Origin of the sequence: Nostoc sp. (assembly GCF_036917095.1) — a bacterium.
In the GTDB taxonomy this organism is placed as follows: domain Bacteria; phylum Cyanobacteriota; class Cyanobacteriia; order Cyanobacteriales; family Nostocaceae; genus Nostoc.
Map to the genome: position 1 here is coordinate 115,344 of NZ_JBALFH010000040.1, position 57,671 is coordinate 173,014.

Here is a 57,671-nt window from a genome sequence, read left to right on the forward strand (position 1 = left end):
TTCAGTAGCTTGTGTGCGTAGTTTACCACCGTAGGCATCGCACCGTTTAGCAAATTGACAAGAATCGCAAATTTTGCTGCCATCAACCACTTGGGGAAACTGCTGGTTATTTTGGTAATTTTCTAGCCAAATAGTTAACTGACTTAACAGTTGATTAAGTTTCTTTGCTATTTGCGTATGTTGAACAGTATTGTAATTAAATTTAATATTTTGCGGTTTCCCCTCAGATTGGACAAACCAGTAAGTCATGGAAATATTTTCTGGCAAATAGTCGCTAGTTTCAGCCAATACATACAGATAAAGCCGTGTTTGCCAGTTGGATTCTAACTTGTGTTTATTGGGTGGTTTAGGATAAGTTTTCCAGTCGAGAATTTGCGCTTGTTGGTTATCTGCAATCAATAAATCATAGACAACCGTCAGCAAATAATCCTGAACTTGCAGAGTGCGGTAGTGTTCGCTTTCACGGAAAGTTTGATTATCAGATGCAGCGGTTAAAATTTCCGGGGCTGCATCAGCAAAACCTAGCATCCAGCTTTGCAGTTTAGCATCTGCTTGCAGGAAACTATCAATTGGCAAACCCATTTCTCGCTGCTGCATTAGCAGGTGAAAACGACTACCCAAAGTTTGCCGTTCTTCTTGTTCTGGATTTGAGGGGGAATTGAGTTGTTCTAGATAGGTATGTTGAAATTTACGCGGACAAGCTTCTAGTAAGTTAAGTTGTCCTTGAGAAAGTCGCAGTAGTTGAGTGGGAGTTGACAGCATTCTTCTATTTTAGAAGCGATCGCTTGATATTCAGCCCTTACGAATGAAGTTGCGGCCAAATGAAAAACGATAGAAATCGATGGTCAAATCCTGATAAGTGGTAAGTGTCTAAAAATACTGAGTAGGCGTAGCCCGTCGTAGACATCGCTAAGACTCTACGAAGGAATGAAGATCGCTGGTTACCGAGTTAACCGCAGCGCAGTAACGCTAAAAGCTTTAGGGCAGTGGAAGATTAAGAGCAAAAATAAAAGGTAAAAGAATGAATTTTGCCTTTTTCCTTCATCCTTTTACCTTTTTTATGTACCTGATGCTTATTTTATGTTAGCCCTTGCATCCCTCACTGCGGCAAAGAAAAATAATCCTGTGAGTGGAATGCTCAATACTAGGATAATCGCAGTGGCCGTGAAACCAAAATCTGGTTGCCCGTAACCGAGTTCAAAAATCGAACCGACAGCTGCGATCGCGCTTACACAAGAACCACCCAGAAATAAACCGCTTTTTGGAGTTAAATACACTACTAGCCCCCTATACTATTGGTTTCACCGCTTGATACGAGAAGCCATTCTTAGATAGCTCCTGGACTAAAGTCAAGGAGTTTTCTACACGGTCTACAAAAACCACGCCGTTGAGGTGATCCATTTCGTGCTGAATGCAGCGTCCCAGGAGGTCATTAGCCTTTAATGTCCGGGGACGACCATACTCGTCTTTATAGGCGATTTCCACGACTTCGGGGCGCTTTACATCTAGATATACATTGGGAATGCTCAAGCATCCTTCTTGGGCAACAGAGATGTCACGGCTTACTTGTTTAATAGTGGGGTTAATCAACACCAAAGGCGGATTAGCTGCGTTCTCTGGTTCCAGGTCGATGACAACTAGTTGTTTGTGAATTCCCACTTGGGGTGCAGCCAAACCAATGCCATCTTTGCTGTACATAGTTTGCAGCATTTCGCGCACCAGTTGGCGAAGTTCGTCATCTACTTTAGAAATCCGCTTTGCAGCTTGACGCAGCACGCGATCGCCTAAATAATGAAGCTCCAAAGGTGGATTTTTTAACTTTTTTTTCTCTACAGCAATTTCAGAGGGCATGAGTCTCGATGGCTAGATGGTGAAAATTCCTACTATCTTAATTCTATAGGACTCATATTTGATTTTTGAACAAGACTCAGTACGAATCTATCCCTTCTTTCTTGTTCCCCGTTCCCCGTTCCCTATTCCCTGCCCACGCCAGTAAATTCAGGGAGCAAACCGGATTCCTATAGATCAATCTTAGTTAGACCTAGTACCAATCTCTAAAATAATTCTACTGAAGTCACGTTGCACCATACTTGGAGTCATAATTTTATCTAGGCTTACGTCATTACAACAGTACTTTTCAAGCTTCTGAGTCTCACCTAATGTGAAATTGATTGTAAGTTTTTTGACAGCCTATTTTTTATTCCCGTCTAATTGCAACTAGGATTCCTATACAATAATTTATTATTAGGAAAAAATTTATTAAATCTGTTTTTATTAATGAAAACTAGATTTAACAATATTTTCTCGCATCTTCACCACATTCATTGACTAAATATAATAAACACTTAAAACGAAGACCAACTATTTGTTCGTAGAGGGGGTTCAATTTACACAAAGGGGGAATCTGAAGCAGAGTCCGACCGAAAAATGTAACAGTTCTTTCAAAAGGGCAATTGGATGGAATTATTTTGCACAATAGTTTTGCTAGATGATAATTATGTATTTCTAAGGACTCTAGCTGATATTGAATCTGGCTTAAGAATTTATTATTCAAATTGGCTTTATTTAAGAAGTTCATCATTTAAATCTCCTTTAATTAATCAATCTTGTTTGTTCCTTTAAAGTTACAGCTATCCTTAGATACTAAACATCGTAAAATTACCAAACTATTTGTCCACTTTTCTAAAGTCAGTTTTAAAAACAGTAAAATTGCTTAGAAACCAAAACAGGTAGCCAATTCTTATCAATAGCAGTAGAAGCAAGAGTGAGTGTATCTATGGTGAATAACAGGAAAATCGGGTAAATTGTCGAGACAGCAAGAGGGTACAGGAGGAGGAAGGAAGCAGTAATGTATAAAAGCTGATGTATTGGCAAACTTGGCGCTATTGACTATAAATAGTGGTGTTATTGACGCAAAGACGCAAAAGTTGAACTTAGCGCCTTGGTGTTAAGTTCAACTTTTGAGGCATGTATGTTTAAATCTCTGACAAAACTTGACTATCTGCTCAAAGAAACTTTCCTCGGTTTATTGCGGGGAGGTTGGATGAATTGGGCAGCGGTAAGTACTGTGACGGTGTTACTATTTTTATTCGGCTTGAGTTTGCAAACCTCTTGGCAAGTCGAAAAACTCCTTTATCAGTTTGGTAGCCAGTTAGAAGTATCGGTTTATCTCGAACCGGATACGCGAATCGATAGCATTGAGGCACTAATAACAAAAATGCCAGAAGTGGCGGCGATACAAACTATTACCAAAGAGGAAGCTTGGACTAAGTTAGTTAAGGAAATGAGAATTTCTGATATTGAGGGTGCTACCCAGCAGCTAGGCGAGAATCCTCTGGTTGATGAGATGAAGGTGAAAGCACGTAATTCTGAGGTTGTGCCAACCTTAGCAACGCACCTGGCTAGGCTACCAGGGGTTGAGACTGTGCAGTATGTCGATGAAGCAGTCAAACGCATTGCCCAGTTGCACCAAGGTTTGAACTGGATTACTTTAACAATTACGATTATTCTGACTTTAACAGCGATCGCAGTGACTACCACGACAATTCGCTTGATAGTCATGGCGCGACGCCAGGAAATTGAAATTATGCAACTAGTGGGAGCAACTTCTGTTTGGATTTACCTCCCATTTATTTTACAAGGAATTACCTTTGGCTTAGTTGGTGGTGCGATCGCTTGGAGTTTCATTTCTGTGATTCAACAGTTTCTCGGTAAGTTGCTAGTCAATCAACCTGAGTTTATCCAAGTCATCACCAACAGAGTGCAACTCACTCCAGCGGAAATTTTATTATTGCCCCTGATTCTTTTGAGCTTCGGTGCAGCTGTAGGATTAATGGGAAGCTTATTTGCTGTCCGACGCTTTGCTAAAGGTTAGGCGTGGGGCATTATTAGGCATTGGGGATGGGTAGGACAAAGGAAGAATCGCTATGAAATCACAATGGGAATGTTTTTTGCAGAATCTCGGTGTTTGGGAAGGTTCATTCACCAACTTTTCTCCCCAAGGTATACTTCTCAACGATACTCCTAGTCGTCTTTCCCTAGAACGTTTGAACGATAACCAGAAAGTGCGTCTAACTTTGAGCCGTTCGGAACAAGATTTAATCAGAGAATTTAGTTCTGTGGGAGGGGGTCTGCTGTTTTTTGAAAATGGTTCATTTTCTGAAGGTTTAATTCAGCTAGGGCCATTTTCGGAATTTGGGGCAGAACTTGCTTTTGTTTGCGAAAATCGGCGCTTGCGTCTGGTGCAACTGTTTGATAAGACCGGTCAGCTAAAGGAAATAATCTTAATTCGAGAACATTTAGCTGGAACCCCAGCAGCAGAACGTCCAACTTTGCAGATAAATGACTTATTGGGAGAATGGCAAGGCCAAGCAGTGACAATATATCCAGATTTGCGTTCGCCTGATACTTACTCTACAACTTTGAAAATACAACTTGATGATGCTGGGCGATTAATTCAAACTACCTCTTTTGGAGAACGCACAATTACCTCAACTGCTACCATCAAAGACCCCATCATCCTCTTTGACCAAGATCCCGAAAAGCAAGTACAAGTCTTATTGTTACCAGATGGCGCTTCTGCAACTTCTCCTCTCAAGGTGCAGTTACGTCAACTGATATTTCTGGAAGTGGGTTGGTTAATCCAAACAAACCTGCGTCAGCGGATGATTCGCAGCTACAACGATAAGGGCGAATGGGTTAGTCTGACATTAGTTACTGAAGAAAAAGTGTAAAAGATTTGTGAGTTTGCGATCGCTTATCCCCGATCATTTCGATTAGCGCTTCGCCTACCATAAGCTTCATCCAGGTAAAATAGCGTAACTATCTGAGCCGATAATTTCAAGGAAACTCAAGTAAAAAAATAACAGACAAGCTTTTAACGCTGCTCCCATTAACAACTTCAGCAGCTAACGGCACAGTTCGGCCGCGCCAACCGATCGATCCATCTGTAAAATAACAAATAGCAGTAGTACAACTTACCCTTAGTAAGGAAACCTTAAATGGTACAAACCCCTGCTAAACCCTTAACTCTAAGTGAATTCCTGGATCTGCCAGAAACAGAACCTGCCAGTGAATACATTGATGGGCGTATCATCCAAAAACCCATGCCGCAAGGAGAACACAGCGCAATTCAGACCGAGTTAGCACCTGCAATTAACTTGGTTGTCAAACCCCAACAGATTGCACGGGCTTTCTGTGAGCTTCGCTGTAGCTTTGGCGATCGCTCAATCATACCTGACATTTCTGTGTTTATGTGGGACAGAATTCCTCGTAAAGAAAATGGTGGGGTTGCTAACGTCTTCTCAATTGCCCCAGATTGGACAATTGAAATTTTATCTCCCGATCAAAGTCAAACTAAAGTTACCAAGAATATTCTGCATTGCCTGAAGTATGGAACTCAGATGGGATGGCTGATTGATCCTGAAGAAAAATCTGTGTTTGTTTACTTGCCAGATCGACCAACCACTTTTTACGAGGAACTAGGAACACAGTTACCAGTGCCGGAATTTGCTAAAGATTTCAGCCTGACAGTAGAAGGTTTATTTAGCTGGTTGCTGGAGTGACCGTTTTTGAATAATTGCTAGTCCGCGCCCCGATCGCCACTGTTTTCAATATAACGGCGCAAAACTGAGTTAATCAGTGCTTTGTACTCTGCACCTTGTTTACGAAACCACGTTATCACTTTTGAATCTAACTCAATCAGGTCACTGGCTCGTGTTGCGGGAATCTTCAACGTGGCATTTTCAAAAAACTCATCGCTCAATGGTGGAATATCTGAGTAATCAATGTCCTCATCCTTCATCGCCTCTAATGCAGCCGAATTCCGGTACAGCTAATTGTTAAAATAACACAGCGTCTATTATTTCAATGCTGAATCGACCATTCTTTAATACCACACTATGCCATTCCTCGTCACCCATCTCGTTATAGTGTAGGTAGCCATCGCGGAATGCACAAACACTTTTAGGTTCAAGAAGCAATAATTCCCAAAACGCCTTGGCAATACGTTCATAAATCTTAGTTAATGAAGCATCTGGATTAAAACGCAGTCCAGCGCGAAGGTTGTAGTCTTCACAGATGAATGGGTATGCTATCCAGTCTCCATTTGACCCTAGCTCACAAGCCACGAACATTTGCTCGATGAGTGCATATTTGTAGTCTGGAATAGACAAGCTTATCAAAATATTAGAACCAAATATGGCTGGAATTCTAGCTCGTACCCACACTGCATTAACTGATTCTCCAAATAGATCGTGGCATCTGTGTAAAATACTTGGAGGTTGTCCCTGAATGTAATCCGAAAGAGGAAACATTGGATCTTCTCCAACCCTCCGATATGAGATGATTTCTAGTTCGCTACCCAAGTCACCCAATAGCGCAATAAAAACAAACCCACCATACTGGGCACATTGTCCAAGAATCTGATGAAACCATCCATGTTTGATAACAATGGAAACCATCAATCAAACTACTTTTTCATCCTAATAATTTTGTCATTATTTATACTAAGCTACAAGCACGTTGCAACGCTTGCTTAAGTAGTATTTGATATTCTTCATCCTCAACCCGATAAGCGCCAAATCTTTCCAAATGCGGATTCATCATTTGGGCATCAAAAAATACAAATTGCCTCTGACGCAATCTTTCCACCAACTTAACCATCGCTACCTTCGAGCCTTCAGGAATCCTGTAAAACATCGACTCGCCAATAAAAGCACCGCCAATAATAATCCCCAAAATTCCCCCAGCTAGCTCATCACCCTGCCAAGTTTCAAAACTATAAGCGTAACCATTCTGGTAAAGTAGCCAGTAAATCTTTTGCAATTCCGGTGAAATCCAAGTTGTCTCTCTGTCAGCACACCCAGCCACCACAGCTTGAAAGTCCCGATTAATCGCCACACTAAACCGCTCTTGATTCAAGACACGCTGCAAAGACTTAGGATAGCGAAACCGTTCATCCAAAGGAATAAAAGTCCGATCGCGACTTCCGTACCAACTCAGGCGATCGCGCTCATCAGCCATGAGAAAATAGCCTTGTGCATAGCCATCAACAATAGCGGCGATATCATATTGCATAAATAAATACAAAAAACACTAGAGAAACGCAATTTGATGCTAACAGTCATTCTCTGCGTTCCTCTGCGTTTCCCTCAGCGTCCCTCTGCGTTTAAAAAAAATGACTCAACCAATTCCACCCATCACCTTACCACCACCTGAAAATCCGTTGCTCGAAGGTGAATGGTTACGAGAACGCTTACAACGGTGGCTAGATACAGAATTTATCCCCGAAGCAGTCAACCAAAATATCGCCCAACGAGCAGCACAGATTTTTGTGCGTCAACGGATGGAAGGAGAAAACGACCTTGGTTCTCTGGTAATTGCCATTGTCACAGAGATGCAGTCGTATGATTTTTCCAATAGCTTCTACGGAGAATTTGCGATCGCCAACGCCGTCAGCGATCTACTCTTAGAAAGTCTGGGAATTGATAAGTGTTGCGGTCAATAACTTTTGTCATTTGTCATTTGTCCTTTGTCATTTGTTCTTTACCAATGACTAATGACTAATGACTAATGACTCTTGATTACCAACTAGACTTAACGACTCCAGGCAAAAGACCTTCATGCGCCCATTCTCGCAGCACGTTCCGAGACAGTCCAAAATCGCGGTAAACACCTCTAGAACGACCAGTCAGCCAGCAACGGTTGCGGTGGCGGGTGGGCGCACTATTCCGGGGTAGCTGTTGAATCTTCCGGTGGATTTCTAGCTTATCCAAAGGAGATGCTGCACTTTTGAACTCTTCCAGAAGAGCTTCCCGCTTATCAGCATACTTTTCTATCAACTTGGTGCGCTTTTTCTCGCGCTCAATCATGCTCTTTTTTGCCATATATTCTCTAACTTATTTAAAGACACCATTCCCCATTCTACAGTCTCCCCATCAATTCTAGGGTTATTCGTGTCGCCTACTGGTCTGTCAAGTTGAAATTGACTGATACGGATTAAGGCTGAAATGAGGGCGAGGAGAGTTCTTTCTTCACATCTACTCGTTTGACCAAGAGGTCAGTTTACTAAGCTAAGGCGCATTCAAGTTGAATATTAGCAATTGCCAAAAGGCTGGCTAGGATTGCATTTGTTCATTTTGAATTTTGAATTTTGAATTGCTTACCACTGGCTTATTCGCAACAGGGCATAAATCGGCAAGCTCACAAGCAATGCATACGGGAGAGCGTGCTTTACAAATAGCACGACCGTGATAAATCAGCCGAATTGACCAATTTTCCCAATCTGATTGCGGCAATAAACCCATTAAATCTTGCTCAATCCGAACGGGGTCTGTATGTTCAGTTAAACCCAAACGCTCGCACAGGCGCTTGACATGAGTATCTACCGTCACCCCAGCATTAATGCCATAAGCATGAGCAAGAACTACATTTGCAGTCTTCCGCGCCACACCTGGAAGCTTTAACAACAGCTCCATTTGGTTGGGGACAACAGAGTTAAACTCAGTGACAATCATCCGACAGGCGGCTTGAATGTTTTTGGCTTTATTGCGATAAAACCCAGTTGAACGCACCAAGGTTTCTAATTCTACCAAGTCAGCGATCGCTAAACTCTCAGCATCAGGAAATCTATCAAATAAAGCTGGTGTCACCTTATTCACCCGCTCATCAGTACACTGAGCAGAGAGAATAGTTGCCACTAACAGTTGTACTGGCGTTGAGTAATTCAAAGAGCAAGTAGCATCTGGATAAAGACGCTTCAGACGAGCTAAAATTTCTAGCGATCGCTGCTTTTTAGACGAGGATTTACGGGTGATGCTCACTGGAACAATTTTTGTACCCATTCCAATTGGCTAGTTAATTGGGTGGTTTCTTTGACTATTAGAAAAAGTCCTAATCCTAAAAGGAACACCAAACCGGTTTGCATTACACCTTCTTGAATGCGGGCAGGCACAGGCTTACCGCGCAAACCTTCAATTAGCAGAAAAGCGAGTTGTCCGCCATCCAAAGCTGGTAGAGGCAAAATATTGATAATAGCCAAGTTAATGCTGATAATTGCCGCAAAAGACAATAGGTTTGCACTATTGTCCTCAGCTAATTTTGCACCTATTTTGACAATATTAACTGGCCCAGAAACTTGTCCAGCAGTTTGTTGAAAATTGGTAATTAACTGCCCAAAACCGCTGAGTGTACCAACAAATAATTGTTGAAACCTATTAGCAGCAATACCAAAAATTTCAAAAGGATTATTAGGACGGCGATAAACTGGTGTAGCATTGGGGCCAAGTGCCACACCAATTACACCTTTGCCATCGTTTCCCAGTTTTGGTGTTAATTTCAGGGATTGTTGTTGGTTTTCATGTTTAATTTTCAGTTCGATTTGCTGATTGGGATGAGTTTGAATTTCTTTTGTCAGCAAAGCCGTTGATTTTTCCGAAGCAGGGAGTTCCTGACCATTAACAGCCAGAATAATATCTCCTTCCCGAATTCCTGCTTGGTAGGCAACAGATTCTTGATTAACAGGCTGTACAACGACACCAGGTTGAAAGTTTAATTCCTTGGGAATGCCAACAATACCCAATTGCAGAACTAATACCAGGTAGGCAAATATTAAATTTGCGATCACTCCGGCACTGATGACGATCGCCCGGTCTAAAACTGGACGGTTACGCAGCAGATTTGGGTCATTGGGTGGAACATCGCTATCGGGGTCATCATCGGGAAAGCCCACAAAGCCGCCCAAGGGAAAGGCACGGACAGCATATTCGGTTTGTGAACCTTGGTACTTCAAAAGAACTGGGCCAAAACCCAAAGAAAAACGATTAACGAGAATGCCTTGAGAACGTGCTGCAACAAAATGTCCCAACTCGTGTACCAAGATCAAAACAGCCAAGACTGCGATCGCCGCTAAAACTGACATAGAGCAAATTAGTGAAAATATTAAGCTATAGTTATCTCCATTCTAATTGGGCATTGGGCATTGGGCATTGGACATGGGGCATTGGTAAAAGACAAAGGACTAATGACTAATGACTAATGACTACTGACTAATTACAAGACTTCACGCCCCAAGTAAGGTTGCAGCGCTTCTGGTATCCTCACCGTGCCATCAGGTTGTTGATAATTCTCCAAAATTGCTGCCATCGTCCGTCCCACTGCCAAACCAGAACCATTCAGGGTATGCACAAACTGAGTTCCTTTCTTCCCCCCCTCTTTGAAGCGAATATCAGCCCGTCGCGCCTGGAAATCTACAGTATTGGAACAGCTAGAAATTTCGCGGTATTTGCCAGAAGAGGGCAACCAAACCTCTAAATCATAAGTTTTGGTAGAAGAAAATCCCAAATCTCCAGTACTTAAATTTACTACTCGGTAAGGCAACTGCAACGCCTGTAAAATTGCTTCGGCATTCCCCACCAATTTCTCCAGTTCATCAAAAGAGGTACTGGGTTCGACAAATTTCACCATTTCCACCTTGTTAAATTGATGCAGGCGAATTAATCCCCGCATATCGCGCCCATAACTACCAGCTTCGCGCCGAAAACAGGGAGTAAAAGCACAATGGTAGATAGGCAAGTCTTCAGCAGCGAGAATTTCACCACGGTAAAGATTTGTAACTGGAACCTCTGCCGTAGGAATCAGCCACAAGTCGTCATCAGCGCATTTAAAGCTTTCTTCAGCAAACTTGGGTAACTGACCGGTCGCCGTTAAAGAGTCGGTATTCACTAACAGCGGCGGACTGACTTCCACATATCCAGCTTGAGTATGGAGAGCCAACATAAATTGAATTAATGCCCTCTCCAATGCCGCACCAGCGCCTATCAGTGTCACAAAGCGACTTTGGGCAACTTTCACCGCTCGCTCAACATTGAGAATGCCTAGCTTTTCGCCTATTTCCCAGTGAGGGAGAATATTCGGGTTTTGGGGAATGTACTCATCACCCCAACGGCGCACTTCTACGTTATCTTCCTCATTCTTTCCAAGGGGTGTAGAGTCGCTTGGCAAGTTGGGAAGTGCCAACACAAGTTGGGCAATTTCAGCTTTGAGGTCTTTTTCCTGGGGTTCTAGTTGGCTCAACGTAGCTTTGACAGAGTTACCCTCATCCCGCAAAACTTGAATTTCTGGGTCTTGAGGATCGATCCCAGATTTAATCTTTTGCCCGACAATTTTACCGATTTCGTTGCTACGAGCTTGGAGTTGACCGCGCGTCCCCTCTAGTTCCCGTTGTTGCCGATCTAACTTTAATATCGGTTCAATATCGTATTTACCACTACGACTGTCCAATCGTTGTTGAACTAATTGCGGATTTTCCCGTATTTGCTTGATATCCAGCACAGATTTTTCTCAGTTTTTAGCCTATTATCTTCCTGCCAACACATCAGCATATACTGATTTTGGCTTGCCACGAGCAGAAAAGAAGTCAAAATTGCTGATTTTTGACTTTTACCTTTTCTTCCGACTCTCCTATCTAAGGTCGGTTAATGCGATTGAGTAGCCAAAGGGACGCCACAAGCCCTGCAAAATGGGCTGAAACAGTGTTAGTGTTTGCCTGTACCACAAGCATATCTAGACCACTAATAATCCGGGTGGGGTCAAAAAATTGGGTAGTTATAGCTTGGGGAGATATGGATCTTGCTACTAGCGTCCCAACGATCGCTTGCGCCCCCAAAAGAGTTACCAGCGTTCCCCCTAAATTCACCCACAGTCCTAAGCGTAATACTTGTACAGTCTCGCTTTTCCGAGGGCGGTTGCTGGGATTGGAAGATTCCAATTGCTTGCCAATTCTAGTGTAACGGTAAGCTAAATAAATGCCCCCAGCCAAAACAACCAGTCCACAAATTGCTAAAAATACGCCAAAGCCAGTCCCAGGATTATTACTAGGACTGCCAGTTCTTTGATTAAAGATGGCGAACAGTAGCACAATTATGCTAGAAACAACGCCTAGTACAAGCTGAATCCAGAAGCTAATCCAACCTATAAGGCGAAAAGTTTGGGCAATTGCCCGCAGAGTTGAGGAAGATGATGGGGTATCGGGAGTTTGTGACATACTGATCGCTAATGTGCTGGGCGCTTTCAAAGGACAGAGAAACATGGAAAGTCTGAGCAGCATCTGACGCTGAACATAACTTCTCCTAAGGGAGACGCTACGCGAACAGGGGACACGGAAAGCTTTGTTCCGAGGTATCGCACTTTGCGTCTCTCCCTTTCCTAGTCTTTGCGTCTTCTTTGATAAATTTACTATCACACTTGCCAAATAAGACAAGAGATTCTCTTGCCGAGGAAATCAGAGATGGTTACTGCTTAGGTGTGCCCAGAGGTGTAGCAGCTTTAATCCAGACATCTGCCTTAGCTTAAGCTTTTAGAATCTACATTGGGAAAATCACTGTAAAACAAAGTGTTTATTAAGTTTTACAGACAAAATAGCATTTTACCTGTAGAATTTCTTCGATGGCGTTTTATTGCTTAAGCAGTTCTAACCAGATCGGCATCACTTAACACCAAGATAGTGACTTTGCCACTGTCTGCTCGCTCCTCACCACACCGTATCGAGCTTGGGTAGGGGTGCACTTTTTTGTGCCCCTAAACTCGCAAACTCGTCCCACAACTTCACAGACGTGGTACTTAATTTGGTGTTTACGCTTTGGAAATCTACTCTAAGTAGCTTTATATATATTACTCACTTAGCAGTAGCACTATATACTGACTATAAGGATTGTAGACCTTACTCTAAAGCATTTTTTTAGCCATTCACTAACCATGAAACTTGAGGATATATATCAATTCTTTGAGAATCCTCCGCCAACTTACCTTTGTCAGGAAGTAGCAGTTTGTTACATACTGTCTGTTCTGTTACAAGGTGAATCTTACGGAACCGAGTTGATTGAGCGATTAGAAACTGAATATCCCACGTATAGGCTTTCGGATACTGTACTTTATAGTGCAATCAAATTTCTGGAAGACCAAAGGGCAATCACTGGATATTGGAAGAAACTCGAAGGACGGGGACGCCCCAGGCGGATGTACCAAGTTTCTCCAGAATGGCAAGTTCAAGCGCAGGATTTAGCTTTTCTTTGGCAAAACTACATCAACGGGAGGACAAAGTAACGAATAATTGATAATAAATAAGTCTCTTCCAGTCAAACACTAACAATTAGTTATGGATACTGCTATTCTGCCATCTACGTTCCTGCTAACCTTGTTGTTATCGGTTGGGCTGTTTTTCTTTATTCGTGCCTCGACTAAAGACCGCACAGAAACAGCAAAACTGGTATCTGAGCAAGATGAAGCTGCTTTAATGTCCCAATTAAAAGAGTATTTTCGCTCGCGGTCTTACCGAGTGGCAGGGGTAGACCCAGAACAAAACCAGGTGACTTTTGAAGGTAATGTTCGCCCCAGCTGGTTCTTAGCTATATTTCTAACTCTGCTAGCAGCTACTGGTATTGTTTGTCTATCACTAGTCGTGTCCCTGCTTTTTCCTAGCCTCAGTACCCTTGTTCTGGCTATGGTACTGCTGTCGCCTTTAAGCGGTCTATTTTATTGGAAAAAATCTGGAAGGCTTGAGAAGGTATCGCTCAAAGTAGAAACAACTCAGAGCGGACAAACCTCCTCAAGTAAGATTGCTATAGTTGCCCATCGAGATGAACTCAGTGAGTTACAGAGGACTCTACAGCTAAAGCCTGGGGAATAATTGTTGATTTTTGTGACCATCTTTTTACTATGATATGCAGACTTCTGACCTGACCTACTCTTTAGGCAATGGAAAGTAGGAAGGAGGAAATCAAGACTACTGCTTTGTCAGTTTTCCCCACAACTTATGTCGTGGGGAAAAATTTAAATTTATTAACTTAAATTTGTTGACAGAGCTTGCCTAACAATCTACGGCATAAGAGCACAACTTCACTAGCGCTTTTAGAGGCGCTTGGCCCTATACCTACTCCCTTCTGCATCATGAGACTACTATCAACCTATGCAACCTAATGTGGTTTGAGACAAGTTGACTTTCTAATTGCCTGGACTAGATTTACTGGCAAATCAGCTACAAACTAAAAAAAAATTAAATTTTGCATAAACCGAGCAATTTTGCCAGTTAATGATAGTCAGGAGCCACATTCAATGCGTAAGATGACCATCTATGGTTCACCTACTAGCTAAAGCAAGAGGTTCTTGACCTGGTGAAGGTTCTAACACTCTCAAGCTAGGAAACAAGAAATGGTTTTCCTCTACATATTGAGCACCAAACAGTCCCTTTTCTGCCCAGAAATAACGGTCTGTGGTGTGTTCATTTCGCTTTACGAGTAGCAATGCCGGTGGCAAAATCCCTTCAGCTTGAATGAATCTTCTCGCTGCTGTCACAGGTTTTTCTTCGCCACTTTCGATGCTATATTGAGGCACATGTTCCAGAATCCGTCGTCCTTCCTGGCGACGACGACTTTTCCTTTTGCGTCTTCTTGCCAATTTATTGTCCTCCTCTTTCAAGCTATAGATTGTAGTGATAGCTACAAAATCCGTCGTCATTATATAGGTTCTAGTTCAAAATATCAATAGTTTTTAACCTTTTGATTTAAGAAAATTAATACCTTTGAAGAGAGAGAAAACAAAATTACCATTCGGATATAATCCCCTGGTACAAACCATTCATGTAGAAGATTTTAGTTAAGCTTTATTAAATGAGTGAGGTAAAAACTAAGTATCCTCTCTTAATCATGCCTCAAAATCTGTAATATTGAGCAAGAGCTAAAAAATGTTAATGTCTGCCAGTTCCGATTTTCTTGCTCTGTGTCGAGAGCAAATAGCGCTGCTAACCCAAGGGCTGGGAGCAACTTTAAGTATTGTGTACCTAACACAAGAATTGGTAGAGACTCCTTCAGGTGAGGCCAAACTGATTCCCGTAGTAATTTACCCGGAAACAGCATTATTACCACCAGGGGAGGAGACTGCTGAAGCGATAGTACACAAGCAACTTCAAGTTGGAAATGTGTTTGTATTACCCAATCGTCAGAGAAGGTTATTGACAGCAAGGTCAGAATCTCCAACCTCGTCACGGGAGTCTGAGATACCAGATGCGTCTCAACCCGATCAAAAAGAGGAATACCTCATTAGTGGCAACCAAAGTGTTTTGCCTCTGATTTATGAGGGTGTAATGATGGGGTTACTGGTAACACGTAGGGAAGACCGCGCATGGAATGAACACGAGCAAAGTCAGATTCAACGGATAGCCCAAACGCTAGCGATCGCTTGTATTTTAGATCAGCGGCGAGCCTGGTTTGAGCAACAGTTGCACGAACAACAAATTCTCCAAGAACAACAGCGGGATTTGTTGGATAACCTATTGCATCAGTTTCGTAACCCATTAACGGCGTTGCGGACTTTTGGTAAACTGCTGTTGAAACGACTCCGACCAGCAGACGTCAACCGAGATGTAGCAAATAGTATCGTGCGGGAAAGCGATCGCCTCCAAGAATTGCTGCAACAATTCGATCGAGTAATTGATTTGACAGAGGCAGATTTAGCACCACTAAATCTGGCGAAAAATGAAGTATTTGTAGAAGCAACTATCCAAAAAGACGCTAAACCGCCGCTATTATTGCCGGGAACGGGAGATAAAGCAGTTGACTGCTCGTTAGCAGATATATTAGAACCATTATTAATATCAGCCAAAGCAATAGCACAAGAGCGAAAGATAAAACTTTTAGCCGAAACTCCACAGAATTTACCACTAGTGCGTGCTAACGTCAAAGCATTACAAGAGGTGTTAACTAACATTATTGATAATGCTTTGAAATACACTCCTACTGGTGGCGAAATTTCGATCCAGGCGGGGCAAGAAAAAGCTAATTTTCAGGGAATTGTTATCAGTGACAACGGGCCTGGCATTCCACCCCAGGATTTAGAGCATCTTGGAGAACGGCATTATCGGGGTGTACAAGCGCAAACAGAAATACCCGGTACAGGTTTGGGGTTAGCGATCGCTAAACAATTAATAGAGCAAATGCAGGGCGAAATCGAGATTTTCAGCCCTGCAATCAACTCTAAGCTAGCTTCACCCGATACGCCGGGAACTACGTTTATTATTTGGTTACCGGAAGTCGAGAATTAGTCATTAGTCATTGCTCATTAGGGACTTCCAAGAAATAAATTAATCAGCAAAAATCATAAGTTTACATGAAAAGGATAATGATAATCATTATGAGGGGGTGAGAGGTGGTTGCCGACGGCAATAATTCTCTTTGGTAGGCGAAAAGCAATTATTGACCTTCAGACTGCAAGTATCTTCAGGCAAAATCCTACTTTCGCTTCAAAAACGCTCCAACTTATATACAGCAAGGCTTTTCAGACCATCTTGCTGCTTTTTACTTGTATCTCGGCTCAATACCTATAAGATACTTATTTTCTCATAAATATTTCAATAAGTGGTCAGACAAAAATATTTACAGTCATTGCGATTGCTTTATTCCGCAACTCTTGGAGACGCTACCGCGAACGCTCCATTCGCAATGATCATTGTGTAATTAATTCTGTCTGACTACTTACTGCTTCACTCATGCCATTTATATTCCCAATACAAAGCTTTCAGAATGAAGACAAAGTATACTTAGCTACTATCATAGGGCGATCTTAGTGTGCCAGTTGCGTAATTCCTGGCTGAGTATAAATACTTACCCCAACACATCCCCAATTAGTGTGAGTCGTCCCCAATCATCCCCATATTTATCCCCACTTACTCTTCATTTATTTGTGGAGGTTCTTCTAAAAAGCCAGCAATTGGGAGAGGGAATTCACGGTTATTGAGTAGTATTTCAAAGCATTCATCTTCTGAAATTCCGTGTTTTTTAGCTTTGTAGGCTAGTAGCTCTTTAAACGCTCCGATATTTCTTCTTATGTAAAATGAAGTTGTTGAGGCTAAATTAGCCCTTACAGATCGCTCCATTAGCTTTGAGACTACCAAAAACCAATCTTTATCAAAATCTGATAAATTTATTGATCCGACATTTAATTTAGCCATTTTTTTACCTCTTGATTTCTTCCATATTACACTTGTTTTATACTGATACACTTGCTTAACACTGGTGATACAATTTACGTGTACGAACTTTTTTTGATATATGGATGTTAAACCTATATAACATTGGTATACTAAAGAGGCAGACAAATATACAACATCTGACCAGACAGGTATACGCTACAAGGTTAGGCAGAGGATAGTAACTTGTCTTGTAGCTACTTGGACACGTCTTAGACTGTCGGTTTCTTGTCCGTTCCTTGTCTTGTCCACAGTTTGACCTACTACTAATAGAGACAATGTTAGCCACTGAGCAAGACACGACCGCTAACGATTCACTTGATGAGCCTGAATATACCCGAACGATTGTTGCTGGGAAATTAAAGATATCAGCAAAAACTCTTGTTCGTTATTTAGCATTTGGTGCTGATTATATTCCTGTCTTGAAAGCTTATGTATCGGATGAAGACCCTTTGAACGGTAAACGAATTTTGGAGTCTCACATCAAATATTTAGAAGAAATTCAATATCTAAAGTTACATTATTTGCCTTTGCGAGTAACTGAGATTTTGAATCATAAATATACATCATTGGAGAGTGGTTTGTTATGAGTCTTTCAGAACTTTTGACATTTTTGAACGGTGTTTCTTATATTCTGGACTCTGTAGAAAATTCACCGGAATTAAAAAAATTGACCAAATCAAGATATTACTCGACAAGTAATAATCCAGTTTTCGGTGACATTCAGCTAGTAATCGAAGAAGTATCTAACGGGTTAGTCCAAGCAAATAAATTTGAATTAGATCAAAAACTATTAGAAGAATAAATCATGTAACTAAAAAATTATGCTCTCAAACATCGGATTTCCGTTATCGATGTCATTGAGATTTTATCTTCCAAATTTACCAAAATTGCTCTTACCATAAAATGATTTTTTTCGGCTATTGTTTGCGTAAGTCTTAAGATGATTACAATAGAGAATAATCTGGTAAATCCACTTACACATAAAAAGCTATGCTTTTTTGAGGTGGAATTATTAGGGTTTAGTAAGTAATTAATGGGAGCAAAGTTCGTAAATTTTATAGTTGGCTTATCGTTTTGGCTCATGATTCATGCAGCGTTCCACGTAAGAGCCATTACGTGTAATTAGTGACTATAGATATTGATATAACGTTGAGCTTTTTTGGCATTGAGCCGACAATCGTGTAATTTCCGTTTAGATGGTAGAGAGTAGAGCATATACTCTGAACAAACAAGCCTGCCTGATGTAAGAAAAGCTCTTAAGCGACAGATTTTTTATAAAGGCTTGCAAAGCACGATCGCTTTTATGAGCCTGATGGAGTTTATAAGCAAGGATGTCCAATAGAAGCTATAGATCCACTAACTGTTTTTCCAAAAGTTCTAGGGCAGATAACAACAAGAGCTTGGAACGGAACATTTTCACAAGAGGTTGACTAATTATTTCTCCATCTGGTCATTGGTTGCGATCGCTTTCAAGACTGCACTCCCATGCAATCACGTCAAATCTCGCCACTATTTCAAATACCGTAATATGCTCTACACTACTGGCAAGATAACGACAGTCGCAGTTTGGCGAGAATCAAAACAGCTTGTCAACGTACTCTTGTAGGTCACTGCGTTTAATTCGCCAACCCTTACCAATCATTTTGGCTTTCAACTTACCTGTCGTAATTGCGTCTCGCAGGAATTCCCTAGACAACCCAGTTAGCGCTTGTGCCTCGGCAATAGTCAGTAGCAGCTTATCAGCGATCGGCACAACTGGTTGATTGTCGCCTCTACCAAGTAGCCCTTCAATGATGGAGGATAACTTATCAATAACCCCAATCTCGCCAAACTCCGCAATCTCGCCAGCTTGATGCACTAATTTATCTGTCTGTGGCTGTTGCTCTGTCGCTATTTGACGAGATTCAAAGGCTGGTTTTACGGTCGGTTGGTTCAGTTCTGACTTGAATGCTTCCAGTTCGGCTGGGTCAAAGTTGGCAGTCGGGCGAGTTTTACCTTTCTCGTATTTGACGCTGATTCGTCCTTGCTGAACGTAACGCTCAAGCGCTCGAACGCTGACACCTAGAAAATCTGCTGCTGACTGCTTATTCATAAATCTCGCCAAATATCGTAACTCGCCAAAATCCTATCAGTGATTAGCGAGTTTTGGCGAGATTGAGAAAGAGCAACCATTATTCCTCAGCTGTGCCTATGCTATATTTCCCCTAAAGTATAGGACTAGGTGCTATACTTTAACCGAAGAGACTAGAAAATGAAAATTTACAAAAACCGTACTTTTGACCGTTGGGCGCGAAAGGAAGGCTTAAACAATCTTAGTCTCTGTAACGCTGTAAACGAAATGGCAGCAGGGCTTTATGATGCTGACCTGGGAGGTGGACTATTTAAAAAACGCATAGCAAAACCAGGGAAAGGTAAGAGTGGTGGATTTCGGACACTAGTAGCTACTAATAATGAAGATCGTTGGTTTTTTATTTTTGGCTTTTCAAAAAACGAACGCAGCAACATTGACAAAGATGAAGAAGAAGCTCTGAAAATGTTATCTAAGCAATTACTTGCTTATACACATGATGAGCTTGAGCAGGCAAAAAATAGTAATGCGTTAATAGAGGTGATTTGTGATGCGTCAGAAAAAATCAGCGATTCTTGAAGCAGTTCATGAGACAGCAAAAGACCTACACAAAGCTGGGCTAATGAATCAAACTACATTGCGCGAATTTGAACACCTATGTCTACCTCCTATTGAGCCTCTAGAACCATTACAAATTAAAGAAATACGGGAATCATCTCAAGTCAGTCAAGCTGTTTTTGCACGTATTTTGAATATAAGTCCTTCAACAGTTCAAAAATGGGAAATAGGACAAAAGCGCCCTAGTGGAGCATCTCTTAAGCTACTGCATTTAGTAAAGAATCGTGGGTTAAACAGTGTGCTGTATTAAAATTTTTGGCTCGGAAAACTTACGGGTTATTCCTCTAACCCTTGCTAGATCCGCTCATTGTATTTAACTTTAACTAGAGGCGATGGCGCTTTGTGGCGTTGCTTTCTTCGTCACAGAGATGTCGTGATACACCAGTAAACCGACTTTTTGATTTTTTTAAGGTCAAATTACCAAGCTTTTCTTTGTTCAGGATTAAAACCGTCAATATTTCCTTGATTAAAGCTCGTTTCATCTGCTCCGACAATGTTTGAGCATTGGATGTAATGTTTTGCTTCATCCACACAGGTGGCAACTGCATCACTTGCTTCAAGTCTAAGTTTGTTGACTGTTCCTAATGATATTGAGATTCCAAATACATCTTGCATTGCACTTTGTACCATCCTTTGACTATTGCGGTACACTCCGCTCAACAGTGCAATCAGAGCTTTTCTTTCCTAATTGAATTTACTACGAATAGGGGGGAAGGAGAAGCCGCCTGCGGCGGCTTCTCCTTCCCCCCACCACTCTCAGAATGATTATCATTATTGCAATTGGTTATTTTATTCCTTGGAAGTCCCTTAACAAAAGACAAATTACTCTTAACTATTTGAGCGAGACTAGTAAATTTTGATTGATGGTCATTTGCAAATCAGTATCTGGGTCAATGGCGATTAAGTCAACACTATTTTTACCGAAGAACAGACCAACCAACGCACCGATACCAGCGCCACCCAAGACTTCTTCTGTGGCAATGGCGCGATCGCCTGTGACAGCAGATACCGCAGTCGCTGCACCTGCGCCCAATACAGTATTCTTGATAATTGAACCAACACTAGTACCCTTCTTGACGGTTTCAGTTTTGGTAATCACTTCAGAACTAGCGTTAAGCTGATACTCCTGACCGTTGGTCAAAACCAGTTTCTCGGCAACGAATTGAGAACCGCCTGTAGCAGGTTTGAGTTGACCAATAACTTGGCTACCAGCAGGAATCACTACAGATCCGTCTTGCGTAACCACATTTTGGGATACTGTCAATGTTAACGGTGCTGTTTCATCCTTTGTAACCAGAATTTTTTCTGCCTTGTCATACTTCACAGGGATAGCAGTCCCTTGAGGAATCGTCACAGCTACAGGTGTTGGGGTAGTAGATCCGACAGCGACGACATAGGGCGAGTTAATTGCTGAGGCTTGGTTAGAACTAACCAACGCTTGGTAAATAAAAGCTGCTACCTGGGCGCGAGTCGCAGTTGCGGTTGGATTCAGGAACTTCACATTCGGATAGTTGACCACAATTTGCTTTTCAGTTGCTGCTGCGATCGGGCTACGGGCATAGCTAGCGATGTTAGAGGCATCGTTGAAATATTGCAGAGTGCTTTCGGTATTGCCGCTAGGAGTATATTCCAAACCGTTAGCGAGGGAAACCAAAACCTGCTGACGAGGAATAGCTTGGTTAGGCTCAAAGCGATTTCCAGGATAACCAGATAAGAAACCAATGGTATAAGCTTGCTGAATCGCACTGGATGCCCAATAGTTGCTTGGCACATCAGCAAAATTGATTGCCTGGCGTTGTTGTGATTTTTGGAAAGCTTTGTTGACCATCGCCGCAAATTGAGCGCGTGTCACCGGTTCTTCAGGGCGGAAGCTACCATCAGGAAATCCGGCAATTACACCTCGTTGAGATAATTGTTGAATAAATTGTGCCGCCCAATAATTAGATGAAACATCAGAAAAAGTAGTTTGAGCTAAAGATGGCGAAGCTGTAATGAAAGGCGCTACAGTACCGACTGTGACGGTCAAAGCCATGAGTGCAGCTGTTCTAGATTGCCAACGATTTAAAGTAAACATTAATTTTTAACTCCAACACAATTATTTTTTTTACTGTTAATTAATTAGACAATCACTGAAGTAGAAGGTTCCCAATTATTTCTGCTTTTTGTAAAAACCATTACTTTAGTAATACAGTCATCATTCAAAACTCTATGTAAAACGAAGTAGGGAATAGAAGTAGTGTAATTACCCTATTACCTCTTAGCCCAATTCAATAAGTCTTCCAATAAATTATCGATACTGGTTAAGACGGAATAAAGGTAAAATAGTTGCCGTTAAATATAATTTTTTACTATTAAAAATGAAGGCGATCGCACACTATATATAGTTGAAGTGGCGATCGCCTATTAGGGGTGATTAAAGTCATGGCTTGAATTGAGCTACGACATCAGCAGAGTTAATTGCTGACGTTTGGCACGATATAGGGCGAGTTAATTGCTGAGGCTTGGTTAGAACTAACCAACGCTTGGTAGATAAAAGCTGCTACTTGGGCGCGAGTCGCAGTTGCGGTTGGATTTAGTAACTTAACATTTGGATAGTTGACCACAATTCGCTTTTCAGTTGCTGCTGCGATCGGGCTACGGGCATAGCTAGCGATGTTAGAGGCATCGTTGAAATATTGCAAAGTGCTTTCGGTATTGCCGCTAGGAGTATATTTCAGACCGTTAGCGAGGGAAACCAAAACCTGCTGGCGAGGAATAGCTTGGTTAGGCTGAAAGCGATTTCTAGGATAACCAGATAAGAAACCAATAGAATAAGCTTGCTGAATCGCCCTGGATGCCCAATAGTTGCTTGGCACATCAGTGAAATTGATTGCCTGGCGTTGCTGTGATTTTTGGAAAGCTTTGTCGATCATCGCCGCAAATTGAGCGCGTGTCACTGGTTCTTCAGGGCGGAAGCTACCATCAGGAAATCCGGCAATTACACCTCTTTGAGATAATTGTTGAATAAATTGTGCCGCCCAATAGTTAGATGAAACATCAGAAAAAGCAGTTTGAGCCAAAGATTGTTGCTGAGAGCATCCCACATTAATAACTTTCTCTTGCAAACTATAAGTCACTGGGCCACAAGCAATACCTGCCGACTTCGACTCTACGTAAGTCCGCGTTGGCGGATTTTGTTTATCTAGCCGCGATTTCCAATCGTTAGATGTTTTTTCTAGAGTGGGATGTTTACTTAAAAACTGTGAGTCTGCAACAATATCGTGAGGGCCCTTAACATTTATCTTAGAACTATTGAGGTATATATTATAATCATAAGTAACATTTTTGTTTTTATCGTTAGTGTTTATTTGCTTGCCAGGAAAACCATAAAGAATGTTATTTAAAATTTTGACATCAGATGACGAGAAAGCAAAGATTTGCCCATTATTAATTTCTGGACTCTGATTATTTAAAACAGCTGTGTTATTGACAATATCAACATGCTCGCTTAAAAATGCATGAATACCCGAACCACCATTATTAAATGTAAGATTGTTTTTAACTAAAGTACGTCCTTTATATGGACTCAATTTTGATTTACTACGATCGTTTCTTGAACTATCGATAATAATGCCATTACCGTCTGTGATCTGTCCGACTGCAATCCAAGGGATGTACATGCGATTGTTGTAGGTCTTGTTGTTGGTCACAAACATCTTGTATCCCTGGCTGTTGTCAGAATTCCAATTGTTTAACATCGAAATGCCACTATTACCATAAACGCTGTACCAGGCATTATTGAACACCACGTTATTATCTACTGTCACATAGTCCGATTCAATTGCTGAAATACCTCCTCCTCCACAGTCATGGACTTTGTTGTTCAGAATACGGATGTGATGAACATGACCATTGGTTCGTCCGTCAAGGTTGATGCAGTTTCCATTCGTCAGTGGGTTTAGTTTGTTACTTTTCTGACTCCTCGCATAATCAAGGGTTACATTGGCATTGTTGCCTATGACTTCCAGCCCGTTAATCTCAATATATGAAGCTCCATTTGAAATCAGGATACCGTTCCATGTATTGTGCTGAATTTTTGGAGAATGCCCAGGATATGCTTTATACCTAATCCATGCTTTTGCATTTCCAGAACGTTTAATATTTACTACACTCCCAGCTTTAGGTGAATTGGTATATACTCCATTCATAATCAATACTGTGTCGCCAGCGTTAGTCAAATCTGCTGCCCTTTGAATTGTCTTAAAGGCGGATGATGAAGAGAGTCCACTATTTTTGTCGTTTCCACTACCACTAACATAGTATGTTTTTGGAGTCGCATTAGCGCTGATTAGCTCGCCGCTGGATAGGATTGTTTCTTTATTAGTGGATACTTGAGGGACGTTTTCAACTAAAGATACTTTTATATTTTCTCCCCCAGCCAAAAGACTTAACGCCACGGGAATTGCAATATATGCGCTTAAACTGAAACCTGGAATTACCACAATAAAATACTCCTTTATCGGCACTCTTCAATAAAAATATCAGGATATTAAGGAATTTTTGAATACTTTTTTGCATACAGAGTAAAATTGAACCGACTTTCCTAGTTACCGCGATAGCGCAATTAAATTAAGTATTCCGATAAATATGGATACAGAGTAAGACGATATAGAGGTAGAATAGTTGCTGTTAAAAATGAAGGCGATCGCACACTATAGTTAAAGTGGCGATCGCCTATTATGGGTAATTAAAGTCACGACTTGAATGGAGTAAAATCTACTAGCGGGATGGTGGTACTAAATTCAAGTTAGAATTCAGTGTGAGCCTTAAATCTTGTCTAGGTCTGAGGACAAAGACATTTGCTTCTTTTTTCCGCAACAGCACACTCGCACCCGCACCCGCAGCCGCACCGAGAACAGGTTTTAAATCGTCAATTTTGCTGTTGCCAGTAACTAGTGAACCTAAAAGACCAGCACCCCCACCAATAGCTGCGTCAGTTAAAACTTGACTTGTGCTGGGGCCCTGTGAAACTTTTTGAGTTGTGGTGTATGTCCGAGAAGTTGCATTAATCGACTGACGCTGACCATTAGAAAATTCTAATTCTTGAGCTACAAACCGCACGCCTTTGCCTTTGTTATCATCTGTATCTCTTGAATAACTATCTAAGTCAACAGCTTCTAGCCGTCCAATTACTTTAGTACCAGCAGGAATCAAGACATTTCTATTCCTGTCAATAATGTCATTGGCTATTTTCAAAGTTAGAGATTTGCTTTCCCCAGGAGCAATAGTAATTGTCTCTTTTTCGTAAGTTACAGGAAGAGCAACCCCAGAAGGAATGGTAACGTTTCCGTTTTGCCCAACTTTGTCTTGCCCAATTCTATATTGAGCATTAGCAGGAGCCAAGCCCAATAGCGGACTAATGAAGGTTGTAGTAACTGCCATTGCCATAAGTGCAGCAGTTCCAGATTTCCATTGATGTAGGCTATTCATAAGTGTGTAGACCTTTGTGTATGTGATGTATGTGATGACGTGGATTCACTGAGTTTGTTTCTGAAATTTATGAAACCTGCTTCTAGGCGCATTCTGAATATGAAAATGCTTATATAACGTGGAATATGTGTTGCAGCTACGCCCATCGGAGATATCGCTCCTCAGAATTTGTATTCTGCTAATGTGCGTCACCAAATAGAGGGTGAGATACTTATATGACGCAAAATAGGTCTAATAGTTTCCGGAGTTGTTTCTTTGTTTACGTCCACATATCTACACCACTGAATAGAGGCGAATGGGCTGACTGTGAACTCTTACTTTCATTCTAGATTTATTTGCTAGGACTTGGAAAAGATTTTCACTTTCTTTGTCAGAATTCAGGAGCAGAGCCAAGAAAGCTCCGCCAAGGCCTCAGAAGACCCAGGCTTTAGCCTTTGTAATTACCAACTATCTTTGAAAATGGACTGAGAGTGCATTAGGCGCTCTTTTATGTCTCTGAGGAGAAAAAGAATAAAATGCTGACCTTGAATCTTTTTCAAAGCCTTGCTTTATCAGCAAAGCCAAAAAATTATTGTTTGGAAGCGAATACGGAGAAACAAGGTTTTAAATATTCTCTAATGAGAGTAATAAAAGAGCGTTAGGGTTAGTTTTTATAGTGCGTAAATCAGATAAACTTTGATGCGATCGCAGTAATTATTGTGCTGAGTTAAATTTATAAACTTCATATTGTAGCCGGAAAATTCCTTCGTGTAATTACATCCTCAAGGACGAACAGGTGCATCTGTTCTAACCGCCAAAGCTCTTAGTATTTCTTCTCCAAGAATTTTTTCCGAGATATCAGGTATATCCCTACCAGGAATATACCCCCTACCGTTGCAGGTTCGGGTATGGTATTGATTTTGGCATAAATAGCTGTTGTAGTTGTGCTTCCTTCAAGCCCCTTAATACTTATCTGGCGAACGTCTGGATTAAAACCAGTTAGCTCAAGCGTGTATTTATTGCCTTCAAAGGTAAAACTACGATTACTCAAATTTGTGTCTATAAATACAAAGTCTGCATTATTTTCAGGATTTGTTCCTTCGTTCGGTGTATTTACTAGACGCAACTTGAAGTCAAAAACTTGGTTGGTTCCAACAGCGGGGCTGAAGGATAAATTGAGATTTAAAGGTACAAATTCAACACTTGTGCCTTCAAGTACTGTTCCGTTAAAGTAACTTAAATTACCTATTTTGAATACAGAGTTAATGTCAGTTGAAAAGGAATTTCCACTAAAAGTAAGTTGATTTGAGTTTGTTATTGTACACCCACTAGAAGTGCTTGGACTTGGCGAACACAGATTAGAATCACCCCAAGTAAATGTGTTGCTTCCTACACCGACATATAGGGGATTGGTATCTATAATTCCTGGAGTAGGTTCTCCCCACGTACCACTAGAGATACCAGAAAAAGTTAGAGCATGTGCTTGACCAGAAAAACCAAATACTGTGGTTGCACTCACAAAAAAACTAGATATAGCAGTAGCGAAAACAGAACTTAATTTCATAACTTATGTTTCAACTATCATTGGGCAGTTTCTCTCAATTACGTCTCCAGTCTACCGTAGTAAATTTACGGTCAAGATGCAAATAAACTGTTGTAGTTTTTATGAAATATTTATATATTTATCTATATCTTTTTGAAGAATTTATATTTTTTAAGCTTACTTTATGAATTGTTAAAATATGGTTCTTCAGTATCTATGTAATTACCAAAACTTTTGACATCGCCATGTTACTTGGTTCCCTCATGGTTGTCAACTTGATATCAAGTTACTCTTTTTTGACACTTCCCGCGCTATTGGGACAAATGCGATTCGTTGGTCGAATTCAAGGATAACCGCAAGATATAAAAAAAGGGTATAATCCAATACCTTTGGCGTTGGTGATATTTTGTTCTGGAAGATCCCTCCAACCCACGCCAGTCGCTTATGGGGAAACACGGTACTTGCTTGGTGTCCGATGGCAACAAACTGGCTCTTTGCTCCTCGGCTTGCTCTACTTCTTAACAGAACTTACGCACTCAAAACCTAGTGGTCTATCGCATTAATTTTGATAGGTTTGTAGTAAGCACTTTAGTGCTTGAATCTTTGAGGACTAAAGTCCTCACTACAAACGTATTTACCCAGCAAAATTAATGGGACAGACCACTAGAAACCTCGTTCGCGTGGCGCACTCCCCTCTAACCCCTCTTCTAATCAGGCTCATCCTCAAGGGTTTTCGGTATATGTCTTATAACTTTGACAAAATCTCTGGCAACAACTGACTAGGAACTTTAGATAAAGCTAGATTTTGTCCTTGTATCCCTAACTCATTATGAAAAGCACGAATAGTTTTCACCACATAAGTAAAGGTTGTTTGATAAGCCTCTGGTTGTTTACTTAATCCGTTTAAGGCTTGCAAATGGTTATCTAATGCTACTTCTAAGTGTTGAGAACGTGTTGCTTTGTCGCCATTAAAAGACTTATCTATTACTAGCTGATAATGTGCTAGCCCCAAGTTATTGTAAGAGGCAAGCAAATCAAAACTTAAAGGAGTACCGCTAAGTGAGCGAGCCAAGGCTATGGCCTCTTCATAAGCGCTGATACATAGTTGCAGATACTTTTGCCGTGCCTCTTTAGTTGTCTGAGATAGGTTTGCTAGATGCCAGTAGGCAGTACCCAGATTATTTTGTGTAGCGGCGCAGGCACTGGGAACATTAGCTGGAGTGCGATACTTGAGAGCTTCGCTGTAGACATCTATAGCTAGCTGGAGATTTTGGGCAGGTTGTTCGTATTGTGCCAGGTTCCAGCAAGCAGTACCGATATTGTTTTGAATCATGCCATACTTAAGCGGTTCCTCTTCTGGGTTGTAGTATACAAGTGCTTCGTTGTAAGCTGCGATCGCTTTCTTTAAATGTACAATCGGTTGGTTGTATTGCCCTAAATGCCAGTAAGCAGTACCCAAATTGTTCTGGCAAGCCGCATATTTTAATGAGTCCATATCGGCTGTACGGTAGCTGAGAGCTTCAATGTAAGCGAGAATTGCCTGCTGCCAATTTTCAGATGGGTGAGAAAAACGAGCTAAATCACCATAAGCTGTCCCCAAATTATTTTGCACGCGAGCGTAAGTTTCTGAATGTGTTTGGGGCGAAATCATCTTTAACGCCAACTGATAAAATTCTATTGCCTGCTCTATATAAGTTTGTCCTTCCTCGGAATTGGGTGGAGTGCGGTATAGCATCCAGTAGAGCGTACCCAAATCATTCAAGATATCTGGGAGTTGCGGTGAGGTTTCGTCATAGCTAATTGCCTCCTGATAAGCAATAATTGCCACCATCAGATTTTCTAGGGTTGACTCTCCTTGCTCAATGCGAAGGCGGTATAAAGTGCCCAAGCGATAATAAGCTTCTGCCAGTACCTCCCCTGGAACTTGCCTTTCGTGTAATTCTTCAATCTCCAGCAAAATCTGCTGCGGTTGTAAGGAATTCTCAGTATCCTGTCCAGCACCTGTATTAATCGTTGCTATTACTAGCTCCGTTAATTCGCTGCTAATATAACATAAAGATGACAGCGATCGATTATTACTCCCACTACCAGACCTATTAGTAGATTCCTGGTGTTGTGGTGCAGCCTTCAAGAAATCCGCTGTTGACGGCGAAACTTCCTGGGTTTTATGTACGCCATTCCCTTCTATCTCTGCTGGGAAATCAGAATTATTCTCAAACTTTAACTCGGTGGCTGCGGTTCTGAGTTCTGCTTGGTTAACTGATTCATCTAGAATCGATTGCTCAATATTTTCTAAATCCAAGCTTCCAGAACGTGAAAAACGTTCTGGATAGCCCAAATTCTGAGTTGCTGGTGTGGGTTCTCCGGCAAATACAAATACCCCAGTACGGCAACGCCAAAACTGTGGTGCTGACTGCTTGATAGCAGATAACCAAGGACGCGGTACCCACAACAGCAAATTAGATTCTAGGAATCGGCTGGATTCTTGTATAGAAAAATCTTGTTCGCTTAAGCGGAGATAGTGCAAAAATAAACGCTGTGTCGCGACTGGTTGCTTGGTGAGATGCTCCACGCCTACAATCTGAAATGCGGGTACTGGAAAAGGTCTTCCGGGGGTATCTTTTGAAGTCCCAATAATTGGCGGTGGATAATTAGCTAACCATTGATTAATCTGGATTATGGGATTTGGATCGTTTAAATTCAAACGCAACGTGACTAATCGTGGATAAGCTGGAGTGCTATTTACCTGAGTATTTGATGACTGATATAGCACCTGTCCAACAGGATAAGCCAATGTAGAATGCAAACGGGCTGCTACCTGATTTCTTAAGTGTAAATCATCACATACTGCTAAAAAAAGTTGTCGTCGCAAACCAAGACTTAGGGCAAGTTTCAGGCGGTGGTATACTTGCCGATTCCAAGTAGAATTATTGTTGTGTGCAGTATCATTCACGCTCATAGCGGCTAAAGAGCCAAAACACAGTATGTATCACCTTTCTGGGTGCCTCCAAGTGGGCTAAACTTATGATAAAAATGATTTTTAAGTAAATATTGTGCTGCTCAGGATAAATTGAGACTTCAGGTTTAGCAAAAGTACTTAAGTATATAATTATACTTTAATTGTTAATTCAATTTTAACAAAAAATAAAAAAGCAGGCCCCTCTTAAAATCGGAACCTGAAAAACTATAAAGATGAAATTTTATTAAAATGTTTTACGTTCAACTGGTTTGGGAAACAAAGAAGGCGACCAGAATCAAGCCGCCTACCAAAGCTGTAGCGGCGATTCCTAGTAAGAGATAGGTTCGTTTTTGCCCATCAGTGGGAGGTTCTGCTTGATAAACCTTTGGTTCCCGGGCAAAATTATTTAGAAGGCCGCCTTCTTCGTTTGTATAGGGCATGAATTAATTCCTTTTCTCCTTATCGTTCATTTAATGTTACATAAATGCTAGATCCGCTCTTAAACTGCTAGACAAATCGTTACATTGGAGATTTGACATTAAGTATTGGTGACTCAGGATTGGGTATAAAATATAAAAAATCTTCCTAATCCCCAATTCCTAACTAGTAATCGTCCCAGTCAGAGGAGAACTAGGACTGGCGTAATCTTTGATGGGCATCCTGCCAGCAATGTATGCTAGGCGACCCGCGACTGTTGCTAAATTCATCGCACAAGCCATTGCTGCTGGGTTTGGAGAAAGAGCGATCGCACTATTAATCAACAAGGCATCTGCTCCCAATTCCATTGCCTGAGCGGCTTGGGAGGGTGAAGCAATACCGGCATCTACCACCACTGGCACACCTGCATTTTCGATGATGATTTGGATATTGGCGGTTGTTTTCAGCCCTTGTCCAGAACCAATTGGCGATGCCAAAGGCATGACTGTAGCACAGCCTACATCTTCTAAACGCTTGGCTAACATCGGGTCAGCGTTAATATAAGGCAATACTGCAAAACCTTCTTTAACTAATTGTTCTGCTGCTTGCAGCGTCCCAATTGGATCTGGGAGTAAATACTTAAGGTCAGGTATTACTTCTAACTTTACAAAATTATTATCTTCCTGCCCTAACAATTTCGCCATTTCTCGCCCCAAACGCGCCACCCGAATTGCCTCTTCAGCAGTTTGACAACCTGCGGTATTGGGCAACATCCAAATTTTCGTCCAATCTAAGGCTTCAGCTAAACCTTCATGTCCGGGAGCCTTGGTTTGTACCCTTCGTACTGCCACGGTGACAATCTGGCAATCGCTGGCGGCGACGCTTTGCTGCATTTCTTCAATGCTGCGATACTTACCAGTTCCAGTCATCAAGCGCGATTGGAAGGTTTTGCCAGCAATAATTAGTGGTGAGTCTTGAATGGAAAGTGGTGGCTGCTGTGGCAACGCAGGGCGATGCCCGTTGGAGAAATTGGCAGAGTGAGTCAACATTGGGCTGGAGGTAAATGGCTTGGACTGAAAGCGCGAATAATGAAAATCTGAAAGTAGGGGGTCAGACTTTTGTTCCAAGATGAAATCGGCAATCAATGCCGCTGTTACGGGTGCAAGTAGAATTCCATTGCGGTAATGACCTGTAGCAAAGGTTAAATTTTGACAGTGGCTAGTGCCAAGAATAGGCAACTCATCGGGGGTGGCTGGGCGAAATCCCCACCAGAATTCTTGGATGGGATAATGCTTTAGTTGGGGATACAGCCGGATGGCAGCTTGTAATAGTGTTTGAATGCCTTCTGGGGTATTGTTGGGGGTGAAGCCAACGTCTTCGCTTGTTGCCCCAATGACAAGGCGATCGCGTCTTGGTACGATGTAAATATCCTGCCCAAACAAAACCCGCTTCAAGGGCAATTCCGGCATAAATTCTGGTATCCGCACACTCAGCATTTGCCCTTTTCTCGGACGCACGGGTACTGGTAATAACTCATTTGACCAAGCACCTGAAGCTAAAACATAGTGCGCGGCGCGAATTATTCCAGCATTTGTTTGCACGCCAACCACTTGCCCTTGCTGCTGTAAAAATGCTTCTACTGTAATACCGTCTTTGAGTTCAACACCAACAGATTCAGCCGCCGTCCACAATACTTGAGCGAGAGCCTTATTGTCAACTTGTGCGTCTTCAGGATACCACCAGCCACCAAATACCTCTGCTCCCAATCCTGCCTGATATTGATGAATTGCCTCTTTATTTAACCAGTAAGCCGGGGAAGAGGCAGAGGAGCAGGGGGAAAGGTGCAGAGGAGAGAAATCCCCCTGCCCCCTGCCCCCTGCCCCCTGCCCCCCTGCCTCCTGAAAGACGGGTGCGAGGATACCGCAGGAACGGTAACCAGTATTTAAGCCAGTCAGTTCTTCTAATTTGCGCGTCCAGTCGGGATATAAAGCACGCGATCGCCAACACAATGAACGCATTGCCCCATTAGGGATGTTTTCCGCATCTGGTGCTAACATGCCGGCGGCGGCGTGGGTAGCGGCAGCCTGGAAGTCACGACAAAGCACGGTGACACGTGTCCCGCGTAGTTTTAGTTCAATGGCGATCGCTAAACCAATAACGCCGCCACCAATAATTACAGTCTCACTAGTCATTAGTCATTAGTCATTAGTCATTTATCATTAGCTATTTATCATTAGTACATAACTAATAACTCATAACTAATAACTCATAACTTATAACTTAAAACTCGTAACTAAAGACGGATCTATCATTACCACAAGGCGCGAATTGGTTCATTACCTTGGTTTAAATCGTTGGATGGCGTGTCTGTTCCTGAAGTATCTGTTCCTGAAGTATCTGTATTGCTGTCTGTTGTAGTGTCAGCAGGTGATGTTGAGTCATCAGAAGGATTCTGAGCAACGTTACTCCTGTTGTCAGGTCTTGGAGCTACAATAGTGCGTCTGTTTTCGTTTGTTTCAGTTGTTTCATTCCCTTCAGTTGCAGTTTCATCATTCTTGCTGCCAGCACTGCTATTAACATTGATATTAGCTGGGAGAACTTTTGCTGCTTTGCCACCGGGAGCATTAGCGCTTTGTACGCCCATCGGAAAGTTGATGCCTAGTAATGTACCAAGCAGAATGGCCAAACCTCCAGCCATTAAAATTAAGGGTGTCCATCTACCCATCTTGTCTTACTCCTTTTTAACCTTTTGGTGTCCACACTATTCGAGAACCTTGTCCCCAAAATCCATCAAACTTTGTCACTTTCACATCGCCTAAAGCCTGAGTTTGACAGGCTAAACGCAAGTCTGTTGTAGGAGAATGGGGAGGAAGCGAACGCCGTGCTCGATCGCGCCAATTCGCTGTTGATACTTTGCCCTCTACCTTAACCGCGCAGGTACCGCAACTGCCAATGCCCCGACAGTTTATTACCTTAGCACCGTCATTGTAGAGGTCAATACCATTTTGCAGCAAAATTGTTCGGAGATTGCTTTTGCTTACGCACTCAATTGTTTTACCTTCAGCTAGTACCTTAGGCATTTTTTAATTGCCAAATTGGCTTTTTGTTGTATATTGACACATTGCCTCGAAAGTTGTCTCGTCGGTCCCAGTTTTATGACCACAAATTCCTCACCTCAACTTTGGCTCTATGACACTACACTACGGGATGGCACTCAGCGCGAGGGGCTATCAGTATCGATAGAAGATAAGTTACGCATTGCCCGTAGGCTCGATCAACTGGGAATTCCTTTCATTGAAGGCGGTTGGCCCGGTGCTAATCCCAAGGATGTACAATTTTTCTGGCAACTCCAAGAAGATCCGCTAAAACAAGCTGAAATTGTTGCTTTTTGTTCGACTCGACGCCCCAACTCCACTGCCGCAACCGAACCGATGCTACAGGATATTTTGGCTGCGGGAACTCGCTGGGTAACGATTTTTGGCAAGTCTTGGGATTTACATGTGACAACAGGACTCAAGACGACATTAGAAGAAAATTTGGCGATGATTCGCGACACAATTGAGTACCTCCGTTCTCAAGGGCGTCGGATTATCTACGATGCCGAACATTGGTTTGATGGCTACAAGCACAATCGAGATTATGCTTTACAGACATTAGAGGCTGCGATCGCATCTGGTGCTGAATGGCTAGTCCTGTGTGATACCAATGGCGGTACTTTGCCCCATGAAATTAGCCAAATTGTTCAAGATGTCATTAGTCATTTGTCATTCGTCATTAGTCAAGAACCAATGACTGAAGACATAGACGCGCCAGCGGCTTCCCGCAGGGTAGGACAAAGGACAATTCCCCAAATTGGAATTCACACTCATAACGATTCGGAAATGGCGGTTGCTAACGCAATAGCCGCTGTGATGGCAGGGGCAAAGATGGTACAGGGCACAATTAACGGTTACGGTGAACGTTGCGGTAATGCTAATCTCTGTTCGTTAATTCCCAATTTACAACTGAAGGCGGGTTACAGTTGTATCACAGAAGACCAGCTCACACAACTTACAGAAGCTAGTCGTTTTGTGAGTGAGGTTGTCAACCTGGCACCAGATGAACACGCTCCCTTTGTGGGACGTTCGGCTTTTGCTCACAAGGGCGGTATTCATGTATCAGCGGTGGAACGTAATCCCCTGACTTACGAACACATTCAACCGGAACAAGTCGGAAATCGCCGCCGCATCGTGATTTCTGAACAGTCTGGACTCAGCAATGTTTTAGCCAAAGCCCGCAGTTTTGGGATTGAACTCGATCGGGAAAAGGCAGAGGCTAGGGAAATTCTCCAGCGCCTCAAAGATTTGGAGAGTGAAGGATTTCAATTTGAGGCAGCAGAGGCAAGTTTTGTACTATTGATGCACGAAGCTTTGGGAGATCGCCAGAAGTTTTTTGAAGTCAAAGGTTTTCAAGTCCACTGTGACTTGATTGAGGGGAAAGAAACTAGCAATGCCTTAGCTACAGTCAAAGTCGCTGTTGACGGGAAAAATATTTTGGAGGCGGCCGAAGGTAACGGCCCCGTGGCAGCTTTGGATGCGGCTTTACGCAAGGCTTTGGTGAATTTTTATCCCCAAATAGCAACTTTTGATTTGACAGATTACAAAGTGCGGATTCTCAACGGACATACGGGCACTGCGGCAAAAACCCGTGTGTTGGTAGAGTCAGGCAATGGTCGTCAACGCTGGACTACGGTAGGGGTTTCCACCAATATTTTGGAGGCTTCTTATCAAGCAGTGGTGGAAGGATTGGAATATGGTTTGTTGTTGCACTCCCAAGCGGAAGCAGCAGTGAAAGCTTCTAGTTGACAAAAAGACCTATGTAGTGTTTCAAAATTTTACGCTTTTCAATCACAAGGGGAAGCGATCGCTCAATTGAGTTGTGTGCCAAAAACATTTATGCCGCTAAGGTGTTGACGCGCCGCTCAAAGAGCATCAAGATTTATCCACAAAAAAGACCTCTGCTTTGCACCAGAGGTCTTTCCGTTTAAGAACGTTGTAAAATTCATTAGCAACGTAAAACGCTGATATGGTTAATTTAGTGGCTTCTGTGCCGTAAATGCAAAAATAGCAACCCAATTGCCAATTCCAGACATGTTACTCCTATACCTAAAATGCGTAGGCGCAGCCCGCCGCAGGCATCGCCAATATTTAGATGCAGACCTAAAAATCTAATGCTGCGACAAAAACTTCATCTTATGCAAGGTTTTAGGAGAACTTTTCCCAGGATTGAGCAACTAATTGGCTCAACCAGCGACGTTGTTGCCGATCCAGCAGTGGATCGTCTGCTAGCAACTGAGCGGTTAATTCTTCCAAAGATTGACCCTGAGCGCGGACAATTTTAATTACTCCAGCGATCGCACTGGCAACTAGTTCTTCATCAATCGGCTGTTGTCGCAGGGCAACAATTTCCTGGGGGCTGTCTGGAATGGGATAATTCATGGCGTGGGTTTACAGAAATACAAAATGAACAATAAATTTGACAAATTCTTAAAATTTCTTCACTGAATCTTTACGAAAGTAATAGGGCGGAGTTTACCTTACTTTGTGCCTTCATAAAATCTGTCTTAGTGAGTAGATCGAGCGGAGATGTCAGGAAAACATGAGAGAAATCCTTTATTTAGAAGTTCCAACTCCGGATATAGCAACTGTGCGTAGCTGGCTACAAACAGATTTTGAACCCGGAAATGGAGAAAAAGTGCTTACCTCGGAAGGCTTTCGCCTCAAAATCCCCACTGCAATTACAACTGCTGGAGTGGCTATTTCCGAAAACTTGCCTGCGGAACTTTCGGTTTTTGTCTGGGCGGTGCAACGAACTACTTATCTGAAAGTGTTTCGTTGGGCAGAACAAGCCTTTCCCGGTGAGGGGCAAATTCTGCAACGCCTAACCAAAGAAATCAGAAGCCGTTTTCCGCATCATTACCCAGAACCGCCAGCGATTGATTTATCCCAACAATCGATTTTTGCAGCATTAGGCTCTGCTTACCCCCTTACCGTCAAGTATTTTCAGAAAATGCCCAACGGTGAATACGATCTAACGCGTGCCTACTGGTGGGAACAGCGATGGCGCGAAGGGGTACGGAATCCTCAGCAGCCCCGTCAGGTGGTTTTTTCCAGTCAAGGAGCAGGGAGCAGAGAACAGGGGGAAAATTTCTCTCCTCTGCACCCTGCACCCTGCCCCCCTGCCTCTTCCCCCTCATCCCCGACTTATGACATCATCTACATCGGTGGCGCACTAGGCGCGATTCATGCAGCCCTGATGGCAAAACTCGGATATAAAGTTTTGCTGGTGGAACGAATGCCCTTTGGGCGGATGAACCGAGAATGGAACATTTCCCGCGATGAGATTCAAAGCTTAGTTAACCTGGGTTTACTCACCCCCGCTGAGTTAGAAACCATCATTGCCAGGGAATACAAAGACGGATTCAATAAGTTTTTTGATGCCAATAATCCAGCCAAACTGCGATCGCCCGTCCTCCACACACCCACAGTCCTAAATTTAGGCTTAGATTCCGAAAAATGGCTCCAAATGTGTGGGCAAAAACTGCAAGCGGCAGGTGGTGAAATCTGGGATGAAACAGAGTTTATCCGTGCAGATATTGATATATCACAAGTACTTCTGAAAGTCAAGCACTTACCCAGTCAGGTTGAGAAGCAAGTAAGTGGACGACTGCTAATAGATGCAATGGGAACTGCATCCCCCATCGCTTGGCAATTAAATGGTGGTCGTGCTTTTGATAGTGTATGTCCGACAGTGGGAGCGGCAATTGAGAGTGGATTTGAGCCGCAAGTGTGGGATTCCCAATATGGGGACGTTCTTTACAGTCATGGCGATATCTCGCGGGGAAGGCAGTTGATTTGGGAACTGTTCCCTGGAGCAAATGAAGAACTGACGATTTATTTATTTCATTACCATGAGGTCAATGCTGAAAATCCCGGTTCCTTGCTAGAGATGTACGAGGACTTTTTCACGATTTTGCCAGAGTATCGCAGGTGCGATATGGACAAATTAGTGTGGAAGAAGCCGACATTTGGGTATATACCGGGGCATTTTAGTGTGGGAAGTAGCGATCGCACAGTTGCCTTCGATCGATTGATTGCGATCGGTGATGCCGCATCACTCCAGTCTCCCCTCGTTTTCACCGGTTTTGGTTCGCTAGTTCGCAACTTAGAGCGCTTAACAACGTTGTTGGATACTGCTCTCAAACATGACTTGTTGAGTTTTCGGCACTTGAACCAAATTCGCGCTTACCAAAGTAACGTTTCAGTGACTTGGCTATTTTCTAAAGGCATGATGGTACCCACTGGGAAATTTTTACCACCCCAGCGGATTAACTCTATGCTCAACACCTTCTTTGGACTGTTAGCAGACGAACCCCTAGAAGTAGCAGATAACTTCATCAAAGATAGGTGTGATTGGTTAACCTTTAACCGCCTAGCACTCAAAGCAGCTAGAAAAAATCCTGCCTTGCTTTTGTGGATTTGGGAACTTGCTGGGCCTAGAGATTTAGTCCGATGGCTTGGTAGTTATTTTAACTTCGGCCGTCATGCGCTGATTAGTGCTTTGTTGAGTCCGTGGTTCGGGCGCTTCTTGAACCGGGTAGGCTTTTGGTTAGAACCCCGAAATCCGGGATTGTGGCTGTGGCTGTTGGCAATTAATTATGCGATCGCCACCGGAAAACCGCGATCGCCCAGTCAGGTAGCAAAAGCCAATCCAGAAGCCATAATTCCGAAATCAGAAGCAAGGATTCTTAATTAGTCATTGGTCATTAGTCATTAGTCATTGGTCATTGGTCATTAGTTTTGGACTTACGTACAATCTACGATTCTTCTCTACGAGATGCTGTGCATTGGCAAAGCCTCTCGCAGAGAAGGCACTTCCATAAATTAAGCTTTTTGGCGATTTTTGGGTAAATCCGATAGTTATTAGTTAAAACAAATGACAAATGACAAATGACAAATGACAACTAACTATTGACTCTTGTGGCGAAAATTCGGCAGTTCCACAGATGCCAATGACTTACGCCCCTTGGGTGGACGCTGGGGATAAACCACTGGTGAAGGTGAATTAGCATCATTGGTGTTATCACCTGATGATGAAGACAAATCAGTCGCCGACAATTCTAACTGCGTCAATTGTGAAACTTCTGACCAGTAGTCTTCAGTTTCTCCAATAGGCGTCTCAGTTTGAGGTGGATTGGAGGAAAACAGTAAGTTATTTGCTGGTGAAAGCACAGAATCTGTCGTCCAAGAAGTAGAAGTAGTTGCAGGAGGATTAATTTCTGCTTCCAACTGCTCCTCTTGTGGATTTTCTAGTTTTTCTTCGTCTTCTAGGATTGTTGCTAAACTCTCCCACATAGGTGGATTACCCAGATTACTATCCAGATCGGTTTTTGTAGTAGGCGGTGGTGATGCAGATGCAGGCTGGGAGGTGAAAAACATTTGGATTAGACTATCTAATTGCTGATCTAAGCTTGATGAACCCAAAGGTGAAACAGCTTCCGGTGTATCTTGGGAATCGTCAATTTCTGGAGAGGGACTGGGTTGTGCTGGTGTTGGCGTGTTTTTCTTAACTGACCAGTTCCAAGAAGATGATGACGGCGTTGGAGTGGGTTCATTTTTTTGGAATGGGATTGGTGCTGACGGTTCGCCCCAAGAATTATCTAGATCGTTACTCAAGGATTCTGGTTCTGCTGACCAAGGTTGAATTGGCTGGGCGTTAGGAAATAAAGACCGAGCTTTTCTAGAGAATCTTCCTTGTCCACTAGTTATGTCTTTGGGATGTTTTGCAGTATCTTCTAAGGAGTCATAGCTAGGAACGGATGTATCTAAACATTTTTCCAGAGCTGCTTTGAATTGCAGCGTCTGGCGTTGTTGTCGCATTAGTCTGGTACGTAACTCCCGACAAACAGTTTCTGATTGCAACAACTGCTGAGACTGTTCGCTGCTGTTAGTGTGTAGCAACGTACATTCTCTCTCTAGCTGGGCAAGGCGTTGTTGGCTAATTTGTAGCTGTGCTTTATAAGTTTCGGTGAAAATTTCCTGGTGTCGAACAGTTTGTACAGCAGTTTCTAATTGTTGAAATAGGGACTTTATCTGTTCTTGAGCCGCAGCCAGTTCTTGAGCGTGTTGGTTGAGCATCGACTCAGTAACGCTAGAACGCGTTTTCTGCCACTGCAAAACCTTTTCTGACTCAGCTAGGTTGTCTTTTAGCTGCTCGACTTGTTCATACAAGTTATTGTTAGCCGCACGCAATTCTTCGTTCAATGCCAACAGGTTCTGAAATTCCGAGTCAATAAGTGCTTGTTTGCCGCTTTCAGGCTCTGCAACCCAGTCCCGCTGGGTGGTATCTTGTGAAAATTGTGTATCTTCAGCTGGCATGAGGAGTGGCAGTTTTCTAACTGTCGCATTGTCATTAGGCACAACTGAGTAAAAGGGACAACTCGCCTGCTCTGATTGTGGCGAATTAGCAGAATTTAGGGATTCCATCACAGTCCCCTTGTTTGAGGTGTCAGCTTCATTCATCACTCTTGACTCACCTGCTTAAAAATATTCAGCAGTGCTGGCATTAGCATTGCTTATCAACTGTGTCTAATCAGGGTTTGCTCTAGAAGCTAAGTTTAACTCTCTCCAAGCACCAGCAATTAATCATCAATTGGTGTTCCCCATTTTGTATCTAGACTGATGCCGTTATAACACTATGAGCCTCTTCCCCGTCAAGAAGAGGCACAAGGGTAACTCGGGCCGCCTTAAAGGATAGGCGGGAGAGAGGAGAAACCCAATACTTAAAAACTCAACTGTATTGGCTGATAAAGTTTTTCTATATGAAAAAAAACTACCTCACCACATAAATTATTGTCTATAATCGCATTTACCTTAAAATTTAAAATAAAAATGTGTTTAAGAATACATTTTTTCCCATAAGTTTTTTCTTACTTAGGACTGATGTCAGTACAAGTATCTACTATTTAATGATAATTCTCTAATCTTGGCGATCGCTATTTAATCTCAGCAAACAATTAAGAGCTTCTGGTAAACCTGAAATATTAGGAAATTCCGACAATTAAGTATAAATGCTTATAAAGTTTTGCTGAAGAAGCACCAATTTATACAAGTAAAATAATAAAATTTTTCTAAAGAATAATCTCAACTTGATACGGGCTTTTTTCTAAGTAAATACAGTCCTAGTAAGCAATTTCAGGCTTAGTTAGCGAGAGGCTTTCTCTAATAACTTGCCTTCAATACGTCAAGTTTGTTTAATGACTACAAGAAAATTGTTTAAAGTATACTTGACTACTTATAGATATTAAATACATTGCATTATAAATTACAATAAAAATAAAATAATTTAGTAATATCACGGATACAGTTTTTAATTGATTTATTAAAGAATAATTGGAATAACCGAGTTTTCTACTAGCAATGAAGTAATTATAAAGACCATAGTTACTGGCAATTAATGGGATTGCTGCGTTAGATAAAACGGTATAGCAGTTAGATTTTTTCAAAATTAAAAATTTAAAAATAGGGGTGCTAAAGATGACCGACGTAATTGCGATGGGTGTAAATATAAAGCAAGAAATAAACCAAGAAACTGCTCAATTACCGCTAGTTTCAGAAAATTTTGACAGTTTTTGGGATAAAGAAATCAGACCGTTATTTACAGATGAGTCTCTATCTTTCAAGGTGAAAACTCTTAACGAAAACTATGTAAAGTACGTCAACTTGGATAATGGAGCTACAACTACTCCCTTTGCATCGCTCAAGCAGCATGTAGACGAAATGCTTGACACCTATGGCAGCGTACATCGGGGTTCTGGGCAAAAGTCCATCATCACTACACGAGAATATGACGCCAGTCGGAACATTATTCGGGACTTTGTGGGGTCATCTTTAGACAACTATGTAATCTTTGCGAAGAATACAACAGAAGCTATTAATGGAGCCGCCACACTTTGGGCAAAAAAACCTGGGAAAATCTTAGTTTCTGATATCGAGCATTCATCCAACTTGCTGCCTTGGGTTACAAGAGATGAAGTCGTGCAGTACAGAACCCAGCCGGATGGAAGTGTAAGTGTTGCAGAAATTGAAGATATCTTCAAGGCGCACCAAAATCTCCCCGAAGCCGAGCAAATTAAGTTAGTGACTATTACAGGTGCTTCAACAATTACAGGTTACAGACCCCCGATTTACGAAATTGCAGCTTTAGCACATCGCTATGGTGCTAAGATTTTTGCTGACGTGTGTCAGTTAATTCAGCATGAGCGAGTAGATATGCGTGCTGATAATGACCCATGTCATTTAGATTTTGTGGCTTTCTCCGGACACAAGATGTATGCACCCTATGGAACCGGGGTTTTGTTGGGGCCAAAAGATTTTTTTGATAGTTCCTACCCTTATCAAATTGGGGGTGGAAACCTGCCTTATATCACTAGAAACCTAGAGATTAAGCGTTTTTATACAGAACGGGCGCACGATCCTGGAACACCAAACGCAATGGGTGCGATCGCCATTGCCAAGGCGATTGAAATTATCGAAGCAGTAGGGCGCGATCGCATTGCTCAGTACGAACACTCTTTAGTTGAATTCACATATACACGGCTTGGACTAATTCCTGGCGTCAAATTACATATCCCAGGAGATAATTTAGCCCATGTTATTCCCTTTGATATTGATGGGTTTGATGGACGTTTGGTTGCAGAGATTTTGGCACAAGAATACGGCATTGGGGTTCGGGCTGGGGCTTTCTGCACATACGAATACATTCGCAAACTTAAGAATATTTCAGACGAGCAAGACTACGAAATTGCTCAGGAAGTAGACAGGGGAATTACGCGCAATATTCCTAGTATTATCCGAGCCAGCTTTGCTGTATATAATACATTAGAAGATTGCGATCGCTTTATCGATGCGATCGCTCAAATAGCTAAAAATGGATTGGCTCACTATTTACCCAACTACACACAAGATCGGATAACTGGTGTTTGGACAGCGATAGACAGCTAGTTTTTTCAGGGTATGGGGAAGAGGCAGAGGGGCAGTTCTTGCTGGGGGCAGAGGAGAGAAATTTTCTGCCTGCTCCGACTCCTTATCTCTGTGCCTTAAATTACGAATTATGAATAAAAAGGGGGTAATAGCTTGAGCGATGAAAACCTCTTAGACCAGGAGGATTACCTACACGCACGGGTCGATCGGTATATTTGGGACAAAAGTACAGATGCAGGTATTTCGCGCCAGCGCTTTCTAAAAATACTAGCCACTATGGTTGGCGCAACAGCCATTGGAGGGTTAGCTAAACCTGCGCCTGCCCACAGCCAGGCAGCTGTTAAAACTAAAGGCAGTAAAATACTTAAGCCATTGCCACCAGGGTATATCTCTCATAGCAAAGGCACATTAGAGATGAACTGGGAAGCCATGTATGGGCGTGGTTATTTAGTACCAAATGATTGGTTCTATGTTCACAACCGCAGTACACCTCCAACCTTTGACCCATCTGCATGGCGTTTGCAAATTCATGGAACTGGCGTTTCTGCCCCCTGCGAGTTCACTTACGATGAAATCCTCGCTATGCCATCCATTTCGGTCACTTGTGCCATTGAGTGTGCTGCTAATGGTCGGCGTTTCTTTGAAGAGGCTTACAACACACCACTCTCTGGAACCCGCTGGAGGCTGGGAGCTATTGGTGTGGCTGAGTGGACTGGTGTACCACTTGGCATATTATTAGAGCGAGCTGGATTGAAATCCACAGCAAAAGACGTACTCGTTGAGGGCGCAGATGTGGCTTCGCTGGACTCAAAGGGGACAAATAAATCCAAGTTCAATAATGTAGTTCCAATTAGCAAGGCATTAGCAGATAACTCGCTTCTCGTCTATGCAATGAACGGAGAACCATTACCTCCAGATCACGGCCAGCCATGTCGTGCCTTATTCCCTGGTTGGGGAGGAAACGCCAATGTTAAATGGATTGAGCGGATTGAAGTTTCTGAAACACCGATATATACCCAGTGGGTGACGGAGCAGATGGTGCTGGTTGGTGCAGACTACCCAGCGATCGCTCCGTATAAAGGTAAGCTGATTACCTATCAAAATGTTAAGAGCGCCTTTGAGTTGGCTTGGCCAGCTACGCTTTGTGCTCGAACCCACTTACTGCGCGGACGTTCTTGGTCTGGGAAAGGAAAGATTGTCCGTGTAGAAGTCAGTCTGGATGGCGGCAGAACTTGGCAATTTGCACGACTGAGAGAACCAAATTTTCCATTTGCATGGACACGCTGGGATATTGAATGGAACCCAGTTCCTGGGGAATATTTTCTCCAAGCTATTGCTACTGACAATTTAGGTAATACACAACCGAGTACAGTTCCGTGGAATGATTCTGGATTGCTCTACGGAGGTGTTGTTAGCCATCCGGTGACAGTACAAGGTTAATCACACCAAATCAATTCTCTAGAAAAAGACCTATTTATGATTGATTATAGTTGGTTGATTTTAATAACCGGGGGTCTAATATCTGGAGTCATAGCTGGACTTTTAGGAATAGGCGGCGGTATTATCACAATTCCTCTTTTAGTTACACTAGGTTATACTCCCGTTCAGGCGATCGCTACTAGTAGCCTTGCGATTGTGATTACTTCAATTTCTGGAAGTTTGCAGAATTGGTGGATGGGCTACTTTGACTTTAAACGAGTAATTTATTTAGGAATTCCAGCTTTTCTAACTACTGGAATAGGTGTATATTTCGCCAATAAAATTCCATCATATATAATACTATTTACATTTGGCATCATACTACTCGCTAATATCTATTTGATTGAGCTTCGCAAGCAATTAGCCTTCAACGAAATAGAGAATACAGCCCCAGTCTTTAACCCATTGGTTTCTAAAATTGGCACTGGGGGAGCAGCAGGGATTTTAGCAGGTTTATTTGGCTTAGGTGGCGGTACGATTATGGTGCCACTGCAAATGTTGCTATTGGGAGAAGAAATTAAAGTAGCAATTCAGACTAGTTTAGGAGTGATTGTCATCACTGGTTTAGCTGCCTGTACAGGACACACATTAGAGGGAAATATTCTGTTTGCTCAAGGTATAGTTTTGGGATGTGGCGGTCTTTTAGGTGTTCAGATGAGTACTCGCACTCTGCCAAAACTACCAGATTATACTGTGAGTTTAGTACTTCGTATTTTCTTAGGAATACTCTCAATCTATATTTTTTGGGAAGCTTGGATAAATTATCAACAAATAATTAATTACTAATTGGTAAGCTGTTCCACATTTAAATTGCATAGCTAGGGCGGGCAAGATGCCCACCCCACAATAGTTTGATTTAATCTGATTATGCAATTTAGATGTTTTTTAGCTTAATTTGTAATATTATGTCTGCTCGCTCGCTTATTAAACCCAGAGAACCCTACCCCACCCAAGGGTAATGCAATGATGCAATAGAAAAAGGCTCGTAGTTTGGCTTTAGCTATTACACCATTTTAGCCTTGCTATCAAGGTAGCCACCGGGGACGAAATCCGGTTAAGGGTAGTTGTTCTGGCCTAATTTCAACAGTCGCAGCATCAGCAATGGGCAACAGAGGCATTAACCACAGGCTACTGGTAGCAATAATATCTCCATCATCAGTTTTCAAAGTGTTTGTGGGTAATGATGCTGGGGGGTTTGTCTGCGGTACTACTTGGTCAAATAACAAGCCCAAACCGTCAGCAGATAAACTCATTTGCACATTCCGTTGAGCGGGAGGCAGTACTAGCAGGGGTTTCTGTTGCCCGGTTTTCAGATCGATTGCTACCACATAAGGCTGTTCTATGTATTGTTCCTTGGATACTAGCTGTGTTAGCAAGCAGTAAAGGGTAGGTGAAGCGATGTCAAATTGGCAGCTGAGAATCGAGCCTGTTGTTTTTAATAGTTGTTTCTGCACACCTTGGTTTGTCACTAAAAACAAATCTCGCGTGTAATCTGTATTAAACTTTACCATCGCTGCTTGGGAGCCATCTTTGGAGAAAGCCTGTACCAAACCAAACTGCGGTAGAAAATCTAGGGGTTTACTGGCATCACCTTGGAGTGGTAGGATGGCTGCTCCCTGTCCTTGGGCAACTGCTACGGCTTTACTATCTGGCGTAACCATAAAATCTCCCCCTGGTTGGCTTTGCAGACGTTTAGGGGTGGGTTTTTCTGCTGAACCGTCGCTGGTTGCTGGCATAAACCACAGTCCAAAGTCGCCAGGATTAGTTTTGTTTCCTCGCTGGATGACAATAGTTTGCCCATCAGGCGATAAGTCAAATTTCAGATTTTGATAATCTTTACTATCTAAAACTAAGTCAACTTTGCCTCCTGGTTCTGCTTGTTGTCCAGATTTTTCAGAAACGCCTGTTGTCACTGTGTACAGTTGGGCTGAAAGTAAGTCTTGGTTATTTGCAGCGCGAGCAGAAAATAAAATTTTATCCCCATCAGGGAACGACTCAAAGTCAATTACTATCAAGTCTTTGGGGGTAAGCACCCTTTTTTGTTCTTGGGTTAAGTTGTAAAGAACTAAACGTCCTTGTTCTTCTTGCTCGGTTCCGATGTAAAGGATGACGCGATCGCGTGTGCGGAAGCTACCCGTAAAGGGCTGGATCGTGCGATTTTTGCCTTCTTGCTCCGCAAACTTATCTTTGGCTTTCTGTAACTGCACTTTATAATTCGTGCCATAGGGTGCTGGTGTCACCAGTGTATAAACCATCCGCCGCCCAGCCCAACTGAATTTCCCTGCTAGGGGTGGCTCAATTTTCAAATTCTCCTCTACGCTTTTTATTTCCATTGGGCGGCTGAAGGTGAGGGTGAAGGAGTTATCTTCTGCCCCAATTTGTTGATTTTGCCAGGTAAATTCCCGCACACGAGCAGTCACCACATCACCTTGCAATATCATTAACCCAATCAGCACACTCAGCAGTAACATTAGTGCGATCGCTATCCGATCCAATGGTTGGATAAATGCTTTAGATTTTGTCATTAGTCATTTGTCATTAGTCATTTGTCATTAGTCATTTGTCATTAGTCATTTGTCATTAGTCATCAAAAAATAACTAATAACTATAAGGATTTTGGGGTTGAGGAATTTTTTTGAGAGAAGTAGCGGCAATGGTAAGTTGGCGTTTACCTGCCAAATTTTCTGTCACCATTTGCCCTTCTACTTCTAGCCAGGTGTCAGGGGAGTAACGCTCTTGATTATCTTGTAGTTTGACCGGCAATCCCACAGGGTAAGCATCTGCTGCACAGCAACTTAAGACAAATCGTGCTAAAAACAAATATTCTTTTCCTATATCGGGCGGGTGAATGACAAATCCCTGCACTTTGACTTTTTGTCCTGTATATGTATCTGGTTCAGGATACACATTAACGGTGCGTACCCAGTCTACAAGCGATCGCTCTTCTGGGCGAACAGTAGCCCGAAAGGCTTGGGGTTTGACACGCGTGCTTCCCAAGAGATCGGTCGTCACACCCCTTTGCAGTGCTTTGTCACTAGCAAAAACTTGCGGTGTAATGATAAAACCTAGAATTGCTGTAGTCAACAACAAACCACTGCCCCAACCAGGGGGAAATAAACTAATATGCGGGGCGTTTGGCGTAACATCACGGCGACGCCGTTGCCAAAGTTCTTGCATCTTGAAGAAACCAATAATAATCAAGCCGATACCTGTCACGACTACGAACCAAATGTAATTTGGGTGAATCAACAGGTTCAGCTTGTTAGTTAGCCAATATCTCAACATCAAAGTGCCCCAAGCTGTAATTGCTATAGCATCCAGCCAAGGGAGTAACAGATTTGGGATTTTAGATTTGGGATTTTTGTTATTCATTGGTCATTGGTCATTGGTCATTAGTCATTAATCATTAAATAAAAGACAAATGGCTAATGACAAATAGTTTTTTAAAAGACGTGCAAGTTCAGGAAAAGGGTGAACACAAATGTTAATTGTGCTGCTAAAGCAAATAAGTAAAAAACCGTTTTAGGTTTAAAAATGGATAACATCAAACCAATACCTTTGATATCAATCATTGGCCCAAACACCAGAAATGCCAACAATGAACCGCTGCTAAAGGTTGAGGCAAAAGATAGGGCAAAGAAAGAATCGACTGTAGAACAAATTGACACCACTACTGCCAATATCAGCATGACCACAATTGAGGTAATGGGCCCAGCCCCTAAACTGAGAATTAATTCACGGGGAGCTAGGACTTGAATAGCAGCAGCGATCGCACTTCCCAAAACCATGACTCCGCCCAGTTCTCGGAATTCTTGGATACTATTATCCACAACTAGGCGCAGTTTATCTGCAAGCGGTTTATTGGGCGTAGAGATGGAATTAGGCTGTACAAAATTAGCGTCTATCCGCAGCGGTATATTTACTTTTCCTCCTAAGATATAAGTCCCGGATTGCAAGATATTCGGTATCGCTGCTTCCTCTTTTACTTGGTAACGCTTACCACGGCGTTTGGTTTCAGGCTGTGCAGGTGGATTAAACTTCATATAACGAGCGATCGCAGGCTGGATTATCGGGTTTAAGTCCTTTTGAAAACTGAAAACATATCCAATAATTGTGGCAATTGCTAAAGAAAAGACGACTCGTAAGACTACTATTTCTGGCTGATCTCGAAATGCTGTCCAAGTTGACCAAATTACAACTGGGTTAATTGTTGGTGCTGCTAGCAAAAAACCAATTGCGACTGGTGTGGGTACTCCCTGAATTAGGAACCGCCGCGCTACCGGTACATTCCCGCACTCACACACCGGAAATAAAAAGCCGATCGTGCTGCCAACTAAAGCACCCAGCAGCGGATTTTTGGGCATTTTTTCTACTAATTTGCGCTCATCAACAAAAAATAGCAGCAAACTGGAGAATAAAACCCCAAGAAGCAAAAAAGGCATCGCCTCGACTAGCAGACTTAGAAATAGCGTAAAACCATTGTTCAATTGATTCATGGGCGTCGCAGTCAAAAGCGGTTTTTAGTTTTAGGGTTCTGCCTAGTCATTCTATCGAAATGGGGATCAAAAGCAGTTCGGGAAATTTAAACATTATTTAAGTAGCAAGTTATTCGACTTTTCAAATAGCGCTTAAGCGCCGCAAACCTTTGATTCAGCCGAAATAGTGATTTTTAACTGAGTGCATTTACTGACGATTACCATTTCTAAGATTGTCTAAGTTCAGAAATTGTTCCTATCTAGAGGGCAAGTAGCTGCATAGAAGAATTAAAATTGCCTATGTTTATACTTACAGTAATTTGCTAGATAAGATATTAGCTCGGCTGTATATTCATCAAGTATTCACAGTTATTCAACAATTGGGAATCGGTCTTGGTTGCTACCATCATTGATTTTGGCTAGTTCTGGCAGAATCGATCTAGGCTTTGGTTGATTTGTTACAATAAAAACTCTCAAAATGCAAGACCAAAGTTTAGCAGATACGGTAAATGATTGGGACAATTTTTCAGCATTAGCGATAGCCTGACTTTCTACATGAGGGGAAAAGTCGAGCGATAGCGAGTCATATCATGTCCGCTTGATTGCTTATTAAACCGGAAGAACCCCACCCCGCCAAAGCTACGCTTTGTCTCCCCTCCCTGCAAGCGGGGAGGGGTTGGGGGTGGGGTGTAATGACTGTGGTTGGAATAACTAATTATGCGGACATGATATCACTAAGCCTTAGAAGGAGTGTCGAAATTATATCCCCGGCTTCTTCAAGAAGCCGGGGATATAGTCTAGTAGTTCACGATTATTTTGTCTGAACGCCGTTAATTACGTTTTCGTGGAATCCCCCAAATCTTGATTTGTCGATCGAACCCACCACTGGCAAGAATTTTACCATTTGGACTAAAAGCGATCGCACTTACCCAGTCAGTATGTCCGCTCAGTGTATTTATTAACTCGCCTGTAGTTAAATCCCACAATTTAATCCCATCTCTACCGCCACTAGCAAGGGTTTGTCCATCGGGATTAATTGCGATCGTATTCACCCAGTTATTATGTCCTGTAAGGGTGCGGACTAATTCTCCAGTATTAATATTCCACAGTTTAATGGTGCGATCGCGGCTAGCAGTAACTAATGTTTGTCCATCTGGTGTAAAGATGACAGCGCTAACAGCATTAGAATGAGCGACAAATTCACTGATTAATTTACCACTACTCAAATTCCACAGCTTGATTCCACCCTTATTGTCGCCACTAGCCAAGGTCTGTCCATCTGGACTAATGGTTACGGTATAAATCAAATTATCAAAAGGTACTAAAGTTCCTAGAGGGCGCTGCTGTAGCAAATCCCATAGACGAATCCCATCCAAACCTCCACTGATTAGAACTTTACTATCAGGAGACACCGCTAAAGATAATACGTTACTGGTATGTCCGACAAAAGAGCGGCTAAATTTAAAATTTTTCAGGCTCCAGAGATTAATCGTATTGTCATCACTACAGCTAGCGAGGGTTCGACCATCTGGCGAAATTACCAAAGATTCTACGGCTGCTCTGTGTGCTTTGTTAATATTCCCTAACTTTTTGCCGTTTGCTGCATTCCATATGCGAATTACACCCTCATTTTCTGCACCTCCACTCATCAGAATTCTGCTATCTGGAGTGAAAGCGAGGGATTTAACAGTTCCGTTATGTCCTCTGAGTGTGTAAAGTAGTTGGGCATTAGCAAAGCTGCTGGTAGTTAGGGAGTTTGGTATTAGTTCAACGGCAGCATGAGCTTGATGAATGTAAAATCCTTCCCAGATTGTCACTGGAAGGGCAATAGCTGCCATAAATGCCAGGATAATAGACGGCCGCAAAAAATTACCCCCACCTCTTCCCTCACTCCTCACTCTTTTTCCTCACTTTTATAGATACGGTTACCCAATTAATTTTGCAGAGTTATTTAAGTAATAACTCTGCACTTCTTAAAGAGGTGGTTTTTTCTTAGAAACGCTTAACATTGGTAAGGGCGCACTAGAAGAACGAGAGGGCAAATAATGTTGCACTACAGGCTCCTCTGGTACAGGACGACTCTGCTGGAAACGCCACAACTTAAAGGCTAGCGATATGCCTGTCGTTCCCAAACCAAAAGCGAACAACGACCAGCTATCATTCAATCCGCCAATCAGGGCATCCATAACGCCCATCGTCATCAATACACTAATTATTGGCTCTTTGCGGTAGGTTAACTTCAAAAAACGAGGTAATACAGCATTCATCACAGCTTGGTTGGTTCCTGTTCACCTTTTGTGTATATTTACCAAGAATACCTCACCCATAATTTGCCTTTCTCATCCAAGGCAGATACTAATTATAATTTTATTTAGTAGGGGAGGAAGTTTACTCATTAATTGCCTTGCATGTACTAGTTGCAAGTCTATGATATTTCGATCGCTAATATTTATTTCGATTCCTCTATTGCTTACATTCTAGGGCAATAATTTATGAATAAGTCTAATTAAACTATCTACGGCGAAGTACTTGGCTATGAATTGTTAAAGTCAAAACCAACTGGTTGTTCCAGCTGGTTGAAACTCTTTTAATTACTAGCTTACAACTTCCACCTTGTGCTTGGTGGTGGCACTACTTCAGACCTAGCCATGATAGCACCCCTTGATTAGTTGTATATTCGATAATCAGCAACAAAGCAAACCCAATCATTGCAGCTCGACCATTCAAGCGTTCAGCATATTCGTTAAAGCCAAATTTAGGCTCCTCTAGTTTAGGTGTAATTGTTGGTTGTGTTTGTGTCATGTTTAAGAAACCTCTTTCGGCAAACGGGACTTGATATCAGACTTCTGGCAGAACTCTCTTAAAGTAGCGATAAAGGGGTAAAGAGAAATTCAGCAATAGCTTCCTAGTAGGAAGCTATACAATCGCTCTTTTAATAAATTGTTACTATTCTTTATATATTGTATAAATACTGGGGCAATAGTCAAGGGTAAGAGTTTGGGGCTAGTCCGATTGAATTGAGCAACTTAGGACAGAGATTAGCTATCTCTAATACAGCTATCTCCAATATGAACGTAGCAAGCTTGAGATTGGCAGGCTAAAGTTAAACAAAAAAATTATCAGAGGCGGTATATGGAAATCGGCGTTCCCAAGGAAAATAAGGATCAAGAGTTTCGGGTAGGGTTAAGTCCTTCTAGTGTGCGGGTGCTGCGAGAAAATGGTCATAGCATCTTCGTCGAGACGCAAGCAGGTAATGGTGCTGGATTTTCAGATGACGACTACAGAAGTGCTGGAGCCGAGATTGTCCCTACATCAGAAACGGCTTGGAATCGGGAATTGGTTGTTAAAGTCAAAGAGCCGCTGACATCTGAGTATAAATTTTTGCAGAAAGGGCAGATATTATTTACTTATTTACATTTAGCAGCCGATCGCAAATTGACAGAGCATTTAATTGATTGTGGCACTAGTGCGATCGCTTACGAAACTGTAGAACAACCTGGTGCTAACAGACTTCCTTTGCTCACCCCCATGAGCGTTATTGCCGGTCGGCTAGCAGTACAATTTGGGGCGAGATTCCTAGAACGTCAGCAGGGTGGCAGAGGAGTTCTTTTAGGCGGTGTCCCTGGAGTTAAACCAGGCAAAGTAGTAATTTTAGGTGGCGGCGTTGTGGGCACAGAAGCAGCTAAAATTGCCGTCGGCATGGGTGCTAGCGTCCAGATTTTAGATGTGAGTGTCGAGCGCTTATCTTACCTAGAAACCCTGTTTGGCTCTAGAGTCGAATTGCTTTACAGCAACTCTGCTCATATTGAAGCCGCAGTCATTGAAGCCGATTTGCTCATCGGTGCAGTTTTAGTGTTAGGACGTAGGGCACCAATACTAGTATCCCGCGAATTGGTCAAACAAATGCGTCCTGGTTCGGTAATCGTTGATGTAGCCGTTGACCAAGGCGGTTGCATAGAAACTTTACACCCAACATCCCACACAAATCCGGTATACCTTGAAGAAGGCGTGGTGCATTATGGCGTTCCTAATATGCCAGGAGCAGTACCTTGGACAGCAACTCAAGCACTCAACAATAGTACATTACCTTATGTCGTCCAGTTGGCGAATTTGGGAATTATGGCACTGGAAGCTAACCCAGCATTAGCTAAAGGTGTGAATGTGCATAATCATCGCTTAGTGCATCCGGCTGTACAAGAGGTATTCCCTGACTTGGTAAATTAAGGTATGTAAGGATTAGGCGATCGCTTATTTTAATAGAGGTAGCGATCGCCAATCAGACTAATTTTCTTCCCAAATGCGCGGATGGGTAGGTGTACAAAATGAGAAGGAGCGAAAAAGGCTGTATCCTCCATCTATACAAGACTTTGAGGGCAATGGTACTTTCAAACCATCCGCGCACCTTATGGTGAATGGGTTTCAGCGATTTGCATCTTGTGATATCACTATTCCCTGTGTTATGATTCGTTCATTCGCGCAACTGAACCTTGAAAACCAAATACAGCAACGCTTTCAGAAGCCAGCGATTGCAATTAACTAAAATCCCTATTAGGGATTGAAACCTATACAGAAGAGATAGAAGAGAGGCTTGTGAAAGATTGCAATTAACTAAAATCCCTATTAGGGATTGAAACAAGCCCGTTCGCTCGTTCGTACAGACTGCCATTAATTGCAATTAACTAAAATCCCTATTAGGGATTGAAACCAGCATAGGGACGACCCCAAGGATTTACGCTGTCAGTAAATTGCAATTAACTAAAATCCCTATTAGGGATTGAAACATCCGATAGTATCCACTCACATTCTCGAAATATTGCAATTAACTAAAATCCCTATTAGGGATTGAAACAAATCAAGCTAAAAGCATACAAAGTTTGTGGAAATTGCAATTAACTAAAATCCCTATTAGGGATTGAAACATTCCCCTCAAGGTGCGGAATCAAGCCAATCTGCTATTGCAATTAACTAAAATCCCTATTAGGGATTGAAACCCAAGGCGGGATAAACAAGGGGATTACTCTTAAACATTGCAATTAACTAAAATCCCTATTAGGGATTGAAACGATTTAGTTTTTGAATTAGACGCTGGGGCGGGGATTGCAATTAACTAAAATCCCTATTAGGGATTGAAACTCCTCAAGCAACGGGAATAGGCTACTTGTCCAGATTGCAATTAACTAAAATCCCTATTAGGGATTGAAACAAATCAAAACATCGGTTGGGGCTAAGTGTGCGTGCATTGCAATTAACTAAAATCCCTATTAGGGATTGAAACGATTTTGTAATTTCCCACGCTTGATATGGCACGCATTGCAATTAACTAAAATCCCTATTAGGGATTGAAACCCGTTTGGGACTGCTGGCGCTGCACAGGGTGAGCAAATTGCAATTAACTAAAATCCCTATTAGGGATTGAAACAACTAAAAGATTACTTATAAATTTAGGCTTAGATACATTGCAATTAACTAAAATCCCTATTAGGGATTGAAACTTCTATCGATATGGGGGTAGCGCCAAGTGCCAAATTGCAATTAACTAAAATCCCTATTAGGGATTGAAACACAAAACCGAAAGCTAATAGTGCTAGGCTTAACCTATTGCAATTAACTAAAATCCCTATTAGGGATTGAAACAGTTTCTGGTTGATGCTAGCGATTTCCTCTGCTGTGAAGATTGCAATTAACTAAAATCCCTATTAGGGATTGAAACACCCTATCAATGGCGTTACCTGTAGCCCCTACAAAATTGCAATTAACTAAAATCCCTATTAGGGATTGAAACCAGCCAAGTTTTACTACATCTTCATGAGTAAAACCCCAATTGCAATTAACTAAAATCCCTATTAGGGATTGAAACCTGAGATATTTTATAGCTTGCCCAACTGTCAATCGATTGCAATTAACTAAAATCCCTATTAGGGATTGAAACTTCTCGAAGGGAAGTAATTAGTATATTATTTGCATTGCAATTAACTAAAATCCCTATTAGGGATTGAAACTTTCTCAAACTCCCTAAAACAACAAACTCAGTAGATCGAAAACTTTTGTAAGTTGAAGGAAGAATAAGAGTTTCATCCGATGGTTTGGGACTAACACAAGCGTTCATTTGCGATCGCCTACGGCGGGGATACTGTTGGCGAAACATTCCTTAATACCCTCAAAGCTTTGAATCTTCGTCATACCCTTGTTGGAACTGATTGACTTTTGTAAATCAGACAACGTTAAAATCGGGATTTCAGATATGAAGAAATAATTCGCCAACAGTATCCGGCGGGTGGGTACGCCATCGCAGCAGAGTTAATTGACAACAGCATTACTCAAACAGCAGATTATAAGAGGATTCCAGCGAATTCTATACACTGGTTAAAATGAGCCGTTGGTAAGGCTTCTAGAAATCTTTTCGATCTACTGAAATTAGGATGTTATACGGAAAATTCTTGATAATCCTCCAGTAAAAGGTGATTATACGGAAAAATTCGGTATAATACCCAGTTATCCAGCGAGAAAAGGCCGAATATCTTAATCGCAGTTAAGCGTTCACAGACGGCACGACAACTGTTTCGCAAGCTGCTGGGGTGTTAGTACGCTTGTCTTGTAAGGGAGCAGTAAGCACATGGAAAAGATCGTTATCGTGAAATGGAGAATTAAGGAGTCGGAAACGTCCCGCATCCTGAAATTGCTACCGGAGTTGGCCGAGAAGACCAGATCGGAGGAAGGCAACATTTCCTACACGATTTATCAGTCGGAAAGCGATCCTTGCGAACTCATTCTTTGCGAACACTACACCGACACCGCTGCCGCAGAATCTCACAGGCGATCGGAACACTATAAAAGAATCGTCGCAGAAGAGATCGTCCCCCATCTTGAAGCCCGCGAGGTGATATTGGTGAAGAAGCTTGTTTAAAGCTCTGTCCCGAACCGAACCAAACAACCGTCTAAGGAGAAGTTATGTCAAAGAAGATTCTCATTATCGTATCGAACGCGTGCGTTATTGGTCCGAACAACCGAAGGACGGGAAATTTCCTGCCAGAGGTTGCACATCCTTATGCTGAATTCGACAGAGCAAAATACCAAATTGATTTCGCAAGTCTCACTGGAGATACGCCGTTTCTGGATGCACTGAATCTTGCTGACGACCCTGACAACCTAGCCTTCTTGGTAGGAAAAGGCTGGGCCTCAATGCAGAAAGCGAAGAAGCTCTCAGACGTGGACGTTAGCCAGTACGATGCGATCTTTATGCCTGGCGGTTTGGCACCGATGGTCGATATGCCTGAGCATCCACTTCTCAAAAAGGTTGTGAAAGAGACATACGAGCGAGGCGCTGTTGTTGGGGCCGTTTGTCACGGCCCAGCCTCGTTGCTGAACGTCAAACTGAGCAACGGCACTCTCCTGCTCGCCGGGAAGAATATCAGTTCATTTACGAACGACGAAGAAGAAAACTACGCAAAAGCTGATGTGCCTTTCGAGTTGGAAACGGCGCTCACCAAACAAGGCGCACTCTTCCACAAGACGGCACCCTGGCAGGCATTCAGCATCGCCGATGGAAATCTTGTCACCGGACAGAATCCTGCTTCTGCCAAAGGTGTCGGAGAGAAGATGATTGCGCTCTTGGAGTCTGCTTGAGGCAGCATCGTTAAGACGGTGCTCGGTCGCTGCATAACAATTGCGGTGCAACGGATTGAAGGAAGCCGCTGGTGCTGATTTTTTAGCGATCGCAAAAGTTTTCGGACTACTGAAACTATTAACGATTGCAATTAACTAAAATCCCTATTAGGTATTGAAGCTGAAATTGCTTTGAGATTTTTTTGAACGTCGCTTGAATATTGCAATTCGATAAAATCTCTATTAACCCAAGTTGCAGGTTATTAGTTAGTTTAAACCCTAACTGAAATAGTGGTATTTAAGCGATCGCGCCACTTTTAGCAACTAACTATATCACTCCAAGCTAATGGTAAAATCAACTTTTTAAAGCATTACCAAACTACCTTCTGCTTCTTCCTCTAGTTCATAACCATTAGCTAATTTTTCAATTGCTTGGTCAATCATTGCCAAACCTTGATCTACCCTTTCAACTAAACTTAGCTGTCCTCGGAGTTCGGCAGCACCAACGAAACCTTTAGCATACCAAGTCATGTGCTTACGGGCTTGACGTACACCGCGATCGCCTTTATATTCCCACAAGGCTTGTAAATGATCTCTTGCACATTCCAAACGCTGAATCGGGGTTGGTGGTGGTAATATTTCCCCAGTTTTTAGGAAGCGATCGATTTCTCCCACCAAAAACGGATAACCCAAAGTCCCACGGGAACACATCACACCATCAGCGCCAGTTTGTTCTAAACATTTCACCGCCGCTTCAACGGAAAAAATATCTCCATTCCCAATCACTGGGATAGAAAGTACTTCTTTTACACGCGCAATCCATTCCCAACGCGCATTGCCATTGTATCCTTGGGCGCGGGTGCGTCCGTGGACTGTGATCATTTTTGCCCCGGCATCTTCCATCCGCTTGGCAAAGTCGAGAATAGTAATTTCAGTGTCATTCCAGCCAATACGGGTTTTTACTGTCACAGGTACATCAACAGCTTTTACCACTTCCCGCACAATTGCTTCTGCTACTTCTGGTTGCCGCAACAACGAAGAACCACCACCATTTTTAGTGATTTTATTTACCGGACAACCCATATTAATATCTACAGTATCAGCACCTTCGGCAACTGCTTTTATTGCTGCTTCTGCTAGAAAATCTGGACGGCAATCAAATAGTTGAACGCTAATTGGGCGTTCATTTGGATCTACCTCCATGATTTTGGGTAACTGCTTGACATAATGCAAACCCGTAGCATTCACCATTTCGGTATACATCATCGAATCTGGCGCATAGCGACGCACAATCCGGCGAAACACCATATCTGTCACCCCAGATAGAGGCGACTGGAGAACCCGACTTTTTACCTCAAAGGAGCCAATTTTGAGGGGTTGGGAAAGTCTAGCTTGGAGAATGGGAGAGAGCGAAATCATATAAAATATAAAAAATTAATGGGAATGGAAAATAGCAGGAATATTTAGAGGTATCTGCGATCGCGGATAATTGTAGGTTACGTATCCTGACTTGGAGGCTGTTTTTGCATTTCTTGCTGAATCTCTTCTAGGCTCAAACCTAACTCTTTGGCTGTTTCTTCAAAACTCAATCCCAATTTCAACAACAAAGGTATCATTCTAAACTTTTCTTCACGCGCTCCTTCTTGTTTGCCTTCTTGCTTGCCTTCTTGTTTGCCTTCTTGCTTGCCTTCTTGATAAACTCGTGTTTGTTTCAAATCACTTAACCCAAACATACCTTCAATCTCCTCTCGACTCATTGTCGGAAACTTGTAAACCAAAATTGTCTCTATCAATTCTAGTAACTGCCGCCGTTGTGGTTCAATGTTGATTTCTTGTTGGGTTCTCTCTATTAACTGCCTAGCAGCGATAATTGCTGTCTCTTCTTCATCGACCACTAATTTCATCGTAGCAATTCCAACTGGCAATGATGCAGTTTCACCTAATTCATTAAGATAAATACGACTGATGCGCCCGCTTGTGAAAAATTCACTGTAATTCTTGATATCTGCTGTATCTAAACTG

General features: G+C 42.3%; 53 protein-coding genes, 2 pseudogenes and 1 CRISPR repeat array (2 of these 56 cut by a window edge). Of the genes and pseudogenes, 20 read left to right on the forward strand and 35 right to left on the reverse strand.

Going from position 1 to position 57,671, the window contains the following annotated elements; genetic code table 11:
• From V7L01_RS19975 to V7L01_RS19990, 4 genes are all read right to left on the reverse strand, one after another.
• Nucleotides 1–762: the 5' portion of a PD-(D/E)XK nuclease family protein gene (locus V7L01_RS19975; protein WP_335037675.1), read on the reverse strand. Its footprint begins 57 nt before the window's first position; the window shows 762 of its 819 coding nt (coding positions 1–762); the start codon lies at nt 760–762; its stop codon lies off the left edge, out of view.
• 311 nt (nt 763–1,073) lie between these two features.
• Nucleotides 1,074–1,277: a hypothetical protein gene (locus V7L01_RS19980; RefSeq protein WP_335037676.1), complete on the reverse strand. Its 204-nt coding sequence runs from the start codon at nt 1,275–1,277 to the stop codon at nt 1,074–1,076.
• A 10-nt stretch (nt 1,278–1,287) separates the two neighbouring features.
• Nucleotides 1,288–1,851 (reverse strand): peptide deformylase, encoded by a 564-nt coding sequence (def, locus tag V7L01_RS19985; RefSeq protein ID WP_335037679.1) that lies wholly within the window; start codon nt 1,849–1,851, stop codon nt 1,288–1,290.
• A 439-nt stretch (nt 1,852–2,290) separates the two neighbouring features.
• Nucleotides 2,291–2,578, reverse strand: coding sequence for a Mo-dependent nitrogenase C-terminal domain-containing protein (locus V7L01_RS19990; RefSeq protein ID WP_335038432.1), 288 nt, complete (start codon nt 2,576–2,578; stop codon nt 2,291–2,293).
• Nucleotides 2,579–2,971: 393 nt separating this feature from the next.
• On the opposite strand from V7L01_RS19990, the gene V7L01_RS19995 reads away from it, so the two are divergent.
• The 3 genes from V7L01_RS19995 to V7L01_RS20005 all read left to right on the forward strand — a co-directional run bounded on the left by V7L01_RS19995 (nt 2,972) and on the right by V7L01_RS20005 (nt 5,564).
• A complete protein-coding gene (locus tag V7L01_RS19995) occupies nt 2,972–3,874 on the forward strand; it encodes a cell division protein FtsX (protein ID WP_335037681.1) in 903 nt (300 codons plus the stop codon).
• A 52-nt stretch (nt 3,875–3,926) separates the two neighbouring features.
• Entirely contained in the window at nt 3,927–4,733 is an 807-nt protein-coding gene (locus V7L01_RS20000) for a DUF3598 family protein (RefSeq protein WP_335037684.1), read from the forward strand.
• Nucleotides 4,734–5,000: 267 nt separating this feature from the next.
• Nucleotides 5,001–5,564: a Uma2 family endonuclease gene (locus V7L01_RS20005; RefSeq protein WP_335037686.1), complete on the forward strand. Its 564-nt coding sequence runs from the start codon at nt 5,001–5,003 to the stop codon at nt 5,562–5,564.
• Nucleotides 5,565–5,581: 17 nt separating this feature from the next.
• Here the strand turns inward: V7L01_RS20005 and V7L01_RS20010 are convergent, their stop codons facing one another.
• Genes V7L01_RS20010 through aat form a run of 3 tightly spaced genes read right to left on the reverse strand, consistent with a single transcriptional unit; the run spans nt 5,582 to nt 7,077 of the window.
• A complete protein-coding gene (locus V7L01_RS20010) occupies nt 5,582–5,803 on the reverse strand; it encodes a BrnA antitoxin family protein (protein ID WP_335037688.1) in 222 nt (73 codons plus the stop codon).
• Nucleotides 5,804–5,840: 37 nt separating this feature from the next.
• Nucleotides 5,841–6,461 (reverse strand): hypothetical protein, encoded by a 621-nt coding sequence (locus V7L01_RS20015; RefSeq protein ID WP_335037689.1) that lies wholly within the window; start codon nt 6,459–6,461, stop codon nt 5,841–5,843.
• 40 nt (nt 6,462–6,501) lie between these two features.
• Nucleotides 6,502–7,077 carry a leucyl/phenylalanyl-tRNA--protein transferase gene (gene aat, locus V7L01_RS20020; protein WP_335037691.1) on the reverse strand — a complete coding sequence of 192 codons (576 nt, stop codon included), beginning with the start codon at nt 7,075–7,077 and terminating at the stop codon, nt 6,502–6,504.
• Between the two features lie 100 nt (nt 7,078–7,177).
• Between aat and V7L01_RS20025 the strand changes: the two genes are divergently transcribed.
• Nucleotides 7,178–7,507, forward strand: a complete 330-nt coding sequence (locus V7L01_RS20025) for a hypothetical protein (protein WP_012410384.1) — start codon at nt 7,178–7,180, stop codon at nt 7,505–7,507.
• Nucleotides 7,508–7,583: 76 nt separating this feature from the next.
• On the opposite strand, the gene rpsN is transcribed toward V7L01_RS20025, so the two are convergent.
• The 5 genes from rpsN to V7L01_RS20050 all read right to left on the reverse strand — a co-directional run bounded on the left by rpsN (nt 7,584) and on the right by V7L01_RS20050 (nt 12,043).
• Nucleotides 7,584–7,886, reverse strand: a complete 303-nt coding sequence (rpsN, locus tag V7L01_RS20030; protein ID WP_335037693.1) for a 30S ribosomal protein S14 — start codon at nt 7,884–7,886, stop codon at nt 7,584–7,586.
• Nucleotides 7,887–8,117: 231 nt separating this feature from the next.
• On the reverse strand, nt 8,118–8,843 hold the full coding sequence (gene nth, locus V7L01_RS20035; protein ID WP_335037695.1) for an endonuclease III: 726 nt from the start codon (nt 8,841–8,843) through the stop codon (nt 8,118–8,120).
• A complete protein-coding gene (rseP, locus tag V7L01_RS20040) occupies nt 8,819–9,919 on the reverse strand; it encodes an RIP metalloprotease RseP (RefSeq protein WP_335037696.1) in 1,101 nt (366 codons plus the stop codon). Before rseP ends, nth begins: the two co-directional genes overlap by 25 nt.
• Nucleotides 9,920–10,050: 131 nt before the next feature.
• Complete coding sequence (serS, locus tag V7L01_RS20045; RefSeq protein WP_335037697.1) at nt 10,051–11,331, reverse strand: serine--tRNA ligase; 1,281 nt, start codon at nt 11,329–11,331, stop codon at nt 10,051–10,053.
• Nucleotides 11,332–11,464: 133 nt separating this feature from the next.
• Complete coding sequence (locus tag V7L01_RS20050; RefSeq protein WP_335037699.1) at nt 11,465–12,043, reverse strand: DUF3611 family protein; 579 nt, start codon at nt 12,041–12,043, stop codon at nt 11,465–11,467.
• A gap of 710 nt (nt 12,044–12,753) precedes the next feature.
• Here V7L01_RS20050 and V7L01_RS20055 point away from each other — a divergent pair.
• A complete protein-coding gene (locus V7L01_RS20055; protein WP_335037701.1) occupies nt 12,754–13,101 on the forward strand; it encodes a PadR family transcriptional regulator in 348 nt (115 codons plus the stop codon).
• Between the two features lie 52 nt (nt 13,102–13,153).
• Entirely contained in the window at nt 13,154–13,684 is a 531-nt protein-coding gene (locus tag V7L01_RS20060) for a cofactor assembly of complex C subunit B (RefSeq protein ID WP_335037703.1), read from the forward strand.
• Between the two features lie 449 nt (nt 13,685–14,133).
• On the opposite strand, the gene V7L01_RS20065 is transcribed toward V7L01_RS20060, so the two are convergent.
• Nucleotides 14,134–14,451 (reverse strand): DUF3155 domain-containing protein, encoded by a 318-nt coding sequence (locus tag V7L01_RS20065; RefSeq protein ID WP_041566316.1) that lies wholly within the window; start codon nt 14,449–14,451, stop codon nt 14,134–14,136.
• A 286-nt stretch (nt 14,452–14,737) separates the two neighbouring features.
• Here V7L01_RS20065 and V7L01_RS20070 point away from each other — a divergent pair, with 286 nt between their 5' ends.
• A complete protein-coding gene (locus tag V7L01_RS20070) occupies nt 14,738–16,093 on the forward strand; it encodes a GAF domain-containing sensor histidine kinase (protein WP_335037706.1) in 1,356 nt (451 codons plus the stop codon).
• A 621-nt stretch (nt 16,094–16,714) separates the two neighbouring features.
• Here the strand turns inward: V7L01_RS20070 and V7L01_RS20075 are convergent.
• Nucleotides 16,715–16,999 carry a hypothetical protein gene (locus V7L01_RS20075; RefSeq protein WP_335037709.1) on the reverse strand — a complete coding sequence of 95 codons (285 nt, stop codon included), beginning with the start codon at nt 16,997–16,999 and terminating at the stop codon, nt 16,715–16,717.
• A gap of 296 nt (nt 17,000–17,295) precedes the next feature.
• Between V7L01_RS20075 and V7L01_RS20080 the strand changes: the two genes are divergently transcribed.
• The 3 genes and pseudogenes from V7L01_RS20080 to V7L01_RS35485 all read left to right on the forward strand — a co-directional run.
• Nucleotides 17,296–17,607: a hypothetical protein gene (locus V7L01_RS20080; RefSeq protein WP_335037712.1), complete on the forward strand. Its 312-nt coding sequence runs from the start codon at nt 17,296–17,298 to the stop codon at nt 17,605–17,607.
• Entirely contained in the window at nt 17,604–17,822 is a 219-nt protein-coding gene (locus V7L01_RS20085; protein WP_335037713.1) for a hypothetical protein, read from the forward strand. The genes V7L01_RS20080 and V7L01_RS20085 overlap by 4 nt, the downstream gene beginning before the upstream one ends.
• A gap of 491 nt (nt 17,823–18,313) precedes the next feature.
• Nucleotides 18,314–18,454: pseudogene (locus V7L01_RS35485) on the forward strand (DUF6009 family protein); the annotation flags it as partial.
• Between the two features lie 142 nt (nt 18,455–18,596).
• Here V7L01_RS35485 and V7L01_RS20090 read toward each other — a convergent pair.
• Complete coding sequence (locus V7L01_RS20090) at nt 18,597–19,112, reverse strand: helix-turn-helix domain-containing protein (RefSeq protein ID WP_335037715.1); 516 nt, start codon at nt 19,110–19,112, stop codon at nt 18,597–18,599.
• Between the two features lie 159 nt (nt 19,113–19,271).
• Here V7L01_RS20090 and V7L01_RS20095 point away from each other — a divergent pair, with 159 nt between their 5' ends.
• Together V7L01_RS20095 and V7L01_RS20100 are read left to right on the forward strand one after the other, a co-directional pair.
• The gene (locus tag V7L01_RS20095) at nt 19,272–19,667 is read left to right on the forward strand and encodes a type II toxin-antitoxin system RelE/ParE family toxin (protein WP_322718283.1); all 396 of its coding nucleotides are present in this window, start codon (nt 19,272–19,274) and stop codon (nt 19,665–19,667) included.
• Nucleotides 19,639–19,956, forward strand: coding sequence for a helix-turn-helix domain-containing protein (locus V7L01_RS20100; protein ID WP_114085888.1), 318 nt, complete (start codon nt 19,639–19,641; stop codon nt 19,954–19,956). The genes V7L01_RS20095 and V7L01_RS20100 overlap by 29 nt, the downstream gene beginning before the upstream one ends.
• Before the next feature lie 167 nt (nt 19,957–20,123).
• On the opposite strand, the gene V7L01_RS20105 is transcribed toward V7L01_RS20100, so the two are convergent.
• The 10 genes and pseudogenes from V7L01_RS20105 to V7L01_RS20150 form a co-directional block, all read right to left on the reverse strand.
• Nucleotides 20,124–20,336 carry a hypothetical protein gene (locus tag V7L01_RS20105; protein WP_442936997.1) on the reverse strand — a complete coding sequence of 71 codons (213 nt, stop codon included), beginning with the start codon at nt 20,334–20,336 and terminating at the stop codon, nt 20,124–20,126.
• Nucleotides 20,337–20,538: 202 nt separating this feature from the next.
• A complete protein-coding gene (locus V7L01_RS20110) occupies nt 20,539–21,780 on the reverse strand; it encodes an S-layer homology domain-containing protein (protein ID WP_335037720.1) in 1,242 nt (413 codons plus the stop codon).
• A gap of 397 nt (nt 21,781–22,177) precedes the next feature.
• Nucleotides 22,178–22,822: pseudogene (locus V7L01_RS20115) on the reverse strand (S-layer homology domain-containing protein); the annotation flags it as partial.
• 1,642 nt (nt 22,823–24,464) lie between these two features.
• Nucleotides 24,465–25,175, reverse strand: a complete 711-nt coding sequence (locus V7L01_RS20120; protein WP_335037723.1) for a conjugal transfer protein TrbI — start codon at nt 25,173–25,175, stop codon at nt 24,465–24,467.
• Between the two features lie 802 nt (nt 25,176–25,977).
• Nucleotides 25,978–26,718, reverse strand: coding sequence for a choice-of-anchor K domain-containing protein (locus V7L01_RS20125; protein WP_335037726.1), 741 nt, complete (start codon nt 26,716–26,718; stop codon nt 25,978–25,980).
• A 724-nt stretch (nt 26,719–27,442) separates the two neighbouring features.
• Nucleotides 27,443–29,656 (reverse strand): tetratricopeptide repeat protein, encoded by a 2,214-nt coding sequence (locus tag V7L01_RS20130; RefSeq protein ID WP_335037728.1) that lies wholly within the window; start codon nt 29,654–29,656, stop codon nt 27,443–27,445.
• A 260-nt stretch (nt 29,657–29,916) separates the two neighbouring features.
• Nucleotides 29,917–30,096 carry a photosystem II assembly protein Psb34 gene (psb34, locus tag V7L01_RS20135; protein ID WP_335037730.1) on the reverse strand — a complete coding sequence of 60 codons (180 nt, stop codon included), beginning with the start codon at nt 30,094–30,096 and terminating at the stop codon, nt 29,917–29,919.
• A gap of 159 nt (nt 30,097–30,255) precedes the next feature.
• On the reverse strand, nt 30,256–32,265 hold the full coding sequence (thiO, locus tag V7L01_RS20140; RefSeq protein ID WP_335037732.1) for a glycine oxidase ThiO: 2,010 nt from the start codon (nt 32,263–32,265) through the stop codon (nt 30,256–30,258).
• Nucleotides 32,266–32,384: 119 nt separating this feature from the next.
• On the reverse strand, nt 32,385–32,798 hold the full coding sequence (locus V7L01_RS20145; protein WP_335037734.1) for a hypothetical protein: 414 nt from the start codon (nt 32,796–32,798) through the stop codon (nt 32,385–32,387).
• A 16-nt stretch (nt 32,799–32,814) separates the two neighbouring features.
• Complete coding sequence (locus V7L01_RS20150) at nt 32,815–33,153, reverse strand: 2Fe-2S iron-sulfur cluster-binding protein (RefSeq protein ID WP_335037736.1); 339 nt, start codon at nt 33,151–33,153, stop codon at nt 32,815–32,817.
• A 75-nt stretch (nt 33,154–33,228) separates the two neighbouring features.
• Here V7L01_RS20150 and cimA point away from each other — a divergent pair, with 75 nt between their 5' ends.
• Entirely contained in the window at nt 33,229–34,917 is a 1,689-nt protein-coding gene (gene cimA / locus V7L01_RS20155) for a citramalate synthase (RefSeq protein ID WP_335037738.1), read from the forward strand.
• A 399-nt stretch (nt 34,918–35,316) separates the two neighbouring features.
• Here cimA and V7L01_RS20160 read toward each other — a convergent pair whose 3' ends face one another.
• A complete protein-coding gene (locus V7L01_RS20160; protein WP_335037741.1) occupies nt 35,317–35,550 on the reverse strand; it encodes a hypothetical protein in 234 nt (77 codons plus the stop codon).
• Between the two features lie 160 nt (nt 35,551–35,710).
• On the opposite strand from V7L01_RS20160, the gene V7L01_RS20165 reads away from it, so the two are divergent.
• A complete protein-coding gene (locus tag V7L01_RS20165) occupies nt 35,711–37,867 on the forward strand; it encodes an NAD(P)/FAD-dependent oxidoreductase (RefSeq protein WP_335037746.1) in 2,157 nt (718 codons plus the stop codon).
• 212 nt (nt 37,868–38,079) lie between these two features.
• Here the strand turns inward: V7L01_RS20165 and V7L01_RS20170 are convergent, their stop codons facing one another.
• Entirely contained in the window at nt 38,080–39,633 is a 1,554-nt protein-coding gene (locus tag V7L01_RS20170) for a hypothetical protein (protein WP_335037747.1), read from the reverse strand.
• A 1,014-nt stretch (nt 39,634–40,647) separates the two neighbouring features.
• On the opposite strand from V7L01_RS20170, the gene V7L01_RS20175 reads away from it, so the two are divergent.
• The 3 genes from V7L01_RS20175 to V7L01_RS20185 all read left to right on the forward strand — a co-directional run bounded on the left by V7L01_RS20175 (nt 40,648) and on the right by V7L01_RS20185 (nt 44,358).
• Nucleotides 40,648–42,114, forward strand: a complete 1,467-nt coding sequence (locus V7L01_RS20175) for an aminotransferase class V-fold PLP-dependent enzyme (protein ID WP_335037749.1) — start codon at nt 40,648–40,650, stop codon at nt 42,112–42,114.
• A 132-nt stretch (nt 42,115–42,246) separates the two neighbouring features.
• Nucleotides 42,247–43,533 (forward strand): sulfite oxidase, encoded by a 1,287-nt coding sequence (locus V7L01_RS20180; protein WP_335037752.1) that lies wholly within the window; start codon nt 42,247–42,249, stop codon nt 43,531–43,533.
• 36 nt (nt 43,534–43,569) lie between these two features.
• Nucleotides 43,570–44,358, forward strand: coding sequence for a sulfite exporter TauE/SafE family protein (locus V7L01_RS20185; protein WP_335037755.1), 789 nt, complete (start codon nt 43,570–43,572; stop codon nt 44,356–44,358).
• Between the two features lie 239 nt (nt 44,359–44,597).
• Here V7L01_RS20185 and V7L01_RS20190 read toward each other — a convergent pair whose 3' ends face one another.
• The 6 genes from V7L01_RS20190 to V7L01_RS20215 form a co-directional block, all read right to left on the reverse strand.
• A complete protein-coding gene (locus V7L01_RS20190) occupies nt 44,598–46,097 on the reverse strand; it encodes an Ig-like domain-containing protein (RefSeq protein ID WP_335037757.1) in 1,500 nt (499 codons plus the stop codon).
• A gap of 73 nt (nt 46,098–46,170) precedes the next feature.
• Nucleotides 46,171–46,944 carry a TIGR03943 family putative permease subunit gene (locus V7L01_RS20195; RefSeq protein ID WP_335037758.1) on the reverse strand — a complete coding sequence of 258 codons (774 nt, stop codon included), beginning with the start codon at nt 46,942–46,944 and terminating at the stop codon, nt 46,171–46,173.
• Between the two features lie 71 nt (nt 46,945–47,015).
• A complete protein-coding gene (locus V7L01_RS20200; protein ID WP_335037760.1) occupies nt 47,016–48,068 on the reverse strand; it encodes a permease in 1,053 nt (350 codons plus the stop codon).
• Nucleotides 48,069–48,877: 809 nt separating this feature from the next.
• A complete protein-coding gene (locus tag V7L01_RS20205; RefSeq protein ID WP_335038434.1) occupies nt 48,878–49,885 on the reverse strand; it encodes a WD40 repeat domain-containing protein in 1,008 nt (335 codons plus the stop codon).
• Between the two features lie 135 nt (nt 49,886–50,020).
• Nucleotides 50,021–50,314, reverse strand: coding sequence for a hypothetical protein (locus V7L01_RS20210; protein WP_335037762.1), 294 nt, complete (start codon nt 50,312–50,314; stop codon nt 50,021–50,023).
• A gap of 364 nt (nt 50,315–50,678) precedes the next feature.
• Nucleotides 50,679–50,849, reverse strand: coding sequence for a hypothetical protein (locus V7L01_RS20215; RefSeq protein ID WP_335037764.1), 171 nt, complete (start codon nt 50,847–50,849; stop codon nt 50,679–50,681).
• 330 nt (nt 50,850–51,179) lie between these two features.
• Here V7L01_RS20215 and ald point away from each other — a divergent pair, with 330 nt between their 5' ends.
• The 3 genes from ald to V7L01_RS20230 all read left to right on the forward strand — a co-directional run bounded on the left by ald (nt 51,180) and on the right by V7L01_RS20230 (nt 55,670).
• Nucleotides 51,180–52,271, forward strand: a complete 1,092-nt coding sequence (gene ald / locus V7L01_RS20220; RefSeq protein ID WP_335037766.1) for an alanine dehydrogenase — start codon at nt 51,180–51,182, stop codon at nt 52,269–52,271.
• A gap of 301 nt (nt 52,272–52,572) precedes the next feature.
• A CRISPR array of direct repeats spans nt 52,573–54,046; the repeat unit is 37 nt; unit sequence ATTGCAATTAACTAAAATCCCTATTAGGGATTGAAAC.
• Nucleotides 54,047–54,660: 614 nt separating this feature from the next.
• Nucleotides 54,661–54,951 (forward strand): putative quinol monooxygenase, encoded by a 291-nt coding sequence (locus tag V7L01_RS20225; protein ID WP_335037768.1) that lies wholly within the window; start codon nt 54,661–54,663, stop codon nt 54,949–54,951.
• Nucleotides 54,952–54,995: 44 nt separating this feature from the next.
• Nucleotides 54,996–55,670 (forward strand): type 1 glutamine amidotransferase domain-containing protein, encoded by a 675-nt coding sequence (locus V7L01_RS20230; protein ID WP_335037769.1) that lies wholly within the window; start codon nt 54,996–54,998, stop codon nt 55,668–55,670.
• Nucleotides 55,671–56,012: 342 nt separating this feature from the next.
• Here the strand turns inward: V7L01_RS20230 and dusB are convergent, their stop codons facing one another.
• Nucleotides 56,013–57,068: a tRNA dihydrouridine synthase DusB gene (gene dusB / locus V7L01_RS20235; RefSeq protein WP_335037771.1), complete on the reverse strand. Its 1,056-nt coding sequence runs from the start codon at nt 57,066–57,068 to the stop codon at nt 56,013–56,015.
• Nucleotides 57,069–57,145: 77 nt separating this feature from the next.
• A protein-coding gene (locus V7L01_RS20240) for an Rpn family recombination-promoting nuclease/putative transposase (protein WP_335037773.1) crosses the window boundary here: on the reverse strand, nt 57,146–57,671 show its 3' portion. It continues 308 nt past the right edge of the window; the window shows 526 of its 834 coding nt (coding positions 309–834); its start codon lies beyond the right edge, outside the window; its stop codon occupies nt 57,146–57,148.

What these genes read in the sequence shown, in the direction of transcription:
- def (WP_335037679.1), bottom strand. Translation starts at nt 1,851, where the DNA reads ATGCCCTCTGAAATTGCTGTAGAGAAAAAAAAGTTAAAAAATCCACCT.
- V7L01_RS19990 (WP_335038432.1), bottom strand. Translation starts at nt 2,578, where the DNA reads ATGAACTTCTTAAATAAAGCCAATTTGAATAATAAATTCTTAAGCCAG.
- V7L01_RS19995 (WP_335037681.1), top strand. Translation starts at nt 2,972, where the DNA reads ATGTTTAAATCTCTGACAAAACTTGACTATCTGCTCAAAGAAACTTTC.
- V7L01_RS20000 (WP_335037684.1), top strand. Translation starts at nt 3,927, where the DNA reads ATGAAATCACAATGGGAATGTTTTTTGCAGAATCTCGGTGTTTGGGAA.
- V7L01_RS20005 (WP_335037686.1), top strand. Translation starts at nt 5,001, where the DNA reads ATGGTACAAACCCCTGCTAAACCCTTAACTCTAAGTGAATTCCTGGAT.
- V7L01_RS20010 (WP_335037688.1), bottom strand. Translation starts at nt 5,803, where the DNA reads ATGAAGGATGAGGACATTGATTACTCAGATATTCCACCATTGAGCGAT.
- V7L01_RS20015 (WP_335037689.1), bottom strand. Translation starts at nt 6,461, where the DNA reads ATGGTTTCCATTGTTATCAAACATGGATGGTTTCATCAGATTCTTGGA.
- aat (WP_335037691.1), bottom strand. Translation starts at nt 7,077, where the DNA reads ATGCAATATGATATCGCCGCTATTGTTGATGGCTATGCACAAGGCTAT.
- V7L01_RS20025 (WP_012410384.1), top strand. Translation starts at nt 7,178, where the DNA reads ATGACTCAACCAATTCCACCCATCACCTTACCACCACCTGAAAATCCG.
- rpsN (WP_335037693.1), bottom strand. Translation starts at nt 7,886, where the DNA reads ATGGCAAAAAAGAGCATGATTGAGCGCGAGAAAAAGCGCACCAAGTTG.
- nth (WP_335037695.1), bottom strand. Translation starts at nt 8,843, where the DNA reads ATGGGTACAAAAATTGTTCCAGTGAGCATCACCCGTAAATCCTCGTCT.
- rseP (WP_335037696.1), bottom strand. Translation starts at nt 9,919, where the DNA reads ATGTCAGTTTTAGCGGCGATCGCAGTCTTGGCTGTTTTGATCTTGGTA.
- V7L01_RS20050 (WP_335037699.1), bottom strand. Translation starts at nt 12,043, where the DNA reads ATGTCACAAACTCCCGATACCCCATCATCTTCCTCAACTCTGCGGGCA.
- V7L01_RS20055 (WP_335037701.1), top strand. Translation starts at nt 12,754, where the DNA reads ATGAAACTTGAGGATATATATCAATTCTTTGAGAATCCTCCGCCAACT.
- V7L01_RS20060 (WP_335037703.1), top strand. Translation starts at nt 13,154, where the DNA reads ATGGATACTGCTATTCTGCCATCTACGTTCCTGCTAACCTTGTTGTTA.
- V7L01_RS20070 (WP_335037706.1), top strand. Translation starts at nt 14,738, where the DNA reads ATGTTAATGTCTGCCAGTTCCGATTTTCTTGCTCTGTGTCGAGAGCAA.
- V7L01_RS20075 (WP_335037709.1), bottom strand. Translation starts at nt 16,999, where the DNA reads ATGGCTAAATTAAATGTCGGATCAATAAATTTATCAGATTTTGATAAA.
- V7L01_RS20080 (WP_335037712.1), top strand. Translation starts at nt 17,296, where the DNA reads ATGTTAGCCACTGAGCAAGACACGACCGCTAACGATTCACTTGATGAG.
- V7L01_RS20085 (WP_335037713.1), top strand. Translation starts at nt 17,604, where the DNA reads ATGAGTCTTTCAGAACTTTTGACATTTTTGAACGGTGTTTCTTATATT.
- V7L01_RS20090 (WP_335037715.1), bottom strand. Translation starts at nt 19,112, where the DNA reads ATGAATAAGCAGTCAGCAGCAGATTTTCTAGGTGTCAGCGTTCGAGCG.
- V7L01_RS20095 (WP_322718283.1), top strand. Translation starts at nt 19,272, where the DNA reads ATGAAAATTTACAAAAACCGTACTTTTGACCGTTGGGCGCGAAAGGAA.
- V7L01_RS20100 (WP_114085888.1), top strand. Translation starts at nt 19,639, where the DNA reads ATGCGTCAGAAAAAATCAGCGATTCTTGAAGCAGTTCATGAGACAGCA.
- V7L01_RS20105 (WP_442936997.1), bottom strand. Translation starts at nt 20,336, where the DNA reads ATGGTACAAAGTGCAATGCAAGATGTATTTGGAATCTCAATATCATTA.
- V7L01_RS20110 (WP_335037720.1), bottom strand. Translation starts at nt 21,780, where the DNA reads ATGTTTACTTTAAATCGTTGGCAATCTAGAACAGCTGCACTCATGGCT.
- V7L01_RS20120 (WP_335037723.1), bottom strand. Translation starts at nt 25,175, where the DNA reads ATGAATAGCCTACATCAATGGAAATCTGGAACTGCTGCACTTATGGCA.
- V7L01_RS20125 (WP_335037726.1), bottom strand. Translation starts at nt 26,718, where the DNA reads ATGAAATTAAGTTCTGTTTTCGCTACTGCTATATCTAGTTTTTTTGTG.
- V7L01_RS20130 (WP_335037728.1), bottom strand. Translation starts at nt 29,656, where the DNA reads ATGAGCGTGAATGATACTGCACACAACAATAATTCTACTTGGAATCGG.
- psb34 (WP_335037730.1), bottom strand. Translation starts at nt 30,096, where the DNA reads ATGCCCTATACAAACGAAGAAGGCGGCCTTCTAAATAATTTTGCCCGG.
- thiO (WP_335037732.1), bottom strand. Translation starts at nt 32,265, where the DNA reads ATGACTAGTGAGACTGTAATTATTGGTGGCGGCGTTATTGGTTTAGCG.
- V7L01_RS20145 (WP_335037734.1), bottom strand. Translation starts at nt 32,798, where the DNA reads ATGGGTAGATGGACACCCTTAATTTTAATGGCTGGAGGTTTGGCCATT.
- V7L01_RS20150 (WP_335037736.1), bottom strand. Translation starts at nt 33,153, where the DNA reads ATGCCTAAGGTACTAGCTGAAGGTAAAACAATTGAGTGCGTAAGCAAA.
- cimA (WP_335037738.1), top strand. Translation starts at nt 33,229, where the DNA reads ATGACCACAAATTCCTCACCTCAACTTTGGCTCTATGACACTACACTA.
- V7L01_RS20160 (WP_335037741.1), bottom strand. Translation starts at nt 35,550, where the DNA reads ATGAATTATCCCATTCCAGACAGCCCCCAGGAAATTGTTGCCCTGCGA.
- V7L01_RS20165 (WP_335037746.1), top strand. Translation starts at nt 35,711, where the DNA reads ATGAGAGAAATCCTTTATTTAGAAGTTCCAACTCCGGATATAGCAACT.
- V7L01_RS20170 (WP_335037747.1), bottom strand. Translation starts at nt 39,633, where the DNA reads ATGAATGAAGCTGACACCTCAAACAAGGGGACTGTGATGGAATCCCTA.
- V7L01_RS20175 (WP_335037749.1), top strand. Translation starts at nt 40,648, where the DNA reads ATGACCGACGTAATTGCGATGGGTGTAAATATAAAGCAAGAAATAAAC.
- V7L01_RS20185 (WP_335037755.1), top strand. Translation starts at nt 43,570, where the DNA reads ATGATTGATTATAGTTGGTTGATTTTAATAACCGGGGGTCTAATATCT.
- V7L01_RS20190 (WP_335037757.1), bottom strand. Translation starts at nt 46,097, where the DNA reads ATGACAAAATCTAAAGCATTTATCCAACCATTGGATCGGATAGCGATC.
- V7L01_RS20195 (WP_335037758.1), bottom strand. Translation starts at nt 46,944, where the DNA reads ATGAATAACAAAAATCCCAAATCTAAAATCCCAAATCTGTTACTCCCT.
- V7L01_RS20200 (WP_335037760.1), bottom strand. Translation starts at nt 48,068, where the DNA reads ATGAATCAATTGAACAATGGTTTTACGCTATTTCTAAGTCTGCTAGTC.
- V7L01_RS20205 (WP_335038434.1), bottom strand. Translation starts at nt 49,885, where the DNA reads ATGGCAGCTATTGCCCTTCCAGTGACAATCTGGGAAGGATTTTACATT.
- V7L01_RS20210 (WP_335037762.1), bottom strand. Translation starts at nt 50,314, where the DNA reads ATGAATGCTGTATTACCTCGTTTTTTGAAGTTAACCTACCGCAAAGAG.
- V7L01_RS20215 (WP_335037764.1), bottom strand. Translation starts at nt 50,849, where the DNA reads ATGACACAAACACAACCAACAATTACACCTAAACTAGAGGAGCCTAAA.
- ald (WP_335037766.1), top strand. Translation starts at nt 51,180, where the DNA reads ATGGAAATCGGCGTTCCCAAGGAAAATAAGGATCAAGAGTTTCGGGTA.
- V7L01_RS20225 (WP_335037768.1), top strand. Translation starts at nt 54,661, where the DNA reads ATGGAAAAGATCGTTATCGTGAAATGGAGAATTAAGGAGTCGGAAACG.
- V7L01_RS20230 (WP_335037769.1), top strand. Translation starts at nt 54,996, where the DNA reads ATGTCAAAGAAGATTCTCATTATCGTATCGAACGCGTGCGTTATTGGT.
- dusB (WP_335037771.1), bottom strand. Translation starts at nt 57,068, where the DNA reads ATGATTTCGCTCTCTCCCATTCTCCAAGCTAGACTTTCCCAACCCCTC.